Genomic DNA, 57,440 nt, shown 5'->3' on the forward strand with positions numbered 1-57,440 from the left:
ATGAAGCAAGGACGGCAGCATAAATTGATAAGCACTATTTTTTTAGCCACAAGTGTTACAAAAAAGCTTGACCACAACAGACCTCTTTCCGAGAGAAATGGCCGATATTCTGAATGTTCCATACTCCAGAGTCAAGATCACCTTCGACGTGACCTGCCTCGCCGTGACCGCGGGACTGACTTTCTGTTTCCTCGGTCATATCAAAGGGCTTGGAATCGGAACGATCCTCGCTGCGTTCACGATGGGTAAGGTCATCGGTATAATAGGCAATATACTGGATAAACACTTCCGGTTTGTGTCATTCCTCACAGAACGCAGCAAAATGTGATCTGTTTCCCGCAGTTGTAAGACATATACCTCGTATATATACCATTATCAGGAATACGGGCATGCCTTACTCATTTGCATTCATTTTAAGCTGCACAGATATCTTGTATTACTTTGTCTGTATCCATGCTGCATTATTCCCTTCCGTATTTTTTGTATATCTTGTACTTCGTGCCGCGCCTTCTCTTTTCAAATAACCTTTCACAAGCATATGCATTAAAACAGTTCTTGCTCTACGTTGTTTTACTTGTAAAAGCTCCATGGTCTCAGAAGTGGTAATGGAACCATTTTCTGTTATATATTCATAAATTTGTTGTTCTTGCTCATTATCTGGCACTCTATCAGCAATATCCGGCACTTTATTGGCAGTATCCGGCATTCTGTCGGTACTATCCGGCACTTTATCGGTAGTATCCGGCACTCTGTCGGTACTATCCGGCACTTTATTGGAGTTCTTTGAAGTAATCTGACCTCGATAAATATTGATACGCAAATCAACTTCGCCGCCAATAAATTCTGGCTCCCGCAGTCCGGCAGCTTTTACTTTCTCGATAATTCTCGGAATACCGCTTCCCCAATGTTCGATCAGATTCATATAAGCAAACGCATGGGCAATGGCTTCATTTCTGATTTTGGAATAACCCTCTTTCATACGCTCCATAGTTTGTCCCATTGGCAGTTTTCCCGGAGAAGTAATTTCCAACCGGTTGTCATATACCGCAACCTGTATCGTCCCATGATCCAGGTAGCTGCGATGCACCATGGCATTGATAATCAACTCACGAATGGCATCCGGCGGAATCTCATAAATATCCTGCCGATAGATTCCTACAATGGTAGCACCCAGATGAATATTTCTCAGGACAAACTGAAATGCTTCATCTATCTGCTCCCAAAGCGGTCCGGTATATTCTCTGCGGTCAACAAATACCGCTTTCGTTGTACCTTTAAATACGCCACACTGCGTTGTAACATGAAGTCCACCGTTGCCGGTCAAAATAGCAAAAGCATTAGACGGATAATCTTTTCCATCGCGCTCGATCAGAACTCCCCAGGAACGCAGCTGCTGTCTGCCAACATCCTTGATAGATACTTTCTGTTCCTCATTATGGGCATTCTTAACTGCCTGCTCCTTCATTGCTTTGCAAAGAGCTTCGATATCTTCGTCTGTGATATTCAGCCTGGGGCACAAAGTCTGATCATAGTAGCGGTTGCTGCCCTCAAATAGTAATTCCTTTATCATGTACTCATCAGCAAGGCGAGTAGTTCCAGCAACTCGGACATATACACCACCATCTCTGCCAAGAGCTTTAATATAATATGGGCGCTGCCTGCCTTCAGAAATTTCTACTACAATAACGGTCTTACCATCAACTGTCTGTAAGGTAATATCTGGGATAATTGCCGGTTCACAGCTATCTGATACGGCATTGGCAATGGCATCCATTTTTTTGAACACATCCTCATTGTCAAAGCCGACCACCTCTCTGGTTTTATCAGCAATTCCAAAAATAATTTTTCCTCCAGTTCCATTTGCAAAAGCAACCACCGATTTCATATATTTAATGCTTTTCTCAGGCAAGTTCTCTTTGTACTCTACATTTTTCGATTCTCCTGCAAGAATTTCTTCTATAGTCATCGTAACACCTCGCTCTCACCTTGCTATACAGTACATATTTTTTTATATCTCTTCTTCCTTAGCGTTTCCGTTTATTCTTTTTATCATATCACATAACTGTACATAGTACAATTATACTTTCTTATTCAGATTATCATTTTACAAATTAGGCTAAATCGAATTTTTTATGTTGAATTTTCCTTTTTTTAACATATAATAAAAGTAACTCATCTAACATGTTTAGAAAGAGCATCCGGTTTTCGTATTGCGATTACCGGTTTTTATTTTATCTCCTTCCCAATCTCTTTTATATGATTCTGATAATTTCCCTTCTAAATATTCTTAACTTTCATAAAAATATTGAATACGCTGTTCTCAATTGCACTCGAATTTTCTATATGAAAAAACCGCCTGAGCTTTCTCTCCCATAGGTTCATAATCCTATCACAGAGAAAGACCAGACGGCTTTTTCTTATCTACGCTGCAATTTGTACCGCAGCTTTCTTTTCTGAATTCTTTACGCTAACACAGTCCCTTCCGGAAATGCGCCACGGAACACCTTGCGGACGAGCGGTCCTGCGATGATGAGCTGGAACGGCAGTGCCATCACAAAATTCTTTGGGATATTCGTGAGCCAGATGATCAGCAGAGGGCCGAAGTTTCCGCTCTTTACGCAGCCCTCAAGGGCACCGTAGAGGGACATGATGATAACCATCGGAACCACCATGGAGCAGGAAACCGCGATCACCTTGTGGAGTACCGGGCTCTCCGGCTTTACAAGAAAACGGAACGCGAATCCCTTCGCCGGTCCGGAGACCACGAACCAGTCCATGCACATTGCAAACACATAGGCGATCGGGAATCCGATCCAGGCCTCGCGGATCGTTGTGAGGTTTAACGCTCCCATATGAAGTGTTACATTGTAGATGCTCATCCAGAGCACCATGGTAAAACACATTAATACTGTGTAGATCAGACTTTCTCTCTTATTTCTTGGCATACATTTTCTCCTTTTTCAACCTGTAAATTCCTGTGAAAACGCCGTGGACATAAGAACCGTCTCTGACCATTCCTTCCGGACATATGACAGAAAAAAACAGCGAAGCCAACAAAACTCGTTGCGACTCCACTGCTCTTTTCGTGTACATCTCACTGCGTTCTCAATCTCTATGTGAACGCAGTATACAATATTTTTATATCACTTCGTAAGTACTTTTTTCCACAAAACACCAATTTTGTATACTTGCACAAAACTTTAGCCCAATTCTATCATTTCATTATTCATATTCATCCTCCCCCCACCATGACATCCATGGGATTCTAAAGCTGTCCCCACTTTCTATCGCAAACCACAGCTTTTTCATCATTGATCACAGTTTCTTCACAATTTTTTCATTGACATTCCCCCACAAAAGTCTTATTATGCTTAGTAAGCTAATAAATTAGTTTGCTAAGTATATGGCAGACGACCAAATCACAGCTTTTTATTTATAAGGGGGAACTTGATCTATGAAAGAAACCGTTGGACGCAGTGTGGGAATGCTCTCCAACCTGATCCGCAGGCACTTCAGTACCTTTTCTTTTCATGGTACATTAAGCGGCGCACAGGGAAAAACGCTTCATTTTATTCTGGCGCGCGGGCAGGAATGTGATGTCTTCCAGAAAGATATCGAAGAGGAGTACAGTCTCAGACCACCGACCGCCACAAAGCTCTTAAAGGATATGGAAAAAAACGGACTGATCTACCGGGAGGCAGTTCCTTATGATGCCCGCCTAAAACGCATTGTCGCTACTGAAAAAGCCATGCAGTATCAGGAACTGATCCACCAGAGTCTGGAAGAAACCGAAGATCGTCTGACCTCCGGAATATCTTCTCAGGATCTCGCCGTGTTTTTCAGGGTCGTCAACCAGATGATCCGAAATATGTCCTGAATATCCGGACGGATCCCACCTGCAGAACCTGCATGTTCTCCGCATCGGGAACTTTTGCGGGATCGCAAATTTTATATGGAAACGAGGTAAATCATTCATGGTTAAAACACTTTTAAAAAGCGTGCGCCAGTACAAACGCGTGTCCATCGAGACACCGCTGTTTGTCACCATGGAAGTCATTCTGGAATGTACGATTCCTCTCATCATGTCTAAGCTTATCGATGACATGACCGGAACTTCCATGGCACCGATCTTAAAATACGGCACCCTCTTACTGGTCCTTGCGACCCTTTCCCTGCTCTTCGGCGTTCTCTCGGCGAGAGCGGCTGCCACAGCCGGGTGTGGACTCGCGAAGAACTTAAGAAGAGATCTCTACTTTAAGACACAGGACTTCGCCTTCGCAGACATCGACAAGTTCTCCTCCTCCTCTCTCGTGACGAGGATGACGACAGATGTCTCGAACGTTCAGAACGCCTACCAGATGCTGATCCGCATGGCAGTCCGTGCCCCGCTTATGACAGTCTTTTCCGTCATCATGAGCATGAGCATCAATGTCCGGATGTCCTTCATCTTTCTGGCACTTCTCCCGGTTCTTGCAGCGGCACTGTTTGGCATCTTCTTCTATGTCCACCCGATCTTTAAGCGGATCTTCAAGAAATACGATGCCTTAAATAACTCCGTCCAGGAGAACGTCGGCGGCATCCGTGTCGTAAAATCCTTCGTCCGCGAAGGTTACGAGAAGGAGAAATTTGAAAACGCTGCCGAGGAGGTGCGAAAAGACTTCACGATGGCAGAAAAGATCCTCGCCTTAAACAACCCGGTGATGACCTTCTGCATCTATGTTTCAATGCTTTTAGTAAGCTTTTTCGGCGCGAAGCTCATCATCGGCACCGGAGGCAGCGAGCTTTCCACCGGGGAACTTTCTTCCCTGATCAGCTACGGCGTCCAGATCCTCACGTCCATGATGATGCTGTCCATGGTATTCGTTATGTGCAGCATGGCCCAGGAATCCGGCGACCGTATTGCCGAAGTCCTGAATCATGAGAGCGTTTTACGATCCCCAGAAAACGGAGCAACGGACGTAAAGGACGGCAGCGTCGAGTTCGACCATGTTTCCTTCCGCTATTCCGGAAAGAACAAAAAATTTGCCCTGACTGACATTGATCTTAAGATTCCGTCCGGTTCCACCATCGGTATCATCGGCGGTACCGGCTCCGCAAAGACATCCCTGATTCAGCTGATCCCACGTCTCTACGATGTGACGGTGGGCGCGGTGAAGGTCGGCGGACGCGATGTGCGGGAGTACGATCTTCAGGCCCTCCGTGACGCTGTGGCTGTCGTTCTCCAGAAGAACGTCCTCTTCTCCGGAACGATCAAGGAAAACCTCCGCTGGGGCAATAAGAATGCCACAGACGAGGAGCTGATCCACGCGTGCAGATTAGCGCAGGCGGACGAGTTCGTCACACAATTCCCGGATGGATATGACACCTATATCGAACAGGGCGGAACGAACGTCTCCGGCGGCCAGAAGCAGCGTCTCTGTATCGCGAGAGCGATCTTAAAGAAACCGAAGATCCTGATCCTGGACGATTCCACTTCCGCTGTGGATACTAAAACAGATGCCCTGATCCGTCAGGCATTTAAACATGAGCTTCCGGACACCACAAAGATCATCATCGCCCAGCGTGTCTCCTCTGTTCAGGACGCAGACCGCATCCTCGTCATGGATGGCGGGCGGATCGTGGAATCCGGAACCCACGAAGAACTTCTCGCCTTAAACGGTATTTACAGAGAAGTCAATGATTCCCAGACAAAGAGCAAGGAGGCATGATCATGGAAAAACAGAATAAGAAAAATGGCACCTTCGGCCGCCTGCTCCGCTACATTTACAAGAACTACCGGGTGTACATGACCACCGTGATCATCTGCATCCTCATCGCCGCAGCTGCCTCCGTGGTCCAGACCGTATTTTTACAGCGGCTCATCGATACCTGCATTCTTCCGGGACTGGAGAACGGATTTGAGAGCATCCGGCAGCCGTTCATGCAGACGATCCTCTCGATGGTCACCCTGTATGTGTTTGGTGTCGCGGCAGCCTTCACCTACACCCACCTCATGGCGACCGTGACACAGGGGACATTAAAGCACCTGCGTGTGGACATGTTCGATAAGATGCAGTCCCTGCCGATCAAATATTTTGATACCCACGCCCACGGCGATATCATGAGTACCTACACAAACGATACGGACGCGATCCGCCAGCTGATTGGCCAGTCGCTTCCGATGGTCTTCCAGTCTTCTCTCACGATCACCGTCATGTTCCTCATGATGATCTATTACAGCGTCTGGATGACTCTCGTTGTGTGCCTCTTCTCCGCTCTCATGCTGACCGTCACGAAGAAATTCGGCGGTGCAAGCTCCCGCTACATGATGGCACAGCAGCGATCCCTCGCGAAGGAGGAAGGTTTCATCGAGGAGATGATCCAGGGACAGAAGGTCGTCAAGGTCTTCTGCCATGAGGACGAGTGTAAGAAGGATTTTGACAAGTTGAACGAGCAGCTTTTCTCCGACGGTGAGCAGGCAAACCGTTATGGCAACTCCCTGATGCCGATCTTAAATAACGTGGGCAACCTGATGTATGTGGTCCTCGCCATTGTCGGCGGACTCCTCGTATATCTCAAAGCCCCGAACTTAAGTCTCAGCGGTTCCGGTGTTGTCACCATCGGTGTGATCGTCTCCTTCCTCGGTATGGCAAGACAGCTCTCCCAGACCATCGGTCAGGCCTCCATGCAGGTTGCCATGATTGCCATGGGTCTTGCGGGCGCTTCCCGTGTGTTCGCACTGATCGATGAGAAGCCGGAGGAAGATGAGGGTTATGTGACTCTTGTACGCGCGGAATGGGGCGCTGACGGCGTCTTAAAAGAGACAAACGACAAGAGCGGAATCTGGGCCTGGAAGCACCCACACAAGGCGGACGGCACAGTTACTTATACACCATTAAAGGGCGATATCCGCTTAGAGGACGTTGATTTCGGATACACGCCGGAGAAGCTTGTGCTTCATGACATCACACTCTACGCGAAGCCCGGTCAGAAGATCGCCTTCGTCGGCGCCACAGGTGCCGGTAAGACGACCATCACGAACCTGATCAACCGGTTTTATGATATTCCGGACGGCAAGATCCGGTACGATGGGATCAATATCACAAAGATCCGGAAACCGGATCTCAGGCGGTCTCTCGGCGTTGTTCTTCAGGATGTGAATCTCTTTACGGGTACGGTTATGGAGAATATCCGTTATGGACGGCTGGATGCCACCGATGAAGAATGTATGGCGGCTGCAAGGCTTGCGAATGCGGATGATTTTATCCAGAGACTTCCGGAAGGTTATAATACGATGCTGACCGGCAACGGCGCCAGCCTTTCGCAGGGGCAGAGACAGCTCATTTCCATCGCGAGAGCAGCTGTCGCTGATCCTCCTGTGATGATCCTTGACGAGGCGACGAGTTCGATCGATACGAGAACGGAGGCGCTGGTTCAGGAGGGCATGGATAACCTGATGATGGGACGTACCGTCTTTGTCATCGCCCACCGACTTTCTACGGTACGCAACAGTAAGGCGATCATGGTTTTAGATCACGGGCATATTATTGAGCGTGGAGATCATGAGGCGTTGATCGCGCAGAAGGGTGTGTATTATCAGTTGTATACTGGGGCGTTTGAGTTGGAATGATGACTCTTGGCCTGTAGATTTCAGCTTAGATGTTGACTTAGAATGTAATTTAGAACGTATTTTAAAGGGCCTGCTCCACTGGCAAATAGAATGCTGGTGGGGCAGGCTTTTTTGTAGCTATGTATATGGAAGAATATGTGAGGGCAGGTTCTGTGGGTTGATTCATTGTGGCGGGGGGCGCGCCGGTACCCCTCCGGTCCCGGGCCTTGAGGAATTCCGGGAGGGTTCCTCTAAGCTTGCAGAAGAATGCTAAGGGCGGAGGGCAGGATTGTTCGTCCGGCAGTTTAATCGTCAAATGCAATGCGCCGGGATGGGATGTACGATGCGGGAAGTAATACTGGAATCCCATTTTGCGGATGATATCTAATACATTGAGGATATATCCGAACAGCCTTGTATTCCAAAAGAGCGTATCGATGAGTTGGACAGTCTCTGTCATCCGTTATCATTTCAACGAAGATGCAAGGGAAACAATGCAGGAGAAGATTAACCGGACGCTGGTTACAGAAGCAAACCGAATGGCAGTTTATTAAAATTATGTAGATGTAATTGAAGAAAAAACATGATATTATGTGAGTAACTAATCGGAATTTGTTAAAGGAGCGTGATTAAGTGGACATAATTGACAAACTCTTGGAAACCCCGTGCTATATAATGGATTTTCTCCCTAAACAAGTACCCATGAATTGTGGTGGACAGTTTTTTGAAGTAGAAACTTATCTACTCAACCACTATGATTGCTGTGGGTTAAGAGATAGATTTGTTGGCGTTATTTTGAAAGCGATGTGTTATTATCCTATATCTGTTCAATGGGGCAAATGGATTGAACAGCCAACCCCCGAACAAGTAACAAAAATCATTGATACTATACTGGAAAGCCATTCTGGTGATGTAAATATATTATTTACAAGTAAAGATGTGCTTCTCCAGTTTGGATGGGATTGCTTAAATATAAACATTTATAATCCAGATGAAGAAATGTGTATGTTGTTCGAGAAAATTGCAGCTTCAGAAGGATTGTTCTGGCGGAAATCAGAGTAACAACTTCCCGTTTATTGGGAAGTCGCAGAGAACGAAAAATCGGAATTTGAGGAGGTATTCATATGAAGAGAGCATTGCTTTTTATTTTCATGACGGTTTGTGTATTAGGAATGTCCGCCTGTAGCAGCAAAGACGCCATGCCAGAAACATCAGATTCTGCCAGCAATCCGGTTCAGAATACAGATATCAGTAATCTGAATGGAGGAAAAATCTGGTCTGAACAAGATATTGTGTCTATGTTCTCTCTTGTGCAAGAAACAGATTGGGAATACATAGACTGTGTTTTAATTCCAGATCATGCCAGTGACCGTGTTGGTGCAGTACTCTTCCGGAACGATAAGGAGCAATCAAGCAATGTTGCGTTCTTTGATGCAGACGGATACTTTCAACAGTATGGCACATATGCAAGAATGTCTGACGAACCTGATTTTCAGTATCTCGGAGGTGGTGCGGTAACATTTAAGCTGGAAACAGAAGATGGTATAATCTATAACTACACGATCACAATCTCGATCGATGGCAGTAATGTGAATTTTAAAGCGGAAGATGATTTGCCAAAATAAATTCCAATTTGTTGAAGTCAAAAGAATTGAGCAGTGTATCGCGGAGGTGATGATATGAATAAACTCTACGATTTCTTAAAATGTATGATCTATGCGAGTTTTTATGTGACTGTGATTAAAACGAGTATGGATTTCTATGAGTACAAGCGCTTTCCGAAACTATACGAACAGAATTCTGCGCCTTGGTATACAGAAGCATTACTGTATAGCGCTGCCTCGCTTTTCGTGATTGTTGTATATGCTGTGCTCAGGGGAATCGTTAGACGCAAGATTAAGAAGGGGTGAGTGATATGTTTATGCTGTTTGAATATATGTTTCCAATTATCTTCGTGATCGTTTTCGGTATGATCATCTTTCAGTTTGTGACCGGAATCAGAACATGGCGCAAAAACAATCAGTCACCGCGTCTGTCGGTGAGTGCAACCATCGTCGCAAAGCGTGAAAATATCACATATCATAGCCATGCAAATGCGGGTGACCTGTCTGGAGCTCATGGCTTTCATTCGACTTCAAGTACCAGCTACTATGTCACGTTTCAGGTAGAGAGCGGTGACCGGATGGAACTACAGGTTTCAGGAAGAGAATATGGAATGCTGGCGGAAGGAGATATCGGAAAACTCACTTTTCAAGGGACGAGATATCTGTCATTTGAGCGCGTGTGATTCAGGAGGTGATAACATGAAAAAACGATTTATAATGCTCGGGATTGTCTGCTTGTTTATGACCGGCTGCCTGACTGCTCAGAAGATGATACCGGAAATAACTACGATTGCCCCTGCAGATTCTGCACATGAAGAAACAGAGACAAATAAAGAAGAACGTGCAGAAGATGCATCGGTAGCAGTAAAGTCGCTGAAAATTGGAAGTTCAAAAGGAAATCCAGATGATCTATCATCCTCGTATCAAACCATACAGACTCACTCCGATCATAACCACTGCAAGTCCAACAAACACCGAATAAACCACCTTGCTTCCCCTGGATTCCGTATTTCTAATGCAAAACACAAGATAACAGATCCAGACAATATAAGCGACAAACAGCAGGCCGCTGCTATAAAAAAACATCGCCAAAAAGAACAAGGTGTTAACTGCTTTCATACCATTCTCAGAAAATATAAGCTCCTTTATTTTCCTCATAGCCGTCACCTCCATGAATTTCGCCGATGCATTCACTCTTTTCCAATGTTTCATTCAACAATAGCTAAAACTGATCCAGTTCAAGATTCATCCCTGACATATCTGCGCTTGTTCACTAATATGCCAACTACTGTAAAAATAATAATAGTTACAATCCAATACTCTACGCCTGGATGATGGTAAAGTGTATATTTTTGTTCCAAGGACATTTCTGCTGTTATTTTTAATATGTTCTTATACTTAATGCAATCTCCAAAAAATTGACCAATTAATATTCCAAACAAATTTCCAAATGTTATTGAAAATGAAACTATATATTTCTTACAATAAAGCAGTACAGTGGAGAAAATCCAAACATATAAATAATGGTGTGTTGCTGTCCATTGAAACAAATATAATTTGGAAAGAACAGTTTGGGACAAAAGGTAAAGCGCAACATATATAATAATCGTAATAAAATATTTCTTTTGAGAGGACAACATTTTTCTCCTCCCCCTTCCCATTACCAAGCAGTTTCCAGACTTTCACCAGTTGAAAATATTCGATGACAGACACACAAACAATGTTCAAGGGTTTATCATTGACTTTTGATTATTAATTTAATGTTCCACTCCTATACTTAAAATTAGATGGGAAATAATATATCTCAGTCGTATTTTTTCCTCCTATTGAGTTCCATATATAAATTTTATATGTGAAACTGGAATAGACAATAGTCCCGCCATCCTCTAATACTTGTTTGCTCCACGGGAAAAATAAAAACCAGGAAACAATAAGAGTTATTACTACAGTCCATAGTATACAATGTTTTTTCATTTTGTCCCCTCCATTTCCCTTTGATTTTGTGAACCAGTGTACAAGTTCTCCATTCATATCACGATCAAACAGCTTTTATGGTGATGCGTTTTTTCTTCTTTGCTCATCTATCAACCATACTATTTATGTATTGAATAATTACCGCGTCATCTCCTATTTCAGACCGAATGTTGAAATGGAAATTCATTATTCAAAATAATAATTAAACCTGAACTTTTTACAGTATAACGAACACTTCGCTTGCCAGAATAGTCAATATTATAACTTTGTTCTCCTGAACGTGATTGCGGAGTTATGTATATTTTCTTTGGGGTTATATCCTTTATTAATTGAGTAAGTCCGCTTCTTTCTTCTTCTGTCAAAGTCTGGTTGTGATAGATTCCTTTATAATCATACCATTCAATGGAAACGGTATCAGAATCATCCGGCCAATTTCCTTTTAAACTCATGTTATTCCAAAGCAAATAAACTATCAGTAGGCACAGAATAGATATTAATGCAATTATGCGTATCTTTTTAATCAGGATCATCTCCATTCTTTAAATGGTGAGTATCACGTTTTCAAGACTAGAAGTAACGACATAATGATTAGGATACTGCGAAAATGGTTCATCACCAGGCAGAAATATAATCTGCATAAACTAGCTCCTTGTAATATTACAAAAAGTAATTACTTTCTTTATTACTGTAATGTGATATGCCCTAACACCCATTCAATGTATTGATCATATTCTTTTTCTATATTAACCACGAGTAATTTATGATCTACTACCATTGCATAACAGTCCGACCAGTCATATTTTGATCCCGGGCAATAATATGTGGAATTTCCTCCAATATCTTTTTTCGTGAATATGTCCGGATTGCTTTTTATTACAGCGTTCAGTTGTTCTTCGCCATTGTCCGAATCATATGTTGCCAACTTTACCTGAAATCTATCGCTATCTATCTCACATTCATATGTTACTGCCGTATAGCTCTTTGCCACAGAAACAGTTTTATCTACTGCGCTGAACGATCCATTATCTAAATTGCTTTCCTTGTTAAAATTAAGCACAAAAATATCCATGCTGTTGTTTGCTGAAAAATCCTCTATAGAACCATACTCTGTGTTTACTATAGATTCTGTGATATTCTCATCTTCATCTCTTTGAAATATTTCAGATAACATCTGGGTATTGTGCGCTCCTACACCAGTTAATGTTAATCCCACTGCTAGAATGAAAATAAGAATAGATTCTGCTATGCACCATTTATCTTTCGATAAGACTGTTTTAAGTTCAGGATATGTTCGCTTTAAATGGTATAGGCGAAAAATACCGGCTATGAACCAGATCACCGCAACCCCAACAATACTATTGGATAAAAAATCACCTTTTATTATTTCTAATGAGAGTAAAATTTTTTTTATATACAGGCTCACCAAGATACAGCACATCCCAAAAAGAAAAACTCTCCATGTTTTTATTGATTTATCCATAATAGTGACCTCCTTATCCGGGGGCATTCATCTTAACGGGGCTTTGTTAATTATATTTTTCCTCTGTCTCATTCAGGGACTGATAAAACTGTTCCAGTTCAGAATCAATCGATTCATCCATGACATATTTCTGCCTGTTCACTGTGATGTTTTCCCCGCAAAAAATAATATCCTATTGATATGTTTCCGTTGTTATAATGGCTCTTTTGCTCCAGCCAGATGAGTTGATGATTGAAAATACAGGTTTCTTTTTTCTTTCATTAAACAGACTCGTAAATTCTTCGATCTCCTGCCGGTCTGTTATTCTCTTTTTATAAGGTGGGGATACGAGTATGATCTCGGTGACTTTTTCTGCGTTTAAATCATCAAGCTTAGTTATTTTTCCAACAAAAACTACTATGCCTATGATGATCAGAACAAAAATGATATATCTTATTTTAATTTTCTTCTTGCTCATACTGCCTCCTCTCCGAGGGGCAGTCCACTTTGCGCTTTTCTCTTATTTAAATTATATTTCAATTGCTGTTTTTTTTCAATATACCTCCGTATATCTTCATAATTTGTAATATATTATTTATATTTTAGTTAATTATCTGTAATTTTATGTTCTATATGCAACATCACTGCCCATTTTCCGATTCACCGATACCTTTCCTTTCAATCTCTTCAAGCACCCACTCCGCCATATCACGAACCTCACGATATTCATCCTGACATACTTTTTTAATAACCGGAAGGTATTTCGGATCATAGTTATTTAACATCGCGTTCAGCGCATTCGTTTTATACCGCCACTCTTTCCCCTGCGGAATATACCAGAGTTTGGGCTGCACGACGGATCGCAGCCAGCTGTATTCCGCCAGAACGATCTCTGTATCCGTAAAATGGCTGCTCCACGCTTCGAGTTCTGGGAATTCTTCTGTATCTTTCCATGCTTTTCTATTATGGGGCCATGCATCCTAGCAGGCATCGCAGCCGTAGATCCATTTTTCGAATTTGTTCTGCAGCGGTTCCGTCCTTAGATCCCAGCCATCCCATGTTGTCAGGCAGGAAACGCAGGTGTTTCTGCACATCATGTACGGCGCTTCCAATGATTCTGTCGGACAGGATCGTATGCACAGGTTACATTTCTCAGCGCATGGTCTGATCTGATTCTCCACAATGTACTGAAGCGGCTCATCAATTAAAAAAGCCTCCAGATACTGATAAGACCCTTTCTCGGTATAAAAGAAATTGTTTTTTCGTATGATTCCAATTCCCGCCTTCATTCCTGCCCACCGCAGAGCTGTAATTCCAAAGTCTCTGTCAGTCGCCACCTGAAGACCGCAGTCTGCAAGGTATTTTTCAAATGCCACGCTTGTCTTATAACCTTCTGAATCTGTATGTCTTCTTCCGTCTGTCAGATAATATTTTGCAACACGACCTTTCATTCTTTGTCCCCACCTAATTTCTTTTCCTTCCAACTGAGTTTGCCACCGGCAGTTTCCGGTGACAATAGCAGTAAAAAAGTGCGTACTCACCTCATAAGCTGCTTTACCAGTTCTTTTTTTCTTTGCTGCTGTCATGCTGCGATTTGCGCTCCTCAACCATTTTTACAAACCACTCCACCATTGCCGGATCCTGATGTGAGAAAAAAGCACTTGTGGCAGTATCCATCTGTGAAATCTGGTTCATATCATTCTCATCAAGCGCAAAGTCAAATACATTAAAGTTTTCAATCATACGTTCTTTATGTACAGACTTCGGAATTACGATCACACCTCTTTGGATATGCCAGCGGAGCATTACCTGAGCTGTTGTTTTTCCATATTTCTGTCCAATCGCTTTCAGGACTTCATTCTCAAAAAGACCGTTTCTTCCTTCGCCAAATGGTGCCCACGCTTCCAGCCGGATATCATATTTGTCTGCCCATTCTTTTAATGTTTTCTGCTGGTTAAGGGGATGCGTTTCCATCTGATTTACCATCGGCTTAATATTTGTGAAGTTTGCAAATTCTACCATGCGGTCTGTATAATGGTTGGAGATACCGATTGCATGGAATTTTCCTTCTTTGTACAATTCTTCCAAAGCACGCCACGCGCCGTAAGTATCACCAAACGGCTGATGCAGCAGCAGCAGATCCAGATAATCTGTACGCAGTTTTTCCACAGATTCCAGCACAGATTTTTTACACTCTTCATATCTGAAATGTTCGATCCATACCTTGGAGGTTAAAAATATTTCTTTTCTGTCAATTCCTGACTTTTCAATAGCCTTCCCAACTTCCTCTTCATTAAAATAACTCTGGGCAGTATCAATGCTGCGATATCCCACTTCCAATGCATCCCGCACGCATCGTTCACACTCATCTTTCGTAACCTGATATATTCCATTTGTTCTCCCCCTGCCTGTTGATTCATTTTTTTCATCATGCTATAATCCTACCAGCCGGTAGCTGCTACCGGTCAAGGACTTTTTGAGATCCAAGCTGTTAAATTCAGCATTTTGAATTTAATTTTATGTTTTTAGGAGAATGTTATGTATTCCATGAAAGAGGCCTGCAAATTAACCGATATGACCTACGAAAATTTGAAATTTTATTGCAACGAAGGACTTGTTCCCAATGTAAAAAGGGATAAAAGAAATTACCGGATGTTTGATAATCACGATATTAAATGGATCCAGAGTTTAAACTGCCTGAAAAATTGCGGTATGAGCATTGCTGAAATGAAAGAGTATCTCGCACTTTGCCTTGAAGGAGAAAAGTCTATTCCAACGCGAAAAATTATTCTGCAAAATAAAAGAGAAGCTCTGCTTCAGTCTATCGAAAAATTGCAGCAGGCTGTCGCATTTATTGACTGGAAGCAGAGCTTCTATGATAAAGTCTTGTCTGGGGAAATGAAGTATTATAGTAATTTACTGCCTGAATTAAGAGAATAACCCCTCGCTTTCAGCTCAGTCAATTCCCAGCGCCGATGAGTCTCCGGGCACAGGCGCGCCTGGATCCCGGGAGCTGGCTTCCTCTTGGCTCGCAGGAAAATGCGTTGGAAGACAGGGAACACTTGTCTGAGCGTCAGCGAGTTGTGTTCCCTGTTCTCCGTCCTTAGCATTTTTCTGCAAGCTTAGAGGAACCCTTCCGGAATCCCACTAAGCGTCTGCGCCCGGAGACTCATTGGCGCGTACCTCTTGCAAAAAATGTATAAAGAAAGCAAACTCGTTTCCTTAATATTGAAATCCCCCAAAAACAAAATCATTCAGAACCAGATCAAAATGCAGCGATATGTCCGGCTCCGATCACACGAAAAGACCGGATGAAATCATCTCTATTCATCCTCCAACATACATCCTTCCGGCGCATACATCCCAAACAGCCAGTCCTCCAGCGCATTCAGGTTATCATCGGAGTGCTCGATCTCCCTCGCGTACCGCCAGGAGAGCTCCTCCACATCCTGCATGGACAGCTTCTTCCTGTTTTCCAGCCACCGGACGATCAGAAATTCCTGAATCCACCGGACAGAGAACAGCGCCAGCTCCAGCTTGGAGCAGACCATATCGTCATAGACGGCTCCGCAGAAATATGTATAGACAAAGAACATCAAAAGCTGTTCGCCCAGATTTTCCCACTCTTCTTTATGGCTGCTCAGCGCCCCATACATCCGGTGAAATTCCTTACAGATCTTAAAATATTCCTCTTTGCTTCCCTGATACAGCCACCTTTCCGCCCCGTCAAGCACCTGATCCCACTCCGGGCGCAGACGTTCCAGGCCATAAAGCACCTGAAGTTCTTCCTTCTGCCACTCCCACTGATGAAAAGATGCCGCATCCACGCCCTTTTCTGAGAGACTTTCCGATATAAACTCCCGCAAGGTTCCCTCCCTGTGATGGCGTTCGCATTCCTGAAGCAGATCATCGATCTCAAACTCTCTTCCTTCCTCCATACAGATCTGGTATCTCTCCGCCAGCTGCTCGCACGTTGCCATACGCAGTGTCAGCGGCAGATTTCGATCCTGTAAAACAGAGAAAAGAACATCTCTGGTGTCTTCCAGCCTCGAAAACATCATAAAATCAAACTCGTCAAAATCATCCTCCTCGTCCGTCTCCTCCTCAAGAAACCGGACCGGCTCCTTGCAGGAAAGAATGATCTTCGCCGCCTCCGGGCAGGAAAGGGACAGGGATAATTCCCTAAGTCCCTCAAATTCCTCCGTGTGTCTCGGATAAAGGCGGCAGGTATCGCAGAGCGCGTCCGGTCCCAGCGCCTTATAGAGGTCACACAGGTTTTCATGATTCAAAAACGCGCACCGCTGTTCATTCTGACAGAAGCACTCCTCTTCCCAGTTGACCGACCCATGCAGGCGTTTTCCAAACTCCCCCTGCACGTTTTTATACTTCTCAAGAGAATCCTCATCGATCATGATCTGCCATCCCGCGCAGCAGGTATCCGGGCAGTCTCCGGCCGTGCAGACAAATTTATCGTAAAAATGTGGTTTTAAATATCGCATCGTTTATTTTCCTTTCTGAATCACATAACTCTCCAACTGCAGCTTTTCTTCCGGCGCATATCTGCATCTGCCGTTAATGATATTCCCTGTAATAATCATCCGGATCTCCGTATTTTAAAACAGCTTCCTGCTGTTCTTCATCACTCAGACTCCTCATAAACAGCCAGTTTTCCTCATACATATAATGCGGATACCGAAATCTCGTTCTCACAAATGTATTCGTTACATACAGGGCAATGTGTTCATCATACTGTTCCACTTTCTGCTCAAATCCAAGACTGTAAAGAAACCAGTTCCATGCAAAAAACAGGAACAGAAAAACCGCCGCCACGATCACCGGTATCCTGATAATCCTTCTCATCCAGCCGTCGAATTTCTTTCTGTTCCACGCCAGCAAAAAAAATGTCCCCGCTGTCAGCACGATCTGCCAGAACACGCAGAGCCCAAGTGCAATGGCGATCGCCCTGTCAGGGATATAATACCAGCCATCACGCAACCATTTTTCACCTGAAAAAAAGAGAATTGTGACCACACCGAACACACCTGCTGCAGCCAGCAGTATATAGAGCCATTTTTTCTGTATCTTCATGTCGCACCTCAACGAAATCTAAATTCTTCCGCTACCATAATATCATAAAAAACAGGTGTAATGCAAAAAATTCGTTTTTCTGCACTACACCCATCCATCATTAACACCAATCAATTATAAGTTTCCGGAAGCAATCGCTTTACAACGTTTTTTACAGAAGGCAATTCCATAAAGTGTGATATCTTTTCGACCATCATTTAAAAGATATTCCTGATAACGCCGGTCATTGATCTGATCCAACGCCGCCCTGCAGGCCTGCTCCATCTCATCGTAATCCTTCGTATATTTCAGTTCCACAACAATGCCTGCATTCGGATCTTCCGTTTCTACGATAATATCCGCAAATCCCTCTCCTGCCTCAACATTAGATTTCACAAGCCAGTCTGCGTTCCCCGTTAAAATACCCACGAGAAGATTATGGTATGAGATTTCTTTTTTTTCTTCTCCAGTTTTTATGTCAAAAACACTGATGGAATTGCTCATGATCCGATTAAGATACATCTCAACTCCATCCGTATTTCCCTCTTCAAAAGCTTTCCAGAAAGCAGTTAGCTGCTCCGTATTGCTGAAAATTGATTTTTTAAACCACTCCTGGATCTGCAATTTAAACACTTCACGGATCTCCCGGTTTGGAATCACGAGCCTGTACGCGCCATCCTCTGTCATTCCCGTCTGTGTGAGATATCCAGTGGTAAATAGAACACTCCAGAGATTTTCGATGCTGTTATCGATCTCATCATAAGTGAGATCAAGACGGAGCATTTTTTCAATTGCATCCCCGGCAATCAACTGTTCGATCTCATTCCGGGTCGTTCTGTTTGCCTTATCCACAAAACGCTTTACAAGGTCATTCCCGCTGGTATTGATCCAGTATGCTTCTGGTCTTGCATTCGGATCGTCCTTGATTCGGTCGATATGATTAATGACATCCCACGGACAGTACACGTCAACATTGCCAAAACGATAACCATCGTACCATTCCTTCGTTTCCGAAAATCTCGCTTCCAAGTGATAATCCGCGAGAAGTTTCTGTACTTCTTTATCTGTAAAACCAAACTGTTCATCAAACCGCGAATCCGTAATCGACAGAATCTTAAAATTATTTAATCCCGTAAAAATACTCTCTTTAGAAACCCTGAGACATCCAGTCAATACTGCAAAGGCTAAAGCCTCATTTGTTTTCAGTGCCCTTCCGAACAGCGACCGGATTAAAGCGACCATCTCCCGATAATAACCATGCTGAAAGGCCTTATCAAGCGGTACATCATATTCATCGATCAGAATAACCGTCTTCTGATTAAAATGCTTATACAGAAGTTCGGAAAGCGTCTGCAGAGAGCCGTACAGTACATCATCACTCATCTGATAATGTCCATCTGCAAATGCTGTCAACACTCTGTACTTTTCCCTGTCACGGTCTGATAAATTTGTGTCCTTTGCCAAAAAAGGAAAACGCTCTGCCTCCCTCGCAATGAGTTCGACCATCTGATATTTCGCTGTATCAAAATTCAATCCCTCTGCATTTTTTAATGAAAGAAAGATCACCGGGTACTTTCCCATATGTTCAGAACAGATCTTTTCATTGGCACAAATATGGAGTCCGTCAAAAAGCGACCGGTCCGACCCGATTTCAAAGAAATATTTCAGCATGCTCATATTGAGTGTTTTTCCAAAACGGCGCGGACGGGTAAATAAATTAACTTCCCCCCAATTCGAAAAGAGCTGCTCGATCAAGCTCGTCTTATCGACATAGTAAAATCCATTTTGACGGATCTTTTCAAAATTATCGATGCCAACCGGCAGTTTTAAAAATTCATCCATGATATCAGCTCCTTCCGTTACTTTGCAGCTAATTACAACTTTATTTTCCACTACAGCGCCGTCCCTCTCTTCGGCACAAACATCCCGGACATATCCGTCCGTTCCAGTTTCAGCAGTCCGATCTTCTTCTCGATTCCGCCCGCATACCCAGTGAGGCTGCCGTTCGTTCCGACCACCCGATGGCACGGAATCAGGATCGAGATTGGATTATGACCGACCGCGCCCCCAACAGCCTGGGCAGACATGGTCTTTTTCCCGGACATCTCAGCGACTTTCCTGCCGATCTCCCCGTATGTCATGGTCTTTCCATACGGGATCATAAGCAGGATCTTCCATACCTTTTTCTGGAACTCTGAGCCCTCCGGCGCCAGCGGCGGAAGAAACTCCGGTTCTTTCCCGGCAAAATAAAGATCCAGCCACTCTTTCGTCTGCTTCAAAACAGGCGTCTCCTTATCTTCCGTCTCTTTCTTATCCAATCCAGAAGCAAAGTACTTCTGCCCCTCAAACCAGACTCCTTTTAATACGTCATCATCCGCCGCCATATAGATCATTCCAAGCGGTGAATCATAGTGTGATACAAAGATCATATCCTCGTTCCTCCCAAATACATCCTCTGCAGCAGTCATTCCGCAGTTTCTTTACCTGTCACATGATTTCCAAGTTTCTGAATCTATCATACCACGTTCTCCCAAAACTTCTTTGCAAAAATGGAAATCTAATTTGCTCTCTTTCCAAGCCACACAGCCACCCCGAAATGCACCAGGCAGACCGCTGCTCCCAATACAAACACCCACTCCGGACCTACAAACTTCCAGACAGCTCCCAAAAGCCCGGAGACCGTCACTGCCAGCACATGATCCACACTGAGCCCAAACGACAGGTTCTCCATCACGTCCGCCGGAGAGTCGCTGAGTTTTTTCATCAACATCACATGAACCGCGTTAAAATGATCTGCGATCATAATAAAAATATATGCCGTGAACGCAAAGATCTGCTCCACTCTCCCCGTAAACACACCTGACGTGATCCCATGGACTGCCCAGGCCGCATACAGAAAGATCGCCCCGATCGTCACACTCTCCAGAACAAGTCCCTTTTTCACACCATACCGGTCAAGAAATTTTCCGATCTGCGGAGCAATCATACTGCTGCCAAAATGCGCCGCGATTCCAAGAAGCGCCACCGTATCTGCCCCCATCGCAAGGAGCTCGATAATGATCCACGGTGCAAACACCAGACGCATCCGTTTCTGGAAACCATAAACCCCTGTAACGATATAATAAGGAATGTATTTCTTCTTAAGCGGCAGTCCCTTTTTCTTCTCATCATGCTTTCGCACATCAAGGGACGGAACCTCTCTTCTCAGTCTCCACAGGAAAAATAACGCTGCCGCAACGACCACAAGAGACACACAAAACGACGGAACGACCGATCTGTCCGCCCGGAACCAGAACGCCCCGTACCGGAATCCGATAAATACAAGCAGTGATGCCGCCATGGACCCCATCGTCGCATATCCCCGGTATTTTCCGAGAAAGGTTCCCGTCTTCCCCTCATCCGCGAGATCCATCGCGATCGCATCCCGGACCGGCATGACAATATGATCCCCGAGAGAATAGGTAAACACAAACAGCTGCATTAAGAGATATCCCGGAGATAAAAGACCAAGGACAAACATTCCCACCGCATACAGGCAGAAACTGATCATCGCCAACGTCAGATTCCCACATCCCGACAGTGCCGCGATCACAAACACTCCCACAACTCCCGGCAGCTCCCTCGGGATCTCCAAAAGCCCCCTCTGCACCGAGTCCACCTGATACACGCCCTTAAAATAATTCGAGATAATACTGCCGCCAAATCCGTTCGCAAACGTAAACAGGACGAAAGCGATCAAAAACAGCCGCCTTGCCCTCTCCTTCTTCATCTGTTCTGTCATAACCTTCCTCCCATTCAATCTCGTCAATATCCAGCACAAGACTGCCGCTGGACACGATGCCTGATTTTCAAAAACCGAAACAGTACAGTTTTCCTCCATCCAGACATCTCTTTTTTCTTCGAAAAAACGTTATCTAACCTCAATTATAATACATATCTTTCATATGAACAAGCGTTCTTTTCCACAGTAACAACTATATACATCATCCAGATCTATACTTAAATCTTCAATCCCCAGCGCAGGTCAGCCTCCGGAACCGGGTGCCTGATTTACAGGCCTGGCTTCCTCTTGGCTCGCAGGAAAATGCGTTGGAGGAAATGGGGCGCTTGTCTGAGCGAAGCGAGTTGCGTCCCATTTTCTCCGCCCTTAGCATTTTTCTGCAAGCATAGAGGAACCGCCTGGAAATCGACAGCACCAGGAGCCGGAAGCTGACCTGCGCGTACTTCCTCCAAGTTGACTCAACCTCTCTTTTCCTGACTCAAACCAACAAAAATACCGGAACAGCAGTCTCCCCGCCATCCCGGTATTTCTCAATTCCTATAAGATTTCCCCAAGGAACCTACTCCCCTAGGTCCACCATCACATCAGAAACCTCAACCTTCTGATCGATCAGTCCACTCTCAAGCATCCAGTCGATGTTCTCCTGCCAGCACTCCTCCGTCTGTGTCAGGAACGGAACATCCTCCGTCTCCATAAGCGGCAGCAGAGTCTCACAGGATTTCTCCTCAACGCTCTGTGTCAGCGGGAAATTCTCCTCATTCTGGTTGTTCATGAGGATCGCGAGGCAGCCGTCCGGATCCTTCTTAAAGTCCTCAAAGCCCTTTGCAGATGCACGTAAAAAGCCCTTTAAGACCTCCGGCTCACTCTCGATCATCTCATTATTTGCGAGGAACACTTCCTCATAATAATTCGGAATGCCATATCCGTTTGCCATGAAATAATTGACGTCAAAGCCCTCTTCCTCCAGCTGCGGAACCTCATGGTTCACAAGACAGCCGATGGTGGCATCCACGTTGCCGGTAGTCATAGAGCTCATCAGGTCAAATCCAACGTCGATCAGATTTACATCTGACGCATCCGCGCCCACATACTCCATCATGGTCTTCACAATAGACTCACTGAGAGCTGTTCCGCCGTATCCAACCGTCTTTCCGACAAGATCGGACGGGCTTGTAATATTCTTATCCTTTAAAGAAAGCACAATGCTCAACGGAGACTGCACGATCGCGCCGATGGACTTGATCTTCGTTCCCTGATTTGCAACCGCCTGGATCACATCCTGCTGATAATACATTCCGATCTCCGCCTTGCCGGCAGCGACAAGTGCCAGCGCGTCATTCGCGTTCGCCGGGAAGCGGACCTTCACATCAAGCCCCTCTTCCGCATAATATCCGCGCTCGATGGCGGTGTAGATAAAGGTGTGGATCGCGTTCGGATACCAGTCCAATACCACATTGACCTCACGGAGATCCTTTTTCTCATCAGAAGCAGCCGCTGTCTCTGCCACGCTGCTGTTTTCCGCCGAAGCGGCTGCCGCTGCCGTCGTCTCCGCTGTCTTTGTCTCACTCTTACCGCATCCTGCAAGTACTGTCATACTGAAAGCCGCAGCCATCACCGCTGCAGCGATTCTCATTCCTTTTTTCATGTCATTTCCTTTCGTTATCAATATAATTTGTCCTGCTCTTTCACTGGTCAGCCAGAATTTCATGTTGTGTTTTCTACTCATTTCTCCAGTGAATGATCCGTTTTTCAAGCAGTGTGACCACCCAGACAGCCGCCATCGCTGCCACCGATAACAATAAGATCGGTGCGAACACTCCGGCTCCATCAAGCTGTGTCATCATCCTCCTGCTGAAGTATCCAAGTCCGCTCTGAGCTCCCAGCCATTCACCGATGGCCGCTCCGATGATCGATAACGGAACCGCCATCTTGATCGCTGAGAAAAAGCAGGGCAGGACAGCCGGAACCTTTAACTTCATAAAAATCTGGCGTTTATCCGCGCCAAAGGTAAACAAGAGCTCTTCCATCTCCGTCTTCACCGACTTAAATCCGTCGAATACCGTGATCGTGATCGGGAAAAATGTGATCAGCACCGTCACAAGCACCTTGCTCCAGATCGTATATCCGAACCAGAGTACAAAAAGCGGTGCCAGAGCTGTCGTCGGGATCGTCTGGGACGCGATGATAAGCGGATAAAGTGCCTTTTCCGCTGTCTCGCTGGCATCCATCAGAACGGCCAGACCAAGGCCAAGAATAATGGAGATCAGAAGTCCGATCCCCACCACCGACATCGTTGCCGGAAGGTGTGCCTTAAATAACGGACCTCTAAGCTCCCAGAGCCGTACCACCACCTGGGTCGGTGACGGCAGGATATACGCCGCGTCGATTCCCATAGCCGCCGCCTGCCAGAAGATCAGCAGAGCTGCCACCAGAATTGCCGCCGGAAGATTCGTACTCAGAAAATTATGGGTCTGTCCGCGCGAAGCCCCGGAAGGAACCCGCGCATGATCCTTCTTCATCTTCTTACTCATGACGTCTCCTTCCTCAGCATACCGATCAGCTCCTCCTTCAAGGCCAGTATCTCCGGTTTCCGAAGCTCGTCCCTGGATCTCGGATATTCTGCCGGGACATCAATGGACCGCAGATGGGTGATCGGTGATTCCTCTACAACCAGGATCCGGCTGGACAAAAAGACCGCTTCCTCCACATCGTGCGTGATAAAAAGGACTGTCTTTTTCTCCCTCTCCCACTGCTCTAAAAGCCATTCCCGCATGGAGATCCTCGTCAGGTAATCGAGGGCTGAAAATGGCTCATCGAGGAGCAGAAGGTCGGAACCCGTGAGCACCGTTCTCGCAAACGCCGCTCTCTGACGCATGCCACCGGAAAGCTCCTTCGGCATTTTGTCACCCCAGTCCTTAAGACCAACCGATTCGAGCGCCGCGTCCGCTTTCTCTCTCATCTCCGTTTTCGAATATCCGCCCCGGATCTCCATCGGCAGCAGGAGATTCTCCCTCACGGTCCGCCATGGAAATAAAAGATCCTGCTGCGGCATGTATCCACAGTAGTTTCTCTTCTTCTCAATGGACTCTCCGTCCACCAGGATCTCGCCGGAAGCCGGCAGAAGAAGCTTGTTCACAAGCCGGAAGATCGTACTCTTACCACAGCCGGAAGCGCCGATGACGGACACGAATTCCCCGTCCTGTACATCGAAGGAAAGGTGGTCAATGATGGAGAAATCTTCCACATCATATTGAAAGCTTACATTGTCAAATTTCAGCATCCTACTGCCTCATTTCCCATGCCATATCCCAGAATGCCGCCTCGTAGCGGGAGCATGCTGTAAAGATGTCCACGAGATGCTGTTTCCGCTTCTCGGAATAGTCCTCCGTCAGGCGGTTCATCAGGTCTGCCAGCACCTCATTGTCCTCGTGGTAGGAATCGGACGCATATCCGCTGACCCATTCCCCATAGAACTCATGCTTATCTGCAGCCGGATACTCCGCAAGGATCCTCTTCGCGATAAACTCATAGCTCAACGCGCAGGAAAGGATCGCCGCCATGACCTCCGCCTCTCCTTCCTCGTAAGCGACACGAAGCATATAAGAGGTATAGGACAGATTATCAAGAGCGACCGGTGTCTGCTCCGCCTCCTCCTTCGCGATTCCAAGTCTCGTCATGTATGCGCGGTGGATATCCATCTCACCGTCCAGGATCGAATGGATATAACCCGCGAACAGGCGCATAGCGTCGAGGTTTTTCGCCTTCGCCGTGCCGATGGAAAATACCTTTGTATAGTCAAGAAGATACAGATAATCCTGTATCATATAATATTTAAATTTTTCATGATCCAGACTGCCGTCCGCGATTCCCTTTACAAAAGGCGTCTCGTTATAGCCGTCCCAGATCTCCTTTGTTGCCTCTAAAAGGCGTTCTGTCATCGTCATGCCTGTTCCTCCGCAAATCCTTTTCCGTGAAAATCAAATCCGTGATCCATCGGTCCGGATCCATGTCCGAGGTCCAGCATGGCTGCCAGCGCTCCGGAGATGTAAGCTTTCGCACGTTCCACCGCTGTATCGAGGTCATAACCCTTCGCCAGATTGGAGGCAATGGCGCTCGATAAGGTGCAGCCGGTTCCGTGGGTGTTCGGGTTGTCGATCCGCTTACCGTTGAACCAGCGGTAGCTGCCGTCGCGGTATAACAGGTCGTTGGCATCATTCAACTGATGACCGCCCTTACAGAGGACCGCGCAGTGATAGGTCTCACTGATCTGTTTTGCCGCCGCGATCATGTCCTCGGCGGACTTTACTTCCATCCCCGATAAAACCTCTGTCTCCGGGATATTCGGGGTCAGGACTGCCGCCATCGGAAACAGGTATTCTTTTAATGTGCCGATGGCATCGTCGCTGATCAGCTTTGATCCGCTTGTCGCCACCATGACCGGGTCCACAACGATATTTTCTGCTTTGTGTTCATGAAGCTTCTTTGCGATGGACTTGATCAGTCCCGCAGAAGAAACCATTCCGATCTTTACCGCGTCCGGACGGATGTCCGTAAATACGCTGTCGATCTCCTGTTCCAGGAATTCCGGTGTTACCTCGAAAATCCCCTGGACGCCGGTCGTGTTCTGGGCCGTCAGTGCTGTGATCGCGCTCATTCCGTATACTCCGTTTGCGATCATCGTCTTTAAATCGGCCTGGATGCCGGCGCCTCCGCTGGAATCGCTTCCAGCGATCGTTAATGCTGTCTTCATCATAAAAACTCCTTTCAGGCATCAATAACTTTTCATTAGGCGACGCAAGGTGGTGCCCCCAATGTGCCGCCGCGGAAATGTTTTCCGCTTGATCTATTCCAAAACCCAGAGGGAAAATTGCTGCTCTGTGAATTTAGAATTCATATTTTCAGGCAAGTAGTATTTTTCTTCTGGCTTATTGGCTTGTTTGAATGTAGTGTTTAAAAAATTATAAGATTTCTCTTACCGCCTCTTTCAGTTCTCGTGTCGCCTTCTCAATATCCTCTGCCGCAAAGATCGCGCTGACGACTGCGACACCATCCACACCGGTTCCCTTAAGGGGCTCTATACGGTCCTTATTGATCCCGCCGATGGCGACTACCGGGATATCCACCGCCTGACAGATCGCAGAAAGCGCCTCCGGTGTCACCGCTGTGGCGTCCTTTTTTGTTCCTGTCGGATACATCGCTCCGACACCGAGGTAATCTGCCCCGTGCTTTTTCGCGAGAAGTGCCTGCTCCACATTCTTACAGGAAACACCGATGATCTTATCCGGTCCCAGCTTTTCTCTCACTTTTCCAGCTTCCATATCGCTCTGTCCCACATGAACGCCGTCCGCGTCTATCTTAAGAGCGATATCCACGTTGTCGTTGATCACAAAGGGAACATGATATTCGGCACAGAGCTTTTTGATCTTCTTCGCCTCTTCTAAAAACATCTCCTCATCCAGCTCTTTTTCCCTGAGCTGAACAAAGGTCGCGCCGCCCTTTAAAGCCTTTTCCACCTGGCTCTCCAGAGTCTCACCATTTAACCACGCGCGGTCCGTCACCGCGTAGAGCAGCATATCTTTCGGTCTGCAGTTCATATCTTCTACCTCCTACAATACATGAAACGCGTCTTAGCACATTCCCGCGCCTCGCGCGGCCGCTTGCGACGATCTACATCTTCGCGCGAGTGCACAGCATTGGCACGTCAGTACCTTTTGTGTAACAGGGAATTCCCCGGAATTTCCTGTTATAACAAGTGAAAACACGCTTCGCGAGTTTCCCCTTGTTATCGCGACAGTCGCCAAGGTCTCGCGCAAGCGCGGACTTTGGCTCGTTGTTCGTGTAAAAAAAGGAGACACCCGCAGGTATCTCCACTTCTACTCGTTCTCTTCAGCAGCTTCCTACGTTGGCATGATCCAAATCAGGTATACGGGTCTTGGCGATGCAGCCAACTCTCAGCCTGATCCGTCAGGCTCCCCGGTCTGTTTATTTTCTTTTTTTGACAAGATTTACTATATACTTTCCGAGCGGAAAAGTCAAGTTTGCACCCGGTTTCGTACATGATTTTAAGATTGCGGATTTTGCATGGATCCATCGATATTTTTCATGTATTCCGTGCAGCCTGCTTACAGCCTTGTGTTCCCCGCCCATCGCTTTTTCCCGGCGGCCTTTCAGAAATTTCCTCTCTTGCCTTTTTTCGCCTCCTGTGCTACAATCCAAATCGGTTAACGGAATGCAGCATGAGGGGGAGCGCCCTGGTGCTGCGGTCAATTCAATTACTTGATGACGAAGACCAGATTGCGAGGGAGTCCGTGTTCCGGGCTGAGAGGATCCCAGAAAGGATCGACCGTCCCATGCCGCGGATCCATGTCCGCGGCTTGTCAGCATTCTGCCTGAAAGTCATTTTTACGGCATGCTGCAGAAAGCATGCCTTTTTCTTTATCCGCCTGTTTCTTCCGGATTCATGGCAGCTGAACGCGTTCTATTTCTTATTCGGAACGATCACGCTCTCACAGTGTCCTGACCATTAGCGGATATTGAAACTATTTCACCGTATTTCCCGGTGTCCCATTCTTTCAGCAGAAAATATATTCTGCCCTGACGGGCTATGGAGGTATTATATTATGAGAAAATTTGTTGTACCGGCTCTCTCCCTGGCGCTCTGCCTCGGACTCACTGCAGGATGTTCTTCCAAAACGGACGCACCGGCTGCTTCCACAGGGGAGACCACAGCTGCCGCTTCTGCGGAAAGCACTTCTGAAGCAGCCGCTTCCGCAGAGACAAAATCCATCGATTCCTTAAAGATCGCTTTCTCCCCGTACGCGGACGCAGATACGATCACGACAGCAACAGAGCCGTTAGAAAACCTTTTAAAAGAGACACTGCTTGAAAAAGGCTACGATGTCAAAGACATCGACATGACCGTCGGAACAAGCTACACTGCTGTCGGTGAGGCACTGAGCGCAGGAAGCGCTGATATCGGATTTATCTCCGGAGGAAACTATGTCCTGTTCTCCGATGACTGCGACGTTCTCCTCACGGCTCTCCGCTACGCCATCAACAAGGACTCCGAAGATCCGAAGGAATGGAACGACGGCACCATCGAGGAAAACACAGACAAAATGAGCACATATTACCGCTCCATCATTCTCGCAGGACCGAGTGAAAAAGGTCAGGAGCTCTTAGCAAAGGTCAACAACGGCGAGGAACTTACCTGGGATGACTTAAACAGCGCCACCTGGGCAGTCATGGGACCAACCTCCGCGTCCGGCTACATTTATCCGTCCTTATGGTTAAACGAGCGCTACGGAAAGACCATCGCTGACCTCGCGAATGCGGTCCAGTCTGATTCCTACACCACATCCCTCGCCCGCCTCGCCTCCGGACAGGCAGACCTCATGGTCTCCTACGGCCATATCCGCACAAAATATGCGCCGGACTGGAAAGAGAAATTCGGCGGCACTGATGATATGGTAAAGCAGACAGGCATCATCGGCGTCACAGAGGGAATCTACAACGATATGATCGCATACAGCAAAACTTCCGAGCTCATGCAGGACGCTGACTTCCGTCAGGCTCTCGGTGATTCCTTCATCGAGATCGCAGGAACTGATGAAGGCAAAGACATCATCAAAGTCTTCAGTCAGGTCGGCTACGAGTGGGGCGATGACGCGAACTATGACGGGGAACGCGCCGCACAGGAAATGTTAAAGTCTATGAACTAAACAGATCCCAATTTTTTACTGATTCATTATTTGTAAGGCAGGTATCTTCATGGAAATCGTTCTTCAGAACATTGGAAAACAATTTAAAAACGGGACACGCGCCCTGGACCATGTAACCTTTACCATCCCTCAGGGCGAGTTCGTCTCCGTGATCGGTCCGTCCGGAGCTGGAAAAACCACCCTGTTCCGGATCTTAAACGGCATGGAGACGCCGGGGGACGGGGCTGTCCTTTTTGATGGCAGCGACATATCGTCCATGTCCGGAACCGCCAGGAAGAATGTAAAGAGATCCATCGGCACCATCTATCAGGATTTCTGTCTCGTGGAAAATTCCACTTGCCTTGCAAATGTGCTCACTGCCTGTCTGCCGGATATGGGATTTTTCCCCGCTGTGTTCGGAATCTACGGAAAAAAGCGCCGGGCAGAAGCACTGAAATTTCTTGACCGCGTGGGACTCTTGGAAAAAGCAGAAGAACCGGTAAAAAATCTCTCCGGTGGTCAGAAACAGCGCGCCGCCATCGCGAGAGCCCTCATGCGTCATCCAAAAATCCTGCTGGCTGATGAGCCCGCCGCCTCCTTGGATCCGGTCACCGGGCGGCAGATCCTGACACTTTTAAAGGAGATTCAGGAAAAGGATGGCGTCACGATTCTTATGAACAGCCATAACCTTGAATTTTCTCAGGAGTTTTCCGACCGGATCATCGGGCTGAAGGACGGAAATGTAGTTTTTGATGGAACGCCATCGGAAATGAATGAGGAAATCTTGAGAAACATTTATCTCAGTCTCGAAGACGCCCACCTATCTTAGGTGATGAATAATAGAACTCTGCTATTTATGCATTTATCCATCCCAACGGATCCTTGCAGAGAAGCATTTCAGAGGAGGAAGCAACCCATGTACAGAAATCGAAAAAAATATATAAAACCTGCCGGCTGGATTCTCTTCCTTCTCTGCTTTTACGCCGCCGCGTCCTTCACCGGATGTGATCCGGCTCTTTTTATTTCAAGGAGCTCCCATCTTTCAGATCTGGCGGCCGACATGATGCGGCCGGATCTCTCCTTTTTTCCGAAGATCCTGCTGCCTCTCTTTTACACAGTCCAGATGTCCGTTACTGGTACCGTGACAGGATCCGCTCTGGCACTGATCGTTTCCCCTTTCGGCGCTGTGTCCCTGCATTTTCCGTCCTGGGCAAGGCGTTTGCTGCGTCTCCTGATCCAGATACTCCGGTCTTTTCCGGCGCTGATCCTGGCGCTCGCCGCGACCTTTCTCTTCGGACTCGGAACCTTTGCTGGAACCTTCGCGATCACGCTCTACACCTTTGCGATCATGACGAAGCTCACCTACGAGGATGCGGAGCATACGGACACAGCCCCCTATCAGGCCCTTATCTCTATGGGCTGCGCCCGTTTCCCGGCATTTATCCATGCCGTCCTGCCGGAGATTTTGCCCGCGTTTCTGACAAACGCCCTGTACCTCTTTGAGACGAATGTGCGGCACAGCTCTATCCTCGGATACGTAGGGGCAGGCGGGATCGGTCTGATCCTAAACGAAAAGATCTCCTGGCGGGAATTCCACAAAGTCGGAGCGATCCTGCTGCTGCTCTTTCTCACCGTCTGTGTCATCGAGTACGCAAACCGGTATTTTACAGCTGTGATCCACAGCGGACAGATCGCAAAACTTTTTTCAGGCAGAAAGGACTTGTCCAAAAAGACCCGTATCTCTGGACGGATGATCCTTTTCGGTTTTGCAGTGATCTTCCTCTTCTGCCTCGCGACACAGACTCCGCCGGATTTTTCAAGGACAAGTGCCGCAGCCTTAAAAAGTATGGTAGCCGGACTCACGCAGCCGGACTGGAGCTTCTTTTTCTCCACAAAGAAAGATGGGCTCGGCTATCTGCTTCTTGAGACCATCTGCATTGCCATTGTCGGAACAGCCATCGGTGCTTTCCTTGCCACACCCCTTGCCTTTCTCAACACAAGACGCTTTGTCCCTGCTCCGGCCGCCTTTTTCTTTAACCTGATCATCATGGCGATCCGGTCGATCCCGTTTCTGATCTATGGTTTGATCTTTATCCGGGTCTCCGGTCCCGGCGCCTTCACAGGTGTCCTGACGTTAGCAGTCTGCAGCATCGGACTTCTCACAAAGCGCTTCACTGAATGTCTGGAGGTCATTGATCCCGGCCCGTACCGGGCGCTCCTCGCCATGGGTGTCCACCCGGTTCCAGCCGTCTTCCACAGCGTTCTCCCGCAGATCGCCCCGGCGTTCTGCTCCGCCGTCCTCTATCGCTTTGACGTCAATATCCGTGAGGCGTCCGTTCTCGGACTCGTGGGGGCAGGCGGAATCGGCGCACCTCTGATCTTCGCGATGAACCAGTACGACTGGAATAAGGCTGGAGCGATCCTTTTGGGACTGATTCTGCTTGTGTGGGGCGTGGATATTCTGTCTTCACGCAGATAAATTCAAGTCGAACGTCCGTGAGACTTAACGCGTGATTCTGGTCAGGAATGTGCTTTCTACGATTTACGTCCAGCATGAACTACATAGATTTTATAAATAGTAAAAAGACCTTTTGACACAAAATAATCAACGATGTCAAAAGGTCTTTTATTCATTTTTTAACCCGGACACACAGGTCATCAGCCGCCTGTGCTCAGGTTCCACCTTTTACCGGATAGTCAGCCCGATGTATCGTCTCAGCTCGCCGGTTTCACCCATTCTGTCGCACCTGTCGACGCAGCAACAGGTTTCAGTCCCTGTTTTTCTACAAATTGATGGAGCATCTCCGCAGTCTCAGCGCGGGTAACAGTGCCTTTCAGATCAAGGAGATCGCTATCGGCTGCCATGCCACTCTGTGTGGTATCATAGCCCTTGAGCTGTGCGTAGCGATAAAAGACCGATGCAAGCTGTTCGCGCGTAACAGGATCATCCGGACCAAATTTCTTGCCGTCAAAGTCTCCCATAATCCCGTTTTGCTGTGCCCAGGTTACCGCATCGTAAAACCCTACGGTACCGGGACCGTACTCAACATCCGTAAAGTGGTTCTTTCCCTCAACAGCAGGGCTGCCCGCCATACGGTAGAAGATCACCGCGATCTGAGCGCGGGTGATATTGGTGTTCGGTGCAAATGTCACCGCACTGGTACCTGACATCAATCCCTTTTCATAGACAAACATCACATCCTTATAAAACCGATCATTTCCATACACATCCGTAAATGGATTCGCCCCTGCGTGTGGATCGCTCTTTATCCAGCCGGCGTAAACCGTCCTGTTTCCGATCAGCCTGAGTTCCGTGATCCTCTGTGTCAATTCCTGATCGGAATACCAGCCGGTAAAATCATAACCCTCACGGGTCGGAATATGATCGGAAAGGCTGATCATCTTACCGTAGGTTCCCCCGATTGTACTTATGCCGCCGCCACCGTTCGCATGAAAGTTCAGCGTATAGCTGGAGGTATCGCCGCTGCTGTCGGAACTGCTGCTGTCCTTTTTCGGGATCGTCGGGGTCGTTGGAATCGTCGGGGTTGTCGGGATTGTCGGTGTCGTCGGGATTGTCGGTGCCGTCGGTGTCGTCGGGTTCGTCGGTGTTGTCGGGGCCGTCGGGGTCGTCGGAGTCGTCGGAGTCGTCGGGGTCGTCGGGGTCGTCGGGGACGCCGGATCCTTCGGTACCACCTGTCCTGCCGCAATTCTGATACCACAGCCCTTACAATAGGTGTCCCCCGTATAGCCATCCGCGCTGGCGGTGGCCTCAACTCTGCCGCGCACCTCGGTGCCGCCCGTGTGGTGATCTGGATTCAGATCCCCATAAGCCGCGCCGCAGACAGAACACACCGCCTGGTCTTTGCAGGTGGCTGTTCCGCCGGAGTGATCCTCCCTGATATCCTCTGCCTCACAGCGGGAACATTTCTTCCAGTGCCGGGTTTCATTATGCTGCTGCACACTGAAATCATGACCCCGCGCATCCATCGTTTCTGATTTTGTTGCAGAGCAGACTGTGCAGGTATAGGTTTTCTGACCTGCGGTTGTACAGGTAGGCTGTATTGTCACTTTGCCGCTATCCCACTCATGTGTCGATTCTTGACCGATGACATTACAGTTTGAGCATTTCTTCCAATGTTTTCCGGCATCGCTCTGCCATTCGCCCCATGCGTGAATACACACAACCGGATTTTCTGGCTCCGGTATCACGATCACAAGTGTCCATCTGGCATAAAGCACCACATTCTCCGTAACAGGAAAAATATCTCCCGGGCATCCCGCTTTCTCTCCATCAGGATTATCCAGCGCCCAGCAATCAAGGATCGCTGATTGATATGTAAAACCAGACTCCGGAAGAACGTAATCCCCGGATATGCCTTCCACTGACTCCATACGTCCCGATGCTCTGCCTCCATCAAAAGAGACTGTGTAAGTTTCGCCCTTTACCTTCCAGTTTATCCATGCAGCTTCAAATTTGTCTTTATACGCGTCAGGAACATATATCGTCAGATTCTCCGGCCATGATTTACCGGGCAGATAAAATGCCAATGACAATTCTGCTTCTTCCGGATCTTTCCAATGGGTGTGAACTTGCCCAAGTTGCGGGCAATCATAAAATGCGAAGCCCCTCACATCTTTGACACTACCTGGAATATCAATCTGCCTGAGGGTGTTACAGCCCTGAAAAGCGGCAATCCCTATTGTTTTGACTGTTTTTGGAATTTGCACCTCATTGAGTGCTATGCATCCACTAAATGCATGTTTTCCAATCGTTGTCACTCCTTCCTCTATGACCACCTTGTTAATCTTAGACTTTTTGTCCTCCCAGGGACATCTTTTACCGGAAATAGTATTGTCGAAATCAGGCATTTCCCCTTTACCGGATATCGTAATGGTCTTATTGTCTCTGCTGATCGTCCATTTAATATCTGTGCCGAGGATAGGATTCTGGATGTCAGGAAACGGTCCATACAGCACAGCCGCAACCTTCAGATAGCGTGCGATATCAAGTATGACCGACTCCTCAACGGAAAGCTGTATCATTGCGTCCTCAACAGCTTTAAACTGAAGCCTTACCTCCTCGAGGTTATCGTTATTGATATCTGTTACGTCCGGCAAAGCATCGATCATCTCCTGTGCGCGAGCGATAGAAGAGACTTTCCGCGCATTGGACCGGGTTGCGATCGCTTTATTTTTCATAAGCGCTTTCGCAGTTATTGGAGTGCTTTCGCTGTCATATTGACAATTTAATTCTTTTGTGATGCAGCCGCTTTCCTCACTGCATACATGGCCGCACTCGGTGGGCTCCACCGCATCAGATGGGGTGACCACTTGTTCCGTTGTATCCTTCTGCGGGTAACATTCCGGCGCATGCTCATGGACACATGTTTCCGTCCACGTATAACACTCCGGGGTATGTTCATGGCTGCCCGCTCCTTTTCTCATTTCTGCCGCCAATACAGGCACAGAAACCAAAGAAAGCATCATACAGATACCGAGCAGTGCCGCATAGATCCGTTCTCTTTGTTTCTTTTGTTTTTCTGGCTTTCTCATTGATTTTCCCCCCATTTCTATGGTATCTGTTTCCTTTTTCTGAATTTGATATATAAAACAGTGAGCACAACTGCCGCGGTAAAGGAAATGACCGCTTCCAGCACATATCCGCCCACACCCTCATGCAGCAGGATCGCCCCGTACATTCCCGCGGCATCCATCGGCTGGCTCTGCACCGTACCTACCGTTCCCAGAAGGGACAAAAACAGCAGAGCGCACAGTACAGACAGACTGCGAATGCTTCGCCGCGCCTGTCGGCGGCGATATTCCGCTATCCGCTCTTTTGCCAGCGCAACACGCTTTTGTGTATCGTACATGCACACAAAACCTCCTTTCTGAAAACTCAGCTTAAGGGTCTTTCACTTATATAGGTACAAAAATCCGGAAAAACTCTCACCCGGGAAGCAGATTTTTCAAAAAAAAATGAGAGCTGCGTAAAAACAGCTCCCAAAAATCACAAAATAAAGTTATATTACGGTGTCAGACGGCGGGCGATCAGCTTTCCCGCTGCCAAAATCACTACAGGCAGAAGATAGGCAGTATACTGCACTGCGCCGCCGTAAGCGATCAGCAGATTATAAATCGCGTGAAGCGTGATGGCTGCTCCCAGCAGACCGCAGGTTCCGGCAATCTTCAGCCAGGTCCGCTGCCACACATACGCGAGGCCTCCGCCTACAATGGCTCCGCAGATCACGTGCATCGCTCCTGTTCCGATCCCCCGGAAAAAAATAAAGGAAAAATGTCCGGCTCCATTTTGGATCAGATAGCAGATATTTTCAAAAGTGGCAAAAGAAAGGGCGACCATCACGGCGGTAATTCTGATCTGTTCCGCTTTCGGCTCAAATACCAGAAGATAAAAGAGCAGAGGCAGAAGCTTCATGACTTCCTCCACCACCGGGGCAATCTCCGCAGTGGCGGCAAGGTTGTCCGCACCATAAAGCGCGGCAAAAAAGGTATTGATATAAGCGGAAAGCAGACATGCCCCCATTCCCGCAAGGCAGAACAGAAAAAATTTTGTCTGCCGTTTTCCCATGCACAGGGCGGCGATCAGTAACGGTGATGCCATACAGATAAAAACATTTTCAATATACGTCATTCCTGCACCGCCTTTCCCGTTGCCGGCAGCAAAGCGAGCAGGCAGCCCGCCAGCAAAAGATCAAACCAGCAATATGGGCTGAAAATGGAATCTCCCGGCCAGAAGCAGCCGGAAGTCCAGAGAGCATATTCTAATGTCGCATAGCACAGTACCCAGATATGAAAATATTTCATATTATGCGCAGCTCCCCTCTGCCTTCTGGCATAGACAAGCCCCCGGATAGAAGAATAGGAAACAACGATCATCATACCGCACCAGAGCAGATTGGAGAGGATATCTCCAAAGGTGCAGTAAAATATACACAGCGGAACACCGATCAGGACAGCACTTAAGGCCTTCCTGCACGGAAATCTCCGTTCTTCTGCCGAAGAAAGCGTGTATTGCAGTATGGAAAGGAAAATGACACTTGCTACCCAGCCGAACTCTGACACATAAAAGACCTGCGGCGTTTCGGAAAATAAAAGCAGATACAGTGTCCAGTAGAGAGAGCCAAGGAAGAAACAGCCATAAAAGCAGGTCAACAGGAAATACTCCTGTTTCCGGCTTTTCAGATACCGGATACCACCCAGGAAAAAGCCTAACAGGGTAACCGCGGCTTGCAAAAGGTTACTGACGACTTCCATCTGCGTTTTCCCCCTTTGGCTCCCCTGTCTGTTCTTCTTCGTTCAGTCTGCGGATGCGGAAACATAAAACCGTCACGCACACGCCGAGGACAAAGGCGAGCAGTCCGACCACGATATATCCAAGTGCAGCGCTGCCACCTAAAATCGTCGCCGCTGTTTCAAAGTTAGAGGCAGTTCCCATCTCGATCCGGCTGACAATATCAGGCATGGAAAGGGAAACACCTGCGATCACTGCAAGACATGCGGCCACGCAGCAAACTGCGGCAGCCCATTCTCTCCGCAGTCTTTTTTTGTATTCTTTTTCCGCAATACGGCGTTTTACTTCCGCGATCCGTTCCTCATTACTTCGCATTGGTAATTCCCTCCCGCTCCAGTAATCCGCGCAGACGCGCTTTTCCCCGGTATACCATATTGGTGATCTGCTTCTCACTTTTTCCCATGACCTCGGCAGCCTGCTGGTAGCTCATTCCTTCAAAATATGTCAGATAAAGAGCTTCCCGATAATCCGGTTTTAACTCGTCCATGCAGAAGTGCAGAATCTGATCCCGTTCCCTGGTCCGGATAACCTCCTCCACCAGTGTCTTTCCATCCGGCTCTTCCGTCAGGTCATCAAGGCTGAAGAAAAGCCGGCGCCTGCTTTTGTGGCGCAGAGCCATGTGCCGCGCTGCTTTATACAGGTAGGCCTTAAGACCACCGTCCCTGATACGCGGCTTTTTTGTGAACAGGTAGGAAAAGACTTCGATCATCAGATCCTCCGCCTCGTGGACATCATGCAGATAGCCATTGATGTACAGGGTCAGCGGGTTACCGTATTTTCTCATTAAAGTCTCAAGACCTGCTTCATCGCCGCGCAGATACTGTCTGTAAAGTTCTTCATCAATGACCATGCTGTTCATTTCCTTCTGTCTGAAATACTATACACAGTATATATGGGCTTCGCCATAATTTCAAGTTTTATTTTACTTCAAACTTCGCCCCGCGCTCCAGATTCTCACCATCCATATGATAGACCGCGTCAATAATATAATTCCGGTATGTTGCGTTCCCGTCCTGCGGTGTCAGCCGTTTATGGGCGATCTCCCCCGCGAGTCCCATGGCGCAGACTGCCGCTGCTGCCGCCTCAAGCGGATGATCCTTATTTGCAGTCACAAATGCGGCTGTAAGAGCAGAAAGCTGACAGCCGGTTCCCGTGATGGAGGACATCATCGGATGGCCATTGTAGATGCAGTACGCTTTTTTTGCGTCCGCCACGAGATCAATAGCGCCTGTGACCGCGATCACAGCTCCTGTCCTCTCTGCGAATTTCTTCACGAATGCCACCGCCTCATCAAGGTTCTCTTCGGTTACACGGTCTGCGATATCCGCATCCACGCCCTTTGTGGTCCCTGTTCCCACCGCAAGTGTCTTGATCTCAGAGATATTTCCGCGGATCACGGCGAATTTTACCGCTTTTAAAAGTTCGTTGGCCGTCGATGTCCGGAGTGTCGATGCCCCGACGCCCACCGGATCCAGCACTGCCGGGTGTCCCAGCTCATTGGCCCGCGCTCCCGCAATCTTCATAGACTCGATGGTACGGCTGTTCAGCGTACCGATATTGATATTGAGGCCTGCGCAGATCGTCTGGATCTCCGCGACCTCCTCCTTGTCGTCCGCCATGATCGGGGAAGCCCCGCAGGCCAGAACCATATTCGCGCAGTCATTGACCGTCACATAGTTCGTAATATTGTGGATCAGCGGGCTCTTCTCCCGCACCTGATCAAACATCTGTTTTAACATGCTTCTCTCTCCTCTACTGTCCCATTGCTTCCTGCATCCCTGCAAGGATATTGGCTTTCTTTAAGCTATAGATCAGCACACCGCTGATCACGGCACCTCCGGCAGTTGAAACAAGGAACGGGATCACATATGCGTAAAATGCCAGACCTGCCGCGCTCTTTCCCATAAGGAAGACCGCTACCGGATAGGCCGTGAGTCCGCCAAGAACAGAGGTTCCAAATACCTCACCGATCAGTGTCGCCGGAATATTCTGTGTCTTCTGATACACAAGCCCGCAGATCAGCGCGCCGAACATACTGCCCGGGAATGCCATCAGGCTTCCAAGTCCCAGAAGATTCCGGATCAGCGCCGCCGCGAATGCCGCGCCCAGTCCGTATCCCGGTCCTAAGAGGACTGCACAGAGAATATTCACCATATGCTGTACCGGGGAACACTTGCTCCCGAATACCGGGAATGAAAATAAGCTTCCTGCCACTGCGACTGCACAGAAAACAGCTGCCACCGCTAATTTTTTCGTATTTGTCTGTTTCATGTTTTATTCCGCGTGACCGTTCCTTTCTTCGGACCGTCACACATTCCTCCTTTGAAAATTTTCCGCAGCCGCAAAGCTTCCCTTGCGGCCGTATTTTTAGGAAACGGCTGTACGACAACAGCGCTTCCACAGGTGAAGTACCATGTACTCCACATAAAAATGTACAGTTCCCCTTTCCGGATCACTGTATGGAAGGCGGTCGATGCTTACTGGCATCCTCTCACGCCGGAACACGGCTTCCCATCGCTGATCTCATACAAAGCCCAGGGCGCTCCCCCTCGGCCCGCCGCCTGCTGGCGGATCCCGTTTTCTCCTTTCAAAGTATGGTTTTGTTACTGTTTTTTCTGCCACCTGTTTCGGAAACACAATGATCCCAAATTTTTTAAATCAGATGACATAAAAACAGGAGACACCCATCACGGCATGTCCCCTGTAAAAATTCATATCATGACTTCCTACGGCGGCATTATCCGCATCAGGTTAAAGGGTCGAAGTTTGAGCACTTCCTCTCAGCCCGCCAACGAGCTCCCCTGTTTTTTGTAAGACTTATTATAGCGCATCTTTGAAAATTTGCAAGTAAAGAATTTTCTATTTTTCTTTTTCCTTCTTTATCCGCACATCCTGATCCATCTGCGCTTTCGCCTTTCTCGCAACCTTCCCGGCCGTACTCATCGTACTGCCCCGGACGATCATTCCATTCCCAAAACGCCTGCGGATATCGTCGAACGCCTCATCTGCTTTCTTCTGTTTTTCCCGCTCCTTGGGATTCTCAAACAGGGAGATCTGTCTGAAATCATCCGTTGTAAGATCCGTCAGCGCCATTCCGATCAGCCGCAAAGGCTCACACTTCCAACATTCATATAACAGCTTTTTCACCTGCGCAAAGATCTCCTCCGTCACATCCGTGGGATCCTCAAACGCCCTCTGATGTGATCTTGTCTTAAAATCCAGTGTCCGATAAGTCACCGCCACACAGCTGCACTTTTTCCCGTCCCTGCGCATCCTTGCAGCCACCACATCACACTGGGCAAGCAGAAGCGCCAGTGCCTGCTCATACGTCACAAGATCCTCTTCCACGGTCGTCTCCGCGCTGTAGCCCTTCGCTTCCTCCCGCTCCGCACGAACCGGGGAATCGTCGATGCCGTTGGCATACCGATAAAGCTGATGCCCGGTCTTTTCTCCCAGGATCCGCTTGATCTCCGCCTCTCCGCTCCGCGCCATATCGCCGATGGTCTTAATTCCTTCCTGTAAGAGTCTTTGCTCCGATGCCTTTCCAAGGAACAGAAGATCCCGCACCGGAAGTGGCCACAGCTTTTCCGGGATCTCAGCCGGAAACAATGTATGTACCTTATCCGGTTTTTCAAAATCCGATGCCATCTTCGCCAACAGCTTATTCGTTCCGATCCCGACATTCACCGTAAAGCCCAGCTCATCCCGGATCTTATCCTTGATCTCGTGGGCCACCGCCACCGGATCCGGATAGATCAGATGGGTACCGGTCATATCGAGAAACACCTCGTCGATCGAAAACGATTCCATCGCAGGCGCATAGGATGCGCAGATTTCCTTAAACGCCCGGGAACACCTCTGATACAGCGCAAAATCACCCGGTACGCACACGAGATCCGGACATTTCCGCAACGCCAGAGCCACAGGTTCCCCTGTCGTCACCCCATATTTTTTCGCCGGGATCGATTTTGCCACAACGATGCTGCGCCTTAGCTTCGGATCCCCACCGATACAGGACGGGATCTCCCGAAGATCCGGCAGCCCCTCCTTTACGCGCTTCGCCGCCTCCCAGGAGAGGAAGGCGCTGTTCACATCCACATGAAATATCAACCGTTCCATACTGTTTTCCTCATACCAGAGCTTTCTGAGACTTCCGTCTCCTCATTCGGTCAGGCACTGCAAAGGAAACCTTTCTATATCATGCCTCATCATGCCTCAGCTCATCCTGCCGCACTGCCTGCTCACACGCTTTTTTCTCTCATGATCCAGAAAAACGTGCACGTAAATATAATTCCCTTTACGATCGACGTGGACGTAAGCGCCCACCAGATTCCGTCAAGCCCCATGATACCGCTAAGAACGATGGCAAGCGGTATTCTGGCACTCGTGAGCACAATACTGATCACGCTGCAGAGTCTCGTTCTTCCGAGTCCCGACAGTGCTCCGATCGTCGTCAGCTCCACGCACATAAATGCCTCGCTGAATCCAATGATCACGAGATAGCCCACAGCTGTCGCAACCGCCTTCGGCTCATGGAAGAAGATATCCGCGATCGCATTTGGGAAACAGATAAATACGGCGGAGACCAGCACTCCCCAGATTCCGACCGTCCACAGGGATACCTGATATCCTTTCCGGACGCGTTCTCTCTCCCCGGCTCCATAGTTCTGGGCCACAAACGCGTTTAACGCAGCTGCAAATCCATCAGCCGTATTCCAGGAGATCGATTCGATCTGACCGCCGACTCTCTGCGTTGCCACTGCCTCCGCACCGTATCCAGACACCATTCGCGTCAGGATCATGGAAATCCCGCAGTACGCCATGCCCTGGAGCGCGGTTGGAATTCCGATCCTGCAGATTCCCCTTAAAAATTCAACAGGGATCTTCGCAAAGAGCCGGGTTCCTTTTAACACATTCTCCTTCTTCCACGCAATGATCCCAAGAATCATGATACTCATTACGATCGCCTGAGCTGTCACCGTAGCGATCGCTGCTCCGGTTACGCCAAGTCTCGGAAATGGTCCCGGTCCGAGGATCAGGACCGGATCCAGGATCATGTTCGTCACGAGTCCGATCAGATTTGCCATAAACGGAGTTTTTGAGTCTCCCTGAGCCGTATAGAGTCCCGTGAGTGTCAATGTCAAAAATGAAAATACAATCAGTCCGCAGGCGATCTTTGTGTAGGACAGCGCTGCCGCCTGGGCCTCCGCATCCTCAAGTCTGAAAAATCCCACCATCTGATTGACAAATATGAGACAGAGGACCGCATACGCGATTCCCATTGCCGCAGAAAGCTGCACTGCAGCCTGAGCAAATCCGTGGGCTTTTTCCCGGTCCCCGCGCCCGATACACTGTGCCACCTGAACCTGTCCGCCCATTCTCGCCATGGACGCCAGCCCCTGCGAAAGCCAGGTAAACATTCCCCCGACGCCGACTCCCGCTACTGCCTTTGATCCCAGAAGACCGATCCACGCCATGTCCGTAATGTTGTAAAGCGTCCCCAGAAATGCCGATGCCATGATCGGGACAGCGAGCTTCACCAGGGTCTTCATAATAGGCCCCTTCGTTAAATTTCCTTCCATACCCCAAATTCCTCATATATTTTTTTGATTGTCCAGTATTTCTATTATAGCTGATTTCTTCTACGATGCAAATATATCTTTTCCTTGTTTACATTCTACCATATCTCTCAATGTACGGCAAACACTAGTTCTGTATCTTGATAAAAATTTTGGCACACCTGACTCATCAAAGTAACGAGAACGCGGTGTGCCATATTTCCTTAAGCAGTATACGTTTTCCTCTGAAAGCATTGTATTCAGTACCTTCATTGCTTTCTTACGGCGCGTTTCATCCCGTGTCAGGTCACGGTTTAAGGCCACCTAGAAATATGGCGTAGTCATCAGCCACTTTTCTCGCCGGTATCCTGGATAAACTGCTCCATATGCTCAAACGCCTCCGTCCAGACCTTCTCTCTTTGTATTATCCGGATCCCTGCCTCGTCAAATGCCTGACAGGTAGAGACGAAGCTTTCATAATCGGTTGAATGGTTTCTGCATCTTCTTTTTCATTACGGATCCCCCTTCTGGGATTGTTTTCCATTAGTGTCCCAATTCACAAATTATCTTTACCAATCGTTTCATATCAACAGGTTTTGCAATATGTTCATTCATTCCTGCTTCTTTTGTTCTTAGTTTGTCCTCCGTGAATGCATTTGCTGTCATCGCAATGATCGGTATTACTTTTGCATCCTCTCTGTCCATGGATCGGATCATCCTCGCTGCTTCATAACCATTCATGACCGGCATCATAATGTCTATAAGGATGACATCAAATTCGTCAGGTCTGCCTTTTTCAAATATCTCAACAGCTTTCTGGCCATTCCATGCCTTTGTCACATCAGCGCCTTCATTCCGAAGCATAAATTCAGCGAGTTCCATGTTCAGCTCATTGTCTTCCACCAGAAGGATATGCAGTCCCTCTATAGATTTTTCCGGTATATCTTTCTGTACTTTATGCTCATCCACGTCCGGATCTATTTTAAATGGAACCCGGATCACAAAGGTAGTCCCTGCGCCTTCTTTGCTTTCACAGGAAATGGTTCCACCCATTTTTTCGACAAGTTTCTTTGTGATCGGCATTCCCAGTCCGGTTCCGGCAAATTTTGTACGACTTCCGGGATGCTCCTGCGCAAAAGGTTCAAAAATTTGTTTCTGGAATGCTTCTGTCATCCCGATTCCGGTATCCCGGCAGGTAAATTCTATCGTCGTCATTTCCGGCTGTTCTGATGGAAGCTCTCTGCAGCTGATATAGATCTGTCCGTTTGCTCTGTTATATTTCACCGCATTCGACAGAATATTCATCATCACATGTTTCACATACCCCGGACTTCCAATAAGATCCCAATGTGTGTCAGGAAGATATGCGTAGATATAATAATCCCGCTGCTTCAGCATAATTCCGTAACATCCGGTTCCTTCATTCTTCAAATGATAAATGTGCTGACTGTCTGTATGCTTTTTCATTGCCTGGACAACTTCGTTGTCTGTTGTATTCTGCCCTAGCAGACTCTCATCATTGCTGGCAACAACGATCCCATCGTCTGCAACAATGATCGTTCCCTCTTTCTGAACACTATAACCATTTAAAAGCCCTTGAAACGTATAGATCAGTTCCCGGTGTCCAAGACTGATCAGATTTCCCAGTTTGGGGATCCGGCTTTTTTAGGTTTTATGTGGAAACAGTGCGTACAAAAATAGGGCGCAAGTGATGGTAAGTTCACTTGCGCCCTGATCGGACTGGATATTTTATTTTGGAAGTCTCCACCTGTTAGCGGTGGAGAAAGGTCAAAAGGGGTATCTACCCATAAGCAGCCCCCCTTGCACCGCTATGGGAATGGAACAAAGCAGTAGAAGTTATTTGTGGTCAGTTATCTTCTCGCGCCATCTGTGCCAACTTCGTAGCCGTCCACTTTGGTGCTGACCGCCATAGAGCCGTCTGCGTAGAAGTAGTACCACTTGCCATCAATCTGCTTCCAGCCGCCGGAGAACATCTTACCGGTGGCCTTGTCCAGCCAGTACCATTTCTGGTCGTCGGAGAGCCAGCCTTTGACCGGCTCTCCGTCCTTGTAGTAACTCCATTCGCCGCTGTCATTTTGCTGCCAGCCGTTTGCGGACTGCGGGTCAATGACGATCTCCACAAACCGGTGCAGGACAGTAGCCGCCTCGGCGCGGGTGGCGCTGCCCTGCGGGTCAAACCGGTTGTTTTCCTTGCCGGAGAGAACGCCCGCCTGCTGCATCGCCTTGACCGCATCCTTTGCCCAGGAAGAAATCTGTGCGTTATCGGCAAAGGTCACAGCCTCCAGCGTTTTCGGGATGGAGTAACCCATCTTGTCAGCGTAGTTCTTCATAATTACTGCCATCTGCTCACGGGTGATATTGCTGTCCGGGGCAAAGGTGGTGGAAGTCGTACCGCTGACAATTCCCTTACTCACTGCCCAGTTGACATAGGGGGCATAGTAGGCATCGGCCTTTACATCGGTAAACTTTCTGGTCTGGTAATCCGCCGGATTGATTCCTGCCAGCCGTCCCAGAGCAGTAACAAACATTCCCCGTGTCAGGGTGGTGTTCGGGCTGAAGGTGGTTTCACTGGTGCCGGAGAACAGCCCGCGGCTGACCGTAAACAGGATGTGTTCCTTTGCCCAATGACCATTGATGTCGGTGAAGTTCGGAACCGGGTTCTTGTAGCCTACGCCATAGATACTAAAATGCTGTGCTTCAAAAATCACGGCTTTCTGGTCCGCGTCATAGCTGGACTTGGTGAGCCATTGTACCTTGCCGGTATCGTCCACATAAGCTGCATACAGGTTTCCGGCCTGTTCGTTTGCCGCCGGGGTATAGGGCAGTTTGACGGAAACCGTCTTGCCCTGCCAATCGGTGAGGGGCGCTTCCTTGCCGCCTGTGACATAAACCAGAGAGAACTCATAAACCGGTCTTGTTCCAATCGCCGCTTTTGCCTCAGCGGAAGTGACCGCTGCTTTGGAAACCCGCAGAATCAGATCCCCGCCCTTGGACTGGGCATTCAGCATCTTCAAGGTATCCAATGTAAATCCAAAAGAGGGCAGGCCGTTTGTAGCAATCTCAAACCGGCGTGCCTTCGCCGTCACCAGCTTGTCCAGCGTCTGTGCCTTGATGGTGGTGGAAAGATTCTTTGCATCCGCCGCGTTCTGGATGGGAACCGTTACGGCAATGCCGTTGGCGGTGGTTCCATTTTTCTTCGCGTCAGCGGTGGCCTTGTTGATTGCGTCCTGTACGGCGTTGCCGTCAATGCTGGTATTTCCGTTTTTATCCGGTGTTGCCGGCTTGGTCTGGCTGGTGGTAGGAATTTCCGGTTTGGTCTGATCCGGACGCTCTACAACCGTGGAGCCGCTGGAATCTCCGTTATCGGAAGAAGAACCACTACCGGAGGACGAGCCACCGCCAGAGGAACCGCCGCTGGAGGAACTGCCCCCGCCGCTACTGGTATTCCCGCCGCCATTGCCGCCTCCGGTATTACCGCCAGTGTTGCCCCCGCTGGGCTTGGTTGTGGCGGTCAGAGAGAGGGTAGCTGTGGCCTCGTTGTAGTCCGCATCGGCGGCTTTGGTCGCTTTGACCTCGATACTGCCGGTGCCAGTTACCGTAACCTTACCGTTGGCATCCACTGTGGCGGGGCCGCTGATGATCTTCCAGGTGACGGTTCCGGTGCCGGAGCCGCCGGAAAGCATCAGGGTAAAGCTGTCCCCGTTATAGATGGTGGCCGGTGCGCCGGTGATAGAGAGGGCCGCCTGTGTGCCCTGCGTTACAGTGAGGGCATCGGTGGCAGCGGATTTACCGCCATAGCTGATGGTGACAGTTTTTCCGCTATGCCCGGTAACGGTCAGCACCGTGCCCTGGGCGGGATCGGCGGTCAGCTTGTTGGCGTCCCAGCCAATGGTTTTGCTGGTGTTGTCGCTATAGCTTACCTGCACCGACAGGCCGTTCAGATCCAGCGGCTGGCCGCTGGTGTAGGCCAGCTTGGCGGGCTGGGTTTGGATGGAAATGCTGCTGACCTCTTTTTCGGGGGTGGTAATTGCCACGCCTGTGCTGATGGTTTCCGCATAGTTGGTGGTGGCCGCCACCTTTGCAAAGAAGTAGTAGGTGGTATCTGCGGTCAAGCCGGAGAATACTTTCTCTGCCTGCCACTTACTGGGGGCTGTGTTGGTGGTATTCATGCCGTAGCTGACTGCTGCGCCGGTGTTGCCGGGTTCTACCACAGCCTCATCCAGAGTAATCTGCGCGGGGCTGTCCGCTTGCCCGGTCAGCGTGATCTTATAAGAAGCAGGGCTTACCTTCACTGTAAGGTTTTGCTGTACCGGGTTATAGTTGCCGCTACTATCTTTGTTGTAAGTAGCAGGGAAGGTGTTCTCTCCTACATTGCCAACCGAAGTATTTAGATCATTCCAAGCCCAGCCGTCTGTCAGAGGTACATCCTTCAGTGTGCTGCCATAGAAGGCGTTCAATTCGGTCGGTGTGATCGGGTTAGGCGTTGCCTTGCCGATAATAAAGGTTCCGCTTGCTGTGCCGGTATAGTCGCCTTTGCCGGTAACGGTCACGATTGCCTGTCCGGCGTTCGTATTATTTCTGGCAGAAATTGTGTACTGGTCCTTAGGAATTGTTTTACCGTTTAACTGAACCGTTACCGCATCAGCAGCCGGAATTTGAGCCTGACCGGTATATGTATAGCTGCCGGATACCGTCACACTGGCACCGTTCAAGCTTTTTGCATTGACGGTCAGGGAAACATTCTTCTCCGTTGTGGTAATCGTTTCATAGTTGTTTTTTGTAGCTTCACTGGGAGTAAACACCACTTTGTACGGGGAAGTTCCCACTGTGGGAGTCGTATCCTTTACAGTATCCGACCAAGCGAATGTACCGTATTGGGTACTGCCTCCACTCAAGCGGCTGTCAGACACCTTTTCCCCGTAGGTAATTGCGCTTGCCGTTGGCCAACTGATTTCAGGGGCCGCTGCCTTGCTGATGACAAAGGTTCTTGTTGATGTACCGGTATAGTTGCCTATGCCGGTAACGGTCACGGTTGCTGTCCCCACATTGGTGTGATTCGTATAGGCAATCGTATAATCGCGGTCCTTCATGAGCTGTGTTCCTTTTAATGTTACGCTTACAGCAGGGGTAATCGGAGAGCCTGTATAGGTAAACGATTCGCCCTCTACCGCAACATCCGCATTTGTAATCCAGGCCCAAGTAATTGTTACATCCACCGTTCCTGCCTGCGCTGCCATATTTTGCGATCCTACAAATTTTGCGGTGAGCGTGTGCCGTCCCTTTTCAAGATTCGCTTTTGCGGTGTCAATGGTAAAGCTCAGCTCTTTGCCGGAGGTAACCGTTTGTGCGTCAGTAAGCTGTCTGTCTCCTTCGTAAATTGCCATCTGACCCGCCTGAGGTGTGCTAAGTGCTCGCACCTTTTTAACAGGAGCATTTCCGGTTGCCTTAGGCGTCACAGTGACGTAGATAGGATCGCCGTAGTTATAGACTTTGTTCGGACGAGACACTGTCACTCCGCCGCTAAACTCAGTCCCGGACTGCAAAATGGTGTACTGCACTTTTGCCGTCTTTCCGCCCACGGTAACAGCGGCGGTATAGGTGCCCGCATCGGTGGGCGTTCCGGTAATATCGGTGCCATCCTTGGTATAGGTAATTTCCGATACATCCACACCGGAGATAAGGGTGTTTTCCAGAACTGCGGCCTTTCCTTGTCCGTCATAAATCAAATTACCCTCAGGAGCCTTGATAATCACACTGCCACCGTTGCCTTCGGGCAGTCCGCAGTTTTCTGCCTTACAATGTTCCGTAATAGTTGTACCGTCCTGACTGACGATGTACTCCCAGCTATGCTGGTGTGTCTGAAGCTGCACGATTTTGCCGTCCTCCGATAGGGCGATACCATAGTCGGGAATGTCAGAGGTGAAGTTTCCTTTCTTGATCCAGCCTCCATCAGTTGCCTTGGCGATGGTGATCGGGTTTCCATCTGTAGGATTATGAAAGGATCTCACACCGATGCGGGTTTCTTCATGCAGTTTACCGGTCACCTGAATGGTTTTCCCAGCAAACAAAACCACATTTTTTCCGCCATTTCCAGTGTTGTCGGTAATTGTTACCTTGCCTTCGCCGGTGACCTGAAAGGCTTTGTCCTTGAAGTACACGCCGCCGCCATAAGTAGCGGTGTTGCCGGTAATTTTGCCGCCGTGCAGAATCATCTCTGCGGTGTTGGGGCTTATGATTGCACCGCAGTACACACCGCCGCCATAAGTAGCGGTGTTGCCGGTAATCTCGCCGCCGTACATTTCAAATTTACTGTACTCTCTCAGAAATACGCCTCCGCCTGACGGTTTTACGTTGATATCTGAACCTGAATAGGTTGCATGGTTATTTGTGATTTTTCCGCCGTACATGATGAATGTTGAGGGATTGCTACTACTGCCCCAGCAAAACACGCCGGCACCGTGGACAGTCTCATTTCCGGTAATCGTCCCTCCGTACAGATGGATTGTTCCACCCACTTGGTCGGTGGATACACCGTGCTGAAAGCCGGTAATCGTGCCGCCGTACATGTCAAAGGTGCTTCCTGTTGAGAGGGAAATGCCACCTTTCTTGTATACTTCACTGCCTTCCCTGCAAAGCTTGCCGGTTGTCCCGCAGTCGGTCAGCGTCAACTTTCCGTTTCCAGAAATCTCCACGAAACCATTGCCGGAGAAGGTCATCTTATGTCCGTTCAAACAAAGCACCACATTCGACGGGCTCCAAGTGCTATTCAGCGTGACATCTTGTGTCAGGTAGTAGCCGTCCACACCTGCAGGCATAGAGGTCGGCATCTGAGGCTTTGCGGGATTTTCCTTATAGGGATTCCACGGCTGAAAATTTAACTTCTTTTCTTGCGCATGATTGCCAATGTCGGTGTGTGTACCACCACAGACACAGTGCGCCGTATGCCCCTGTGTGCGAAGCCACACCACACCGTTCTCCCGATACAGCTCGTTTGTGAGCACATCATCCGGGAAGAGGTTGTTGAAATAATTCCCGCCGTTTGTGTCAGTAACGGGGATGGGTGCCTCAGAGGAACCCGAATTCTCTACAGAAATGCCAAAGCGCGCATCGGCATTCAGCTTCCCGAAGGAGAGCGTTTTCCCTGTGTGAAGCAGAATATTTTTCGTCTTGTTCTCAATTACCTTTGCTCCGCCGCTGAGGGTAAGCGTGCCATCCCGATAGTCCACACCTGTGGTGGTGTTTTTGGTAATGGAGCCGCCGTTCAGCGTACATGTCCCGCTATTGAGCAGTACGCCGGTGGTATTGTCGCTGATTACGCCGCTGTGCAGGTTGAACGTGCCGTCTGTTACCGCAATGCCGGAGGAACCACCGCTGATTTTGCCTTTCCCACAGTCCATCAGAGTGAAGGTGCTGCCGGTGCCTACGGTAATTGCAGAAGCACCGGCAGGGGCTGTGATGTTCTTTCCGTTCAGACAAAGCGAAATGTCCCGATTTGGAGCTGCCCATACTGTGCTCAGTACGACATTTCCACTCAGACAGTAGTATTTTGTGTCTGGAGTGTCTTCTGTGATTTCATCCAAAGAGCGAACCTCCTTGAATTCTGTCTGCGTGCCGTTATCCAGTCGGTGTATATGAGGAGTTACAATGGAATACGTCCCATCATTATTTTGCTTGACCCTCCCGTAGCTTTTATCCAGAGAAATGTCCGCAAAGCCGATTTTTCTTTGCCGCCAGATGTCATACTTCCCCTCCTCATTTAACCGCCAGGTCACTTCGCCGGTGCCCATCTCCTGCTGCGTCTTGGATATTACTGTGGATTTGTCTCCGTCCTTGTATAGTTCACCCTCGTATGTTGCATCGCCGAATCTTGGTTTGGAGTGGTAATAGTAGCAGTTTGTGATTTTACCGCCTTTTGCAATGGCATAGTCTTTCGGCACATAGGAATTGCCTGTGCCCCCATCCGTTCGGAGTTCACCGTCAAACAGGCAGTTTTTAATTGTGCCTGAATTTTCATAGGCAATGCCCGCAGCAGAGGCATCATCCGGAATAAGAATACCAGATTTTCCCGCCCCCACCGCACTCAGGCAGTTTTCGATTGTACCACTATTTTGGTAGGCGATGATGCCAAACTCCCCCGTTACATAGAGCATATAATTGACTCTGGTGCTGCAGCGTTGGATAGTGCCTTCGTTATACGCCGCAATTAGTCCGCATTTGGTAACATTGAAATTGTTGGAGTTCATCGTAGAGCCCATGTAGTCAACCTTCACAACCAGATCCTGTATTGTACCGCCCGATCCAATCCGGCCGAAAAGGCCCTTTTCAGAAATTGGGTCTGACTTAGTGTAGTCCCCCAGCCGAAAATTCTTTATGGTATAGGCGTTTCCGTCAAAGGTGCCATTGTAGGGCTTTTTCTGGGTTCCAATGGGCTCCCAACTGACGTTCTTCAGGTCAATGTCATGCAGCAGTCTGGCGTGAATATCGGTTGTTCCGCTATTCACCGTATCCCGAAACCATGCCAACTCCTCTGCGTTGGTAATCTGGTAGGGGGATTGTTCTGTGCCGTCTCCCTCTGTCGGCTTGTTCGCAGGATCTGCCGCATTGATTTGCTTCTGTCCCGAGCAGGCCTCACATTCATAGGTGCAGGGCGTTCCCTCGGTAGCAGGGGAATAGCCGCAAGCCTCGTCATGTTCGTGTTTGCAGTCTAATTCTTTTTTGATACAGCCGGTGTCCTCTCTGCACTCGTGGGTGCAGTTTACCGGCTCCTGATTTTCCGCATCGGACGGGCTGGCTGTGTTGTCCGATACGCTTTCTGCCGGGTAGCAGTCCGCCGTATGCTTGTGGACGCAGCTTGTCACAAGGGTATAGCAGTCCTCGGTGTGTTCGTGATTGCAGGGTGTCCCCTCGATGCCCTCGGTATAGCCGCAGTCGGCGTTGTGTTCTGTGTGGTGTTGGCATAAGCCGCCTACATTTTGAACTGAACTTTCCACCGCCAGTACATTTGCCGGCAGAGTGGAGCATACCATCGCGCCCGCCATCAGCAGAGCAGCGATCCGTTTCTTTAATTTCATAGTCATCCTCCTGTTCCTGTGCTGGTCTATCAAAAAATGCAAAAAGGAAGCGGTCATCCATCCGGCCGGAATGGACAATTGCTTCCTCTGCTATAGCGATATGCGGACAGCACAAAAACAGGCAGATTTACCTCTGTCTGTCTGTCTGTCTGTCTGTCTGTCTGTCTGTCTGTCTGTCTGTCTGTCTGTCTGTCGTAAGTATATTGTTCAACGGCATAGTTTGTCAACCCCTTTTCCCGCAAAAAAGCGCATAATTTTCCCTTTCCCTATATTTTACGATACGGCGTTTTGGATGTCAATAGGTTTGGAGTGAATGAAGTGTGATACGGCGTGAATGATGTGTTTTCTCTTGCGCTGCCCGCCGTATTTTGGTACAATGGAAGCAGACAAGGGGGAACAGATTATGGCAAAGGAAAAAAAGCAGAAGCAAATCAATTTAGAGGAAATTACTGCGCTCACAAAAGAGCTGTTCCACGCCCACTACGCGGGGGATTTGGAACGGTGGTTTGACTATCTCTGCCCGGACAGCATCTACCTCGGCACCGGCGAGCCAATGCTCTTTGGCGGCAGCGCAATACGGGAACATTTCAAGGGCTTTGAGGGCAGGGCGGTGGATGTATATGAACACGACGCGGTTTGTCCGCAATCTGCTGATGGAACAGCCCGCCGGCCGGCGCATAGCGTTTCCCAGCGGCAATCAGACGGTGTACATCAATCCCTATACCATTCTGTACGCCAAAAGCCGAGATAAACGGACGGAATTAGTTTGTGTTGACCGGGTCGTGAGCTGCAATTATATCTACCGGGAGCTGAAAGAGAGATTGCCGGAAGTGTTTTACCCGCTGCGGCGGGGCTACCTTGTGAACACGCTGTATATTGTCGCCCTGCGGCGGTTTGAAGCGGAGCTGATTTCGGGCATCTCCATTCCCATTCCCGCTTTGACTTATACCCAGGTCAAGCGGGATTTACAGGAGCTGATCGAGAAAAAATAGCGGACGGAAAGCGGGCAGCAACGCATACATCCATGCAAAGATGCAAAAGAGGCAAGCAAGCAGAGAAGAAAATCCCTTTGTGATTTTCCTCTCTGCTTGCTTGCCCGGGGCAGCGCCCCCAAGCCCCTTTGAACACAGAATTTCATTCTGTGGCTGCGCGGTCTCCGTTCCACTCCGGTCGGCACTAAGCGGATATCCCCCGGATGTCCAGTGCCTGCGAACGCTTTGGACCATGACCAGCTCACCGCTGGCCGTGGTCTTTTTCCTGTTCCTTTTTCTGTTCCTCGTCCATGTTCAGCAGCCGGTCCACATTGGCCTTTGCCGTTAAAAGCTCCCGCATTTCTTCACGGGAGCGCCGGTACTCGGCATAGGTCTTTTTCTTTTCCTCCAGCAGCTTTGCATACTCGGCTTGCAGGTCTTTGACCTTGGGCAGCTTCTTCACGCCCATCTCGTCAAAGGCATTTTTTGCCGCCTGATGGAGCAGGATTTCTTCCTCATGTTCCTCCCGAAATTTTCGGTCACAATCTGCATTGACCGCCGACCAGATAATGTGATTATGAATGTGCGACTTGTCTATGTGAGTGCAGACTACAAAGGCATGATTGCCTTTAGTAAAACTCTTTGCAAATTCTACACCCAGCCGGTTTGCTTCTTCCGGGGTAATCTCACCAGGGCAGAAGGACTGGCGCACATGGTAAGCGATCACATCATCCGCGCCGCGCACTCGTCCGGTGGCGGAGATATACTGCCGCTTCTCCAGAAGGAACTCTGCATCGGCGGTCCGGCTGTCACAGCCATAGCCGGTAATTAGTCTTCTGTTGTCAGTCTTTTGCGGATTTGCCACATAATCAATGATGTCGCTGATTGCTCGGCTCTCAGTGCGCCCCTTTCCGATATGCAGGGGCATGATGCGTGTGGTTGCCATAGAAGGGCCTCCTTTCTAAAAAAGAAACGGCCTGCATGGTGCAGACCGCTTTTGCTATTCTATAAAATCGTCCTCGATGTCCTCTAACCGCTTCGGAGGAAACCTCATCTCGTATTGTTCTTTCGCCAGCGCACGGACTTCCGGGCGCTTATCTTCCATTCGGTTTTTCAGCCAGGAAATTTGTTCCTTTGATAATCGCCAGGGGAGATTTAGCAAGCGCTTTATTGTCATTTGCTCCGCTTGTTTCTCTGGCGATAAAGAAGCACAGGATTTACAGATGTGCACCGCATGGCCTTTGCCGGAAAATTTTTCGTTGGCTTTGTATTCTCCGCAGACTTTGCAATAATGACCGTGTTTTTTCATAGGCTCGATCCCTTTTCACATAGAGCGTATAAACTGCGAACCGCCCCCATGATGATGCTCCACTCCAGATCTGCCGCATAGGAAAACTTCCTGCGGTAAGATTCCCAAAGTTTCTGCATCACAGGACTGCTTTCCACTTCATTCAAAACATCCACAGCTTCTGCAAGATGCCGTTCGGTTCCGCGTTTTTTGGCAGTTGCCAACAGTGCATCATAGAGCGTCTGCCGGTTCAATGTGTTCCCATGGAGCTGATCCAGAATATAAATGTCATAGAAATCTCTCATGCGGGTGTTGGTGGTGGTTCTGGTGATGATTGTTTCCAGCTTTTCAGCCAGAACGGTTTCCAGATTGTATGCCCAAATGTCAATGGAGCGATCTTCCAGCATCAGCTTGAACGCAGATAAGCATTCCCCCCGCTTCAAGTGCGCGGAGCACTAAGCGGTGGGTGAGGGGGATGCTTATGTCAGTGGGAGTTGAAAGCTCCCACTGACAGATCGCGAAGCGACTGCGTTCATGAGCAAGTAGCGAAGCGGATTGCGAATGTCCGCTTTACAGAGTAGCGTACCTCCCTGGGGGTAATGACATCCCCTGTGGAAATGTCAATCTTCAAAGGTGTCACCACACCGTCAAAGGTTGTAGTCATGCTGACCCGAATCCCAGGATACTCCGCTTCATCCATAATCTCTGAAATGCTTTTCAGCTGAAATTTGACGCCATCATCAATCGGCACACTCACAATAGCAGAAATCAGGTTCTCGATCTCCTCTACATTAACATTGGCTCCTTTTACAGTAGCGTCCAAGTCCATCGTGGAACGGGCATCCAGTCCAACCATTGCCGCTACCAGCATCCCGCCTTTCAGAATAAATTTATCACGATATTCAGAAAGGGAAATACGCTCCAGAAAACGCTCCATCATATAGTTTCGCATTAAAAGCTGTGCATCCGCAGATTTTTCTCTGGAAAGATTGCGAATCAAATCTTTTAGCTGCCTTGCTGTCTTTATCATAAAAGCACCTCCAAATACTGCCGTAAAATTTTTTCAACCCGGAACATACCGGCATACCGCATCAAAGTCCGCAGATCCTTGTCCTTTCTTCTGGCATACATCTTCAGCGCACCTTGAAAAGTCTGTATTTCCATGCTGCTTCGGCTGCGGAGCAGATCGCAGATGGTGCGCTCCATATCATAGACAGGAACCGTATGCCCAAAAGGTGTTTGGCCAGTTGTCAGCCCTACCTCATATAGTTCTGGTTTGATGGTGTAAACAGAAAGGCCCTCTGCCTTTAAGCGAGTGGTGCTGTACCCTCTGCGCACCGTGATAGCGTATGGAGATGGTTCCCGGTCTGCCAAGTCATGGAAAAATAGCGCTGATTCATGGGAAAATACTGCCTGACCACATCGCAGATGTAACAGAAACATCGCATCAATCCAGGTGTCCTCGGAGACATAAATTCCGTGAGCAACCTGCTGAAGATTTTTCTCTTTGACATATTCATAAAAAATGGGTTTTACAATTCCGCTGGCGATTACCTGTGCGGTTTGCAGCATCCCATCATGCTCGGTCAGAAGTCTGTCTAATTGCTCAAACCGTTCTGATTTGGTCACATCCATCACTTCCTTTCGTGCTACTATTATACACGAATGTAGCACAGAAGTAAATATAGCAATTTAACAGACACTGTCTGGCATTTTTGTGACCGCACATTTTATCCATAAACCAAATCCTGAATGGCAAACTTCAAGTCCTGCACCTTGCCCAGCAGCCAGATGGCAGCCATCGGCAGACCATAGGGACTAATAAGGAATGCCATCACCAGCAGGATAATGCCGTTTTGCAGGGAACAGGGAATCAGACGGCATTCTCACCGGCGCTGGCAAAACAAAATGGTGGACCAGCACCATCAACAAGATCCTTCGAAACGAGAAATACATCGGTGATGCCCTGCTTCAGAAAACTTATACTACAGACTTTCTGAATAAGACTAGAGTCAAGAACAACGGCATCGTTCCGCAATACTATGTGGAAGGCAACCACGAAGCAAATATTCCGAAGGATATTTTCTTACGGGTGCAGGAAGATCTGGTACGCAGACGAGTGGTCAAGACAAGCGCCAATGGCAAAAAGCGCTCCTACAGCTGCAACCACTGCTTTGCGCATATTGTCATTTGCGGCGAATGCGGTGAAATGTTCCGCAGAATCCACTGGAACAATCGTGGCTGCAAATCCATCGTCTGGCGTTGCATCAGTAGACTGGAGCCAACCGGACAGGAATGCCACGCAAGAATCGTCAATGAGACGGTATTAGAGAATGTGGTTGTTCAGGCCATCAACACGCTCCTTAGCGATAAGTCCACCTACCAGGCACAGCTCCAGCAGAACATCGCAAAGGTGATCCGAAACGCTCAGCAAAATACCTCTGATGGCATTGACGAAAAACTGCAGGGACTCCAAAAAGAGCTTCTTAAAAAGGCCAATAACAAAGAAGCCTACGACGAGATTGCCGATGAAATCTTCAAGCTCCGGGAACAGCGAGAAAAATGCACGGTTGACACTGCCGCCAGAGACGCACAGATTGCCCGCATCAATGAACTGCAGGATTTTATCAAGCAGCAGCCCGCACACCTGGAAACCTTCGACGAGGTCCTGGTAAAGCGCTGGCTTGAGCGGATCATTGTCTGGGAGGATCACTTCACAGTGGAGCTTAAGTCCGGACTGAAAATTGAGATTGAAGGATAATCCCCTAGACGCACGAAATCCTCTCGACCATGATGGCCGGGAGGGTTTTTCTATTCTGCAAGTTGGAAGTTACCGAAGCGCATCCCCTAATTGAAACAAACCACTGCGGATATTTTCTCCAGCTCCACCAATAGCCTGCGCTATAATGATTGCGGCAACTATAATTGCCACTGCGACAATAATCTTTCCAATCAAATATTGATATTCTTTCATTTTGATTACCTCCATCTACAAGTATCGATTTTCTCAATTCTCAAAACTTGAATTTAGCGATTTCTTTTTCCGGTATTCTCTGTCCCACGGATTTCCTCATGATAGAAATAATCTACGATCACCGGATGTCCCTGCGGGACTCTGCCATAAGGCATTTCATTATCCACAAAGGCACAATTATACTTCTTAGCCATTTTCTCAGTTTTTACTTCAAGTGCTTCAAAGTAGCTGCGGTTATGCTTGTTATAGATCTCATCGTAAAGCGGTACAAGGTCAGGATATTTTCCGGCGATATAATCCATAATCGTCTTCTTGAAGCCGCCTCGAAGATTGAGATTTTCGAGCCAGAACAGATCGCACTGATCCTTTACCCGCTCAAAGATCGCTTCAAAGTCCGTGATACCGGGAAATACCGGGGATACGAAACAGACTGTACGGATACCTGCATCATATACCTGCTTCATAGCAGCGATGCGCCGCTCAATGCTCGAAGCAGAGTCCATATCGTTCTTGAAATTTTCATCCAGTGTGTTGATCGACCATGAAACGGTCACTCGTCCAAGGTTCTTCAGCAGTTCAATATCCCGTACCACAAGATCAGACTTTGTGCAGATCAAAATATCTGCGTCACTGCCGATCAACTGCTCCAGAAGTTTTCTGGTATTCCCGAATTGCTCTTCCTGTGGATTATAGCCATCCGTCACAGAACCGATGACCACACGCTGTCCGGCATATTTCTTCGGATTTTTAATTTCCGGCCAATGCTTCACATCAAGGAAAGTGCCCCATTCCTCCGTGTGTCCGGTAAAACGCTTCATAAAAGAAGCATAGCAATACTTGCAGGCATGTGTACAGCCCACATAGGGATTGACCGAGTACCCGCCTACCGGCAGACTGGACTTGGTCATGATGTTCTTTGTTTCCACCTCACGAATGAGGATTCCATTTATTACTTCTTCCATGATTTCTGTACCTCTAACACTTTATTAAATTCTTCCGGCATTTCCTGAATCATATTTTCATCCCCTATGATAGGGACAAGGTCTTCCTTCATAAACACCGGAATGCCGAGTGC

Annotated in this window: 54 protein-coding genes, 4 pseudogenes and 2 riboswitches; of the genes and pseudogenes, 17 read left to right on the forward strand and 41 right to left on the reverse strand. The window is 48.3% G+C overall.

Annotation, left to right across the window (positions count from 1 at the left end; all coding sequences use genetic code 11):
• Window positions 1–52: 52 nt before the first annotated feature.
• Window positions 53–328 carry a DUF6198 family protein gene (locus GPK83_RS11590; RefSeq protein ID WP_345941809.1) on the forward strand — a complete coding sequence of 92 codons (276 nt, stop codon included), beginning with the start codon at window positions 53–55 and terminating at the stop codon, window positions 326–328.
• A gap of 108 nt (window positions 329–436) precedes the next feature.
• On the opposite strand, the gene GPK83_RS11595 is transcribed toward GPK83_RS11590, so the two are convergent.
• Entirely contained in the window at window positions 437–1,966 is a 1,530-nt protein-coding gene (locus GPK83_RS11595; protein WP_215704833.1) for an RNA-binding domain-containing protein, read from the reverse strand.
• Between the two features lie 496 nt (window positions 1,967–2,462).
• Window positions 2,463–2,945 carry a DUF2798 domain-containing protein gene (locus GPK83_RS11600; protein WP_118600018.1) on the reverse strand — a complete coding sequence of 161 codons (483 nt, stop codon included), beginning with the start codon at window positions 2,943–2,945 and terminating at the stop codon, window positions 2,463–2,465.
• Window positions 2,946–3,454: 509 nt separating this feature from the next.
• Between GPK83_RS11600 and GPK83_RS11605 the strand changes: the two genes are divergently transcribed.
• The 8 genes from GPK83_RS11605 to GPK83_RS11640 all read left to right on the forward strand — a co-directional run bounded on the left by GPK83_RS11605 (window position 3,455) and on the right by GPK83_RS11640 (window position 10,527).
• A complete protein-coding gene (locus GPK83_RS11605; RefSeq protein WP_215704834.1) occupies window positions 3,455–3,877 on the forward strand; it encodes a MarR family winged helix-turn-helix transcriptional regulator in 423 nt (140 codons plus the stop codon).
• Between the two features lie 97 nt (window positions 3,878–3,974).
• Complete coding sequence (locus tag GPK83_RS11610; protein WP_215704835.1) at window positions 3,975–5,708, forward strand: ABC transporter ATP-binding protein; 1,734 nt, start codon at window positions 3,975–3,977, stop codon at window positions 5,706–5,708.
• The gene (locus tag GPK83_RS11615) at window positions 5,705–7,609 is read left to right on the forward strand and encodes an ABC transporter ATP-binding protein (RefSeq protein WP_215704836.1); all 1,905 of its coding nucleotides are present in this window, start codon (window positions 5,705–5,707) and stop codon (window positions 7,607–7,609) included. Before GPK83_RS11610 ends, GPK83_RS11615 begins: the two co-directional genes overlap by 4 nt.
• 416 nt (window positions 7,610–8,025) lie before the next feature.
• On the forward strand, window positions 8,026–8,142 hold the full coding sequence (locus tag GPK83_RS11620) for a hypothetical protein (RefSeq protein ID WP_117469316.1): 117 nt from the start codon (window positions 8,026–8,028) through the stop codon (window positions 8,140–8,142).
• 148 nt (window positions 8,143–8,290) lie between these two features.
• On the forward strand, window positions 8,291–8,650 hold the full coding sequence (locus tag GPK83_RS11625) for a hypothetical protein (RefSeq protein WP_252196328.1): 360 nt from the start codon (window positions 8,291–8,293) through the stop codon (window positions 8,648–8,650).
• 62 nt (window positions 8,651–8,712) lie between these two features.
• Window positions 8,713–9,213 (forward strand): hypothetical protein, encoded by a 501-nt coding sequence (locus tag GPK83_RS11630; protein WP_005930729.1) that lies wholly within the window; start codon window positions 8,713–8,715, stop codon window positions 9,211–9,213.
• A 290-nt stretch (window positions 9,214–9,503) separates the two neighbouring features.
• A complete protein-coding gene (locus GPK83_RS11635) occupies window positions 9,504–9,875 on the forward strand; it encodes a DUF2500 domain-containing protein (RefSeq protein WP_215704837.1) in 372 nt (123 codons plus the stop codon).
• Between the two features lie 16 nt (window positions 9,876–9,891).
• On the forward strand, window positions 9,892–10,527 hold the full coding sequence (locus GPK83_RS11640) for a hypothetical protein (RefSeq protein WP_215704838.1): 636 nt from the start codon (window positions 9,892–9,894) through the stop codon (window positions 10,525–10,527).
• A 417-nt stretch (window positions 10,528–10,944) separates the two neighbouring features.
• Here GPK83_RS11640 and GPK83_RS11645 read toward each other — a convergent pair whose 3' ends face one another.
• From GPK83_RS11645 to GPK83_RS11675, 7 genes are all read right to left on the reverse strand, one after another.
• Window positions 10,945–11,223 (reverse strand): hypothetical protein, encoded by a 279-nt coding sequence (locus GPK83_RS11645; protein WP_147327138.1) that lies wholly within the window; start codon window positions 11,221–11,223, stop codon window positions 10,945–10,947.
• A gap of 101 nt (window positions 11,224–11,324) precedes the next feature.
• Window positions 11,325–11,615, reverse strand: a complete 291-nt coding sequence (locus tag GPK83_RS11650) for a hypothetical protein (protein WP_147324218.1) — start codon at window positions 11,613–11,615, stop codon at window positions 11,325–11,327.
• A 233-nt stretch (window positions 11,616–11,848) separates the two neighbouring features.
• Complete coding sequence (locus GPK83_RS11655) at window positions 11,849–12,646, reverse strand: hypothetical protein (RefSeq protein ID WP_117504723.1); 798 nt, start codon at window positions 12,644–12,646, stop codon at window positions 11,849–11,851.
• A 172-nt stretch (window positions 12,647–12,818) separates the two neighbouring features.
• Window positions 12,819–13,103 carry a hypothetical protein gene (locus tag GPK83_RS11660; protein ID WP_117471232.1) on the reverse strand — a complete coding sequence of 95 codons (285 nt, stop codon included), beginning with the start codon at window positions 13,101–13,103 and terminating at the stop codon, window positions 12,819–12,821.
• 163 nt (window positions 13,104–13,266) lie between these two features.
• The gene (locus GPK83_RS11665; RefSeq protein ID WP_147352704.1) at window positions 13,267–13,479 is read right to left on the reverse strand and encodes a hypothetical protein; all 213 of its coding nucleotides are present in this window, start codon (window positions 13,477–13,479) and stop codon (window positions 13,267–13,269) included.
• Between the two features lie 126 nt (window positions 13,480–13,605).
• Window positions 13,606–14,076, reverse strand: coding sequence for a hypothetical protein (locus tag GPK83_RS11670; protein WP_215704839.1), 471 nt, complete (start codon window positions 14,074–14,076; stop codon window positions 13,606–13,608).
• A gap of 103 nt (window positions 14,077–14,179) precedes the next feature.
• Window positions 14,180–15,013, reverse strand: coding sequence for an aldo/keto reductase (locus tag GPK83_RS11675; protein WP_118529573.1), 834 nt, complete (start codon window positions 15,011–15,013; stop codon window positions 14,180–14,182).
• A gap of 150 nt (window positions 15,014–15,163) precedes the next feature.
• On the opposite strand from GPK83_RS11675, the gene GPK83_RS11680 reads away from it, so the two are divergent.
• Complete coding sequence (locus GPK83_RS11680; protein ID WP_118529572.1) at window positions 15,164–15,565, forward strand: MerR family transcriptional regulator; 402 nt, start codon at window positions 15,164–15,166, stop codon at window positions 15,563–15,565.
• A 383-nt stretch (window positions 15,566–15,948) separates the two neighbouring features.
• On the opposite strand, the gene fliB is transcribed toward GPK83_RS11680, so the two are convergent.
• From fliB to thiE, 11 genes are all read right to left on the reverse strand, one after another.
• Window positions 15,949–17,124 (reverse strand): flagellin lysine-N-methylase, encoded by a 1,176-nt coding sequence (gene fliB, locus GPK83_RS11685; protein ID WP_215704840.1) that lies wholly within the window; start codon window positions 17,122–17,124, stop codon window positions 15,949–15,951.
• A 73-nt stretch (window positions 17,125–17,197) separates the two neighbouring features.
• Window positions 17,198–17,713, reverse strand: a complete 516-nt coding sequence (locus GPK83_RS11690) for a hypothetical protein (RefSeq protein WP_118515480.1) — start codon at window positions 17,711–17,713, stop codon at window positions 17,198–17,200.
• Window positions 17,714–17,827: 114 nt separating this feature from the next.
• A complete protein-coding gene (locus GPK83_RS11695) occupies window positions 17,828–19,534 on the reverse strand; it encodes an AAA family ATPase (protein WP_215704841.1) in 1,707 nt (568 codons plus the stop codon).
• 50 nt (window positions 19,535–19,584) lie between these two features.
• The gene (locus GPK83_RS11700; protein ID WP_215704842.1) at window positions 19,585–20,121 is read right to left on the reverse strand and encodes a methylated-DNA--[protein]-cysteine S-methyltransferase; all 537 of its coding nucleotides are present in this window, start codon (window positions 20,119–20,121) and stop codon (window positions 19,585–19,587) included.
• 128 nt (window positions 20,122–20,249) lie between these two features.
• Window positions 20,250–21,473, reverse strand: coding sequence for a hypothetical protein (locus tag GPK83_RS11705; protein WP_215704843.1), 1,224 nt, complete (start codon window positions 21,471–21,473; stop codon window positions 20,250–20,252).
• A 559-nt stretch (window positions 21,474–22,032) separates the two neighbouring features.
• Window positions 22,033–23,118 carry an ABC transporter substrate-binding protein gene (locus GPK83_RS11710; RefSeq protein WP_243037171.1) on the reverse strand — a complete coding sequence of 362 codons (1,086 nt, stop codon included), beginning with the start codon at window positions 23,116–23,118 and terminating at the stop codon, window positions 22,033–22,035.
• Between the two features lie 73 nt (window positions 23,119–23,191).
• Window positions 23,192–23,932 carry an ABC transporter permease gene (locus GPK83_RS11715; RefSeq protein ID WP_117485407.1) on the reverse strand — a complete coding sequence of 247 codons (741 nt, stop codon included), beginning with the start codon at window positions 23,930–23,932 and terminating at the stop codon, window positions 23,192–23,194.
• Window positions 23,933–24,000: 68 nt separating this feature from the next.
• On the reverse strand, window positions 24,001–24,753 hold the full coding sequence (locus GPK83_RS11720; protein ID WP_215704844.1) for an ABC transporter ATP-binding protein: 753 nt from the start codon (window positions 24,751–24,753) through the stop codon (window positions 24,001–24,003).
• A 1-nt stretch (window position 24,754) separates the two neighbouring features.
• On the reverse strand, window positions 24,755–25,417 hold the full coding sequence (gene tenA, locus GPK83_RS11725) for a thiaminase II (RefSeq protein ID WP_215704845.1): 663 nt from the start codon (window positions 25,415–25,417) through the stop codon (window positions 24,755–24,757).
• A complete protein-coding gene (gene thiD, locus GPK83_RS11730) occupies window positions 25,414–26,223 on the reverse strand; it encodes a bifunctional hydroxymethylpyrimidine kinase/phosphomethylpyrimidine kinase (protein ID WP_215704846.1) in 810 nt (269 codons plus the stop codon). Before thiD ends, tenA begins: the two co-directional genes overlap by 4 nt.
• 208 nt (window positions 26,224–26,431) lie before the next feature.
• Window positions 26,432–27,067, reverse strand: a complete 636-nt coding sequence (thiE, locus tag GPK83_RS11735; protein ID WP_215704847.1) for a thiamine phosphate synthase — start codon at window positions 27,065–27,067, stop codon at window positions 26,432–26,434.
• Window positions 27,068–27,351: 284 nt separating this feature from the next.
• A riboswitch (TPP riboswitch) is annotated at window positions 27,352–27,459 on the reverse strand.
• A gap of 268 nt (window positions 27,460–27,727) precedes the next feature.
• Between thiE and GPK83_RS11740 the strand changes: the two genes are divergently transcribed.
• The 4 genes from GPK83_RS11740 (at window position 27,728) to phnE (ending at window position 31,652) form a co-directional block, all read left to right on the forward strand.
• The gene (locus tag GPK83_RS11740) at window positions 27,728–28,000 is read left to right on the forward strand and encodes a hypothetical protein (protein WP_015554064.1); all 273 of its coding nucleotides are present in this window, start codon (window positions 27,728–27,730) and stop codon (window positions 27,998–28,000) included.
• Between the two features lie 93 nt (window positions 28,001–28,093).
• Complete coding sequence (locus GPK83_RS11745) at window positions 28,094–29,194, forward strand: PhnD/SsuA/transferrin family substrate-binding protein (RefSeq protein ID WP_117485360.1); 1,101 nt, start codon at window positions 28,094–28,096, stop codon at window positions 29,192–29,194.
• 49 nt (window positions 29,195–29,243) lie between these two features.
• The gene (gene phnC / locus GPK83_RS11750) at window positions 29,244–30,002 is read left to right on the forward strand and encodes a phosphonate ABC transporter ATP-binding protein (protein WP_118529565.1); all 759 of its coding nucleotides are present in this window, start codon (window positions 29,244–29,246) and stop codon (window positions 30,000–30,002) included.
• Window positions 30,003–30,089: 87 nt separating this feature from the next.
• Entirely contained in the window at window positions 30,090–31,652 is a 1,563-nt protein-coding gene (gene phnE, locus GPK83_RS11755) for a phosphonate ABC transporter, permease protein PhnE (RefSeq protein ID WP_215704848.1), read from the forward strand.
• 236 nt (window positions 31,653–31,888) lie between these two features.
• Here phnE and GPK83_RS11760 read toward each other — a convergent pair whose 3' ends face one another.
• The 12 genes from GPK83_RS11760 to GPK83_RS11815 all read right to left on the reverse strand — a co-directional run bounded on the left by GPK83_RS11760 (window position 31,889) and on the right by GPK83_RS11815 (window position 51,132).
• Window positions 31,889–34,726: an S-layer homology domain-containing protein gene (locus tag GPK83_RS11760; RefSeq protein WP_215704849.1), complete on the reverse strand. Its 2,838-nt coding sequence runs from the start codon at window positions 34,724–34,726 to the stop codon at window positions 31,889–31,891.
• 17 nt (window positions 34,727–34,743) lie between these two features.
• A complete protein-coding gene (locus GPK83_RS11765; protein WP_015554060.1) occupies window positions 34,744–35,043 on the reverse strand; it encodes a hypothetical protein in 300 nt (99 codons plus the stop codon).
• A gap of 155 nt (window positions 35,044–35,198) precedes the next feature.
• Window positions 35,199–35,822, reverse strand: coding sequence for a PrsW family glutamic-type intramembrane protease (locus GPK83_RS11770; protein WP_015554059.1), 624 nt, complete (start codon window positions 35,820–35,822; stop codon window positions 35,199–35,201).
• On the reverse strand, window positions 35,819–36,445 hold the full coding sequence (locus tag GPK83_RS11775; protein WP_215704850.1) for a histidine kinase: 627 nt from the start codon (window positions 36,443–36,445) through the stop codon (window positions 35,819–35,821). Before GPK83_RS11775 ends, GPK83_RS11770 begins: the two co-directional genes overlap by 4 nt.
• Window positions 36,429–36,797 (reverse strand): DUF4179 domain-containing protein, encoded by a 369-nt coding sequence (locus tag GPK83_RS11780; RefSeq protein ID WP_215704851.1) that lies wholly within the window; start codon window positions 36,795–36,797, stop codon window positions 36,429–36,431. The genes GPK83_RS11775 and GPK83_RS11780 overlap by 17 nt, the downstream gene beginning before the upstream one ends.
• Window positions 36,787–37,332: a sigma-70 family RNA polymerase sigma factor gene (locus GPK83_RS11785; protein WP_015554056.1), complete on the reverse strand. Its 546-nt coding sequence runs from the start codon at window positions 37,330–37,332 to the stop codon at window positions 36,787–36,789. The genes GPK83_RS11780 and GPK83_RS11785 overlap by 11 nt, the downstream gene beginning before the upstream one ends.
• A 67-nt stretch (window positions 37,333–37,399) precedes the next feature.
• The gene (gene thiM / locus GPK83_RS11790; protein ID WP_215704852.1) at window positions 37,400–38,221 is read right to left on the reverse strand and encodes a hydroxyethylthiazole kinase; all 822 of its coding nucleotides are present in this window, start codon (window positions 38,219–38,221) and stop codon (window positions 37,400–37,402) included.
• A 13-nt stretch (window positions 38,222–38,234) separates the two neighbouring features.
• Window positions 38,235–38,753: an energy coupling factor transporter S component ThiW gene (gene thiW / locus GPK83_RS11795; protein WP_015554054.1), complete on the reverse strand. Its 519-nt coding sequence runs from the start codon at window positions 38,751–38,753 to the stop codon at window positions 38,235–38,237.
• A gap of 435 nt (window positions 38,754–39,188) precedes the next feature.
• Window positions 39,189–39,295: riboswitch (TPP riboswitch) on the reverse strand.
• Window positions 39,296–39,341: 46 nt separating this feature from the next.
• A complete protein-coding gene (locus GPK83_RS11800; RefSeq protein ID WP_117552539.1) occupies window positions 39,342–40,601 on the reverse strand; it encodes a DNA polymerase IV in 1,260 nt (419 codons plus the stop codon).
• 122 nt (window positions 40,602–40,723) lie between these two features.
• Window positions 40,724–42,064, reverse strand: coding sequence for an MATE family efflux transporter (locus GPK83_RS11805; protein ID WP_215704853.1), 1,341 nt, complete (start codon window positions 42,062–42,064; stop codon window positions 40,724–40,726).
• Between the two features lie 519 nt (window positions 42,065–42,583).
• Window positions 42,584–43,507: an ATP-binding protein gene (locus GPK83_RS11810; protein ID WP_252196329.1), complete on the reverse strand. Its 924-nt coding sequence runs from the start codon at window positions 43,505–43,507 to the stop codon at window positions 42,584–42,586.
• Window positions 43,508–43,911: 404 nt separating this feature from the next.
• Entirely contained in the window at window positions 43,912–51,132 is a 7,221-nt protein-coding gene (locus tag GPK83_RS11815; RefSeq protein ID WP_252196330.1) for an S-layer homology domain-containing protein, read from the reverse strand.
• Between the two features lie 403 nt (window positions 51,133–51,535).
• Here GPK83_RS11815 and GPK83_RS16900 point away from each other — a divergent pair, with 403 nt between their 5' ends.
• Together GPK83_RS16900 and GPK83_RS11825 are read left to right on the forward strand one after the other, a co-directional pair.
• Window positions 51,536–51,883 carry a hypothetical protein gene (locus tag GPK83_RS16900; protein ID WP_252196333.1) on the forward strand — a complete coding sequence of 116 codons (348 nt, stop codon included), beginning with the start codon at window positions 51,536–51,538 and terminating at the stop codon, window positions 51,881–51,883.
• A complete protein-coding gene (locus GPK83_RS11825; RefSeq protein ID WP_252196331.1) occupies window positions 51,786–52,124 on the forward strand; it encodes a LytTR family transcriptional regulator DNA-binding domain-containing protein in 339 nt (112 codons plus the stop codon). The genes GPK83_RS16900 and GPK83_RS11825 overlap by 98 nt, the downstream gene beginning before the upstream one ends.
• Window positions 52,125–52,365: 241 nt before the next feature.
• Here GPK83_RS11825 and GPK83_RS11830 read toward each other — a convergent pair whose 3' ends face one another.
• The 6 genes and pseudogenes from GPK83_RS11830 to GPK83_RS11855 all read right to left on the reverse strand — a co-directional run.
• Window positions 52,366–53,049, reverse strand: coding sequence for a relaxase/mobilization nuclease domain-containing protein (locus tag GPK83_RS11830; protein ID WP_215704856.1), 684 nt, complete (start codon window positions 53,047–53,049; stop codon window positions 52,366–52,368).
• Window positions 53,050–53,103: 54 nt separating this feature from the next.
• Entirely contained in the window at window positions 53,104–53,412 is a 309-nt protein-coding gene (locus GPK83_RS11835; protein ID WP_215704857.1) for a hypothetical protein, read from the reverse strand.
• Window positions 53,409–53,810, reverse strand: a pseudogene (locus GPK83_RS11840) (nucleotidyl transferase AbiEii/AbiGii toxin family protein); the annotation flags it as partial. The pseudogene GPK83_RS11840 and the gene GPK83_RS11835, both read right to left, overlap by 4 nt.
• 155 nt (window positions 53,811–53,965) lie before the next feature.
• Window positions 53,966–54,421, reverse strand: a pseudogene (locus GPK83_RS11845) (nucleotidyl transferase AbiEii/AbiGii toxin family protein); the annotation flags it as partial.
• Complete coding sequence (locus GPK83_RS11850) at window positions 54,418–55,026, reverse strand: type IV toxin-antitoxin system AbiEi family antitoxin domain-containing protein (protein ID WP_215704858.1); 609 nt, start codon at window positions 55,024–55,026, stop codon at window positions 54,418–54,420. The pseudogene GPK83_RS11845 and the gene GPK83_RS11850, both read right to left, overlap by 4 nt.
• Before the next feature lie 95 nt (window positions 55,027–55,121).
• Window positions 55,122–55,268 (reverse strand): annotated as a pseudogene (locus GPK83_RS11855) (CD1845 family protein); the annotation flags it as partial.
• Window positions 55,269–55,324: 56 nt separating this feature from the next.
• Between GPK83_RS11855 and GPK83_RS16910 the strand changes: the two are divergent.
• Window positions 55,325–56,152, forward strand: a complete 828-nt coding sequence (locus GPK83_RS16910; RefSeq protein ID WP_345941810.1) for a recombinase zinc beta ribbon domain-containing protein — start codon at window positions 55,325–55,327, stop codon at window positions 56,150–56,152.
• A 69-nt stretch (window positions 56,153–56,221) separates the two neighbouring features.
• Here the strand turns inward: GPK83_RS16910 and GPK83_RS11865 are convergent, their stop codons facing one another.
• The 3 genes and pseudogenes from GPK83_RS11865 to GPK83_RS11875 form a co-directional block, all read right to left on the reverse strand.
• Window positions 56,222–56,365 carry a hypothetical protein gene (locus tag GPK83_RS11865; protein ID WP_215704861.1) on the reverse strand — a complete coding sequence of 48 codons (144 nt, stop codon included), beginning with the start codon at window positions 56,363–56,365 and terminating at the stop codon, window positions 56,222–56,224.
• Window positions 56,366–56,418: 53 nt separating this feature from the next.
• Complete coding sequence (locus GPK83_RS11870; protein ID WP_215704859.1) at window positions 56,419–57,327, reverse strand: radical SAM mobile pair protein B; 909 nt, start codon at window positions 57,325–57,327, stop codon at window positions 56,419–56,421.
• Window positions 57,315–57,440 (reverse strand): annotated as a pseudogene (locus GPK83_RS11875) (radical SAM mobile pair protein A); the annotation flags it as partial. The gene GPK83_RS11870 and the pseudogene GPK83_RS11875, both read right to left, overlap by 13 nt.

Origin of the sequence: Clostridium sp. MCC328, from assembly GCF_018785465.1 — a bacterium.
GTDB lineage: Bacteria > Bacillota > Clostridia > Lachnospirales > Lachnospiraceae > Pilosibacter > Pilosibacter fragilis.

Excerpts from the sequence above, each read along its gene's own strand:
- GPK83_RS11595 (WP_215704833.1), bottom strand. The coding sequence starts at position 1,966 with ATGACTATAGAAGAAATTCTTGCAGGAGAATCGAAAAATGTAGAGTAC.
- GPK83_RS11600 (WP_118600018.1), bottom strand. The coding sequence starts at position 2,945 with ATGCCAAGAAATAAGAGAGAAAGTCTGATCTACACAGTATTAATGTGT.
- GPK83_RS11605 (WP_215704834.1), top strand. The coding sequence starts at position 3,455 with ATGAAAGAAACCGTTGGACGCAGTGTGGGAATGCTCTCCAACCTGATC.
- GPK83_RS11610 (WP_215704835.1), top strand. The coding sequence starts at position 3,975 with ATGGTTAAAACACTTTTAAAAAGCGTGCGCCAGTACAAACGCGTGTCC.
- GPK83_RS11615 (WP_215704836.1), top strand. The coding sequence starts at position 5,705 with ATGATCATGGAAAAACAGAATAAGAAAAATGGCACCTTCGGCCGCCTG.
- GPK83_RS11620 (WP_117469316.1), top strand. The coding sequence starts at position 8,026 with ATGAGTTGGACAGTCTCTGTCATCCGTTATCATTTCAACGAAGATGCA.
- GPK83_RS11625 (WP_252196328.1), top strand. The coding sequence starts at position 8,291 with ATGAATTGTGGTGGACAGTTTTTTGAAGTAGAAACTTATCTACTCAAC.
- GPK83_RS11630 (WP_005930729.1), top strand. The coding sequence starts at position 8,713 with ATGAAGAGAGCATTGCTTTTTATTTTCATGACGGTTTGTGTATTAGGA.
- GPK83_RS11635 (WP_215704837.1), top strand. The coding sequence starts at position 9,504 with ATGTTTATGCTGTTTGAATATATGTTTCCAATTATCTTCGTGATCGTT.
- GPK83_RS11640 (WP_215704838.1), top strand. The coding sequence starts at position 9,892 with ATGAAAAAACGATTTATAATGCTCGGGATTGTCTGCTTGTTTATGACC.
- GPK83_RS11645 (WP_147327138.1), bottom strand. The coding sequence starts at position 11,223 with ATGAATGGAGAACTTGTACACTGGTTCACAAAATCAAAGGGAAATGGA.
- GPK83_RS11650 (WP_147324218.1), bottom strand. The coding sequence starts at position 11,615 with ATGAGTTTAAAAGGAAATTGGCCGGATGATTCTGATACCGTTTCCATT.
- GPK83_RS11655 (WP_117504723.1), bottom strand. The coding sequence starts at position 12,646 with ATGGATAAATCAATAAAAACATGGAGAGTTTTTCTTTTTGGGATGTGC.
- GPK83_RS11660 (WP_117471232.1), bottom strand. The coding sequence starts at position 13,103 with ATGAGCAAGAAGAAAATTAAAATAAGATATATCATTTTTGTTCTGATC.
- GPK83_RS11670 (WP_215704839.1), bottom strand. The coding sequence starts at position 14,076 with ATGAAAGGTCGTGTTGCAAAATATTATCTGACAGACGGAAGAAGACAT.
- GPK83_RS11680 (WP_118529572.1), top strand. The coding sequence starts at position 15,164 with ATGTATTCCATGAAAGAGGCCTGCAAATTAACCGATATGACCTACGAA.
- fliB (WP_215704840.1), bottom strand. The coding sequence starts at position 17,124 with ATGCGATATTTAAAACCACATTTTTACGATAAATTTGTCTGCACGGCC.
- GPK83_RS11690 (WP_118515480.1), bottom strand. The coding sequence starts at position 17,713 with ATGAAGATACAGAAAAAATGGCTCTATATACTGCTGGCTGCAGCAGGT.
- GPK83_RS11695 (WP_215704841.1), bottom strand. The coding sequence starts at position 19,534 with ATGGATGAATTTTTAAAACTGCCGGTTGGCATCGATAATTTTGAAAAG.
- GPK83_RS11700 (WP_215704842.1), bottom strand. The coding sequence starts at position 20,121 with ATGATCTTTGTATCACACTATGATTCACCGCTTGGAATGATCTATATG.
- GPK83_RS11705 (WP_215704843.1), bottom strand. The coding sequence starts at position 21,473 with ATGACAGAACAGATGAAGAAGGAGAGGGCAAGGCGGCTGTTTTTGATC.
- GPK83_RS11710 (WP_243037171.1), bottom strand. The coding sequence starts at position 23,118 with ATGAAAAAAGGAATGAGAATCGCTGCAGCGGTGATGGCTGCGGCTTTC.
- GPK83_RS11720 (WP_215704844.1), bottom strand. The coding sequence starts at position 24,753 with ATGCTGAAATTTGACAATGTAAGCTTTCAATATGATGTGGAAGATTTC.
- tenA (WP_215704845.1), bottom strand. The coding sequence starts at position 25,417 with ATGACGATGACAGAACGCCTTTTAGAGGCAACAAAGGAGATCTGGGAC.
- thiD (WP_215704846.1), bottom strand. The coding sequence starts at position 26,223 with ATGAAGACAGCATTAACGATCGCTGGAAGCGATTCCAGCGGAGGCGCC.
- thiE (WP_215704847.1), bottom strand. The coding sequence starts at position 27,067 with ATGAACTGCAGACCGAAAGATATGCTGCTCTACGCGGTGACGGACCGC.
- GPK83_RS11745 (WP_117485360.1), top strand. The coding sequence starts at position 28,094 with ATGAGAAAATTTGTTGTACCGGCTCTCTCCCTGGCGCTCTGCCTCGGA.
- phnC (WP_118529565.1), top strand. The coding sequence starts at position 29,244 with ATGGAAATCGTTCTTCAGAACATTGGAAAACAATTTAAAAACGGGACA.
- phnE (WP_215704848.1), top strand. The coding sequence starts at position 30,090 with ATGTACAGAAATCGAAAAAAATATATAAAACCTGCCGGCTGGATTCTC.
- GPK83_RS11760 (WP_215704849.1), bottom strand. The coding sequence starts at position 34,726 with ATGAGAAAGCCAGAAAAACAAAAGAAACAAAGAGAACGGATCTATGCG.
- GPK83_RS11765 (WP_015554060.1), bottom strand. The coding sequence starts at position 35,043 with ATGTACGATACACAAAAGCGTGTTGCGCTGGCAAAAGAGCGGATAGCG.
- GPK83_RS11770 (WP_015554059.1), bottom strand. The coding sequence starts at position 35,822 with ATGACGTATATTGAAAATGTTTTTATCTGTATGGCATCACCGTTACTG.
- GPK83_RS11775 (WP_215704850.1), bottom strand. The coding sequence starts at position 36,445 with ATGGAAGTCGTCAGTAACCTTTTGCAAGCCGCGGTTACCCTGTTAGGC.
- GPK83_RS11780 (WP_215704851.1), bottom strand. The coding sequence starts at position 36,797 with ATGCGAAGTAATGAGGAACGGATCGCGGAAGTAAAACGCCGTATTGCG.
- GPK83_RS11785 (WP_015554056.1), bottom strand. The coding sequence starts at position 37,332 with ATGGTCATTGATGAAGAACTTTACAGACAGTATCTGCGCGGCGATGAA.
- thiM (WP_215704852.1), bottom strand. The coding sequence starts at position 38,221 with ATGTTAAAACAGATGTTTGATCAGGTGCGGGAGAAGAGCCCGCTGATC.
- thiW (WP_015554054.1), bottom strand. The coding sequence starts at position 38,753 with ATGAAACAGACAAATACGAAAAAATTAGCGGTGGCAGCTGTTTTCTGT.
- GPK83_RS11800 (WP_117552539.1), bottom strand. The coding sequence starts at position 40,601 with ATGGAACGGTTGATATTTCATGTGGATGTGAACAGCGCCTTCCTCTCC.
- GPK83_RS11805 (WP_215704853.1), bottom strand. The coding sequence starts at position 42,064 with ATGGAAGGAAATTTAACGAAGGGGCCTATTATGAAGACCCTGGTGAAG.
- GPK83_RS11810 (WP_252196329.1), bottom strand. The coding sequence starts at position 43,507 with ATGAAAAAGCATACAGACAGTCAGCACATTTATCATTTGAAGAATGAA.
- GPK83_RS11815 (WP_252196330.1), bottom strand. The coding sequence starts at position 51,132 with ATGAAATTAAAGAAACGGATCGCTGCTCTGCTGATGGCGGGCGCGATG.
- GPK83_RS16900 (WP_252196333.1), top strand. The coding sequence starts at position 51,536 with ATGGCAAAGGAAAAAAAGCAGAAGCAAATCAATTTAGAGGAAATTACT.
- GPK83_RS11825 (WP_252196331.1), top strand. The coding sequence starts at position 51,786 with ATGGAACAGCCCGCCGGCCGGCGCATAGCGTTTCCCAGCGGCAATCAG.
- GPK83_RS11830 (WP_215704856.1), bottom strand. The coding sequence starts at position 53,049 with ATGGCAACCACACGCATCATGCCCCTGCATATCGGAAAGGGGCGCACT.
- GPK83_RS11835 (WP_215704857.1), bottom strand. The coding sequence starts at position 53,412 with ATGAAAAAACACGGTCATTATTGCAAAGTCTGCGGAGAATACAAAGCC.
- GPK83_RS11850 (WP_215704858.1), bottom strand. The coding sequence starts at position 55,026 with ATGGATGTGACCAAATCAGAACGGTTTGAGCAATTAGACAGACTTCTG.
- GPK83_RS11865 (WP_215704861.1), bottom strand. The coding sequence starts at position 56,365 with ATGAAAGAATATCAATATTTGATTGGAAAGATTATTGTCGCAGTGGCA.
- GPK83_RS11870 (WP_215704859.1), bottom strand. The coding sequence starts at position 57,327 with ATGGAAGAAGTAATAAATGGAATCCTCATTCGTGAGGTGGAAACAAAG.